General features: G+C 72.5%; 56 protein-coding genes, 1 pseudogene and 1 riboswitch (2 of these 58 cut by a window edge). Of the genes and pseudogenes, 22 read left to right on the forward strand and 35 right to left on the reverse strand.

Translation table 11 applies throughout. The features are described from left to right. Positions 1-58, reverse strand: the start of a protein-coding gene (locus OH804_RS12010; protein WP_406065093.1) for a linear amide C-N hydrolase. The gene continues 953 nt to the left of window position 1, outside the view; the window shows 58 of its 1,011 coding nt (coding positions 1-58); it begins with the start codon at positions 56-58; the stop codon falls past the left edge of the window. A 359-nt stretch (positions 59-417) separates the two neighbouring features. Between OH804_RS12010 and OH804_RS12015 the strand changes: the two genes are divergently transcribed. Then, a complete protein-coding gene (locus OH804_RS12015) occupies positions 418-1,629 on the forward strand; it encodes an SLC13 family permease (RefSeq protein ID WP_406065095.1) in 1,212 nt (403 codons plus the stop codon). A gap of 42 nt (positions 1,630-1,671) precedes the next feature. On the opposite strand, the gene OH804_RS12020 is transcribed toward OH804_RS12015, so the two are convergent. The 8 genes from OH804_RS12020 to OH804_RS12055 form a co-directional block, all read right to left on the reverse strand. After that, positions 1,672-2,502 (reverse strand): MerR family transcriptional regulator, encoded by an 831-nt coding sequence (locus tag OH804_RS12020; protein ID WP_196923023.1) that lies wholly within the window; start codon positions 2,500-2,502, stop codon positions 1,672-1,674. 61 nt (positions 2,503-2,563) lie between these two features. Then, on the reverse strand, positions 2,564-4,153 hold the full coding sequence (locus tag OH804_RS12025; protein ID WP_196923022.1) for an asparagine synthetase B: 1,590 nt from the start codon (positions 4,151-4,153) through the stop codon (positions 2,564-2,566). 4 nt (positions 4,154-4,157) lie between these two features. Then, complete coding sequence (locus OH804_RS12030; protein WP_196923021.1) at positions 4,158-5,126, reverse strand: DUF5715 family protein; 969 nt, start codon at positions 5,124-5,126, stop codon at positions 4,158-4,160. A 124-nt stretch (positions 5,127-5,250) separates the two neighbouring features. Next, positions 5,251-6,048: an isocitrate lyase/phosphoenolpyruvate mutase family protein gene (locus OH804_RS12035; RefSeq protein ID WP_406065098.1), complete on the reverse strand. Its 798-nt coding sequence runs from the start codon at positions 6,046-6,048 to the stop codon at positions 5,251-5,253. Next, entirely contained in the window at positions 6,045-7,079 is a 1,035-nt protein-coding gene (locus tag OH804_RS12040) for a cytochrome P450 (protein WP_406065100.1), read from the reverse strand. The genes OH804_RS12035 and OH804_RS12040 overlap by 4 nt, the downstream gene beginning before the upstream one ends. Positions 7,080-7,446: 367 nt before the next feature. Then, positions 7,447-8,190, reverse strand: a complete 744-nt coding sequence (locus OH804_RS12045; RefSeq protein ID WP_406065102.1) for an ArsR/SmtB family transcription factor — start codon at positions 8,188-8,190, stop codon at positions 7,447-7,449. A gap of 71 nt (positions 8,191-8,261) precedes the next feature. Next, positions 8,262-8,564: a hypothetical protein gene (locus OH804_RS12050; RefSeq protein WP_196923017.1), complete on the reverse strand. Its 303-nt coding sequence runs from the start codon at positions 8,562-8,564 to the stop codon at positions 8,262-8,264. Positions 8,565-8,585: 21 nt separating this feature from the next. Beyond that, the gene (locus OH804_RS12055; protein ID WP_406065104.1) at positions 8,586-9,320 is read right to left on the reverse strand and encodes an SDR family oxidoreductase; all 735 of its coding nucleotides are present in this window, start codon (positions 9,318-9,320) and stop codon (positions 8,586-8,588) included. 262 nt (positions 9,321-9,582) lie between these two features. On the opposite strand from OH804_RS12055, the gene OH804_RS12060 reads away from it, so the two are divergent. Then, positions 9,583-10,407 (forward strand): helix-turn-helix domain-containing protein, encoded by an 825-nt coding sequence (locus OH804_RS12060; RefSeq protein WP_196923015.1) that lies wholly within the window; start codon positions 9,583-9,585, stop codon positions 10,405-10,407. Between the two features lie 160 nt (positions 10,408-10,567). After that, positions 10,568-11,212 carry a hypothetical protein gene (locus OH804_RS12065; RefSeq protein WP_196923014.1) on the forward strand — a complete coding sequence of 215 codons (645 nt, stop codon included), beginning with the start codon at positions 10,568-10,570 and terminating at the stop codon, positions 11,210-11,212. A gap of 24 nt (positions 11,213-11,236) precedes the next feature. On the opposite strand, the gene OH804_RS12070 is transcribed toward OH804_RS12065, so the two are convergent. Genes OH804_RS12070 through OH804_RS12080 form a run of 3 tightly spaced genes read right to left on the reverse strand, consistent with a single transcriptional unit; the run spans position 11,237 to position 13,548 of the window. After that, positions 11,237-11,755: a 2'-5' RNA ligase family protein gene (locus tag OH804_RS12070; protein ID WP_406065107.1), complete on the reverse strand. Its 519-nt coding sequence runs from the start codon at positions 11,753-11,755 to the stop codon at positions 11,237-11,239. A 36-nt stretch (positions 11,756-11,791) separates the two neighbouring features. Next, positions 11,792-12,397 carry a DNA-binding response regulator gene (locus tag OH804_RS12075; RefSeq protein WP_196923012.1) on the reverse strand — a complete coding sequence of 202 codons (606 nt, stop codon included), beginning with the start codon at positions 12,395-12,397 and terminating at the stop codon, positions 11,792-11,794. After that, positions 12,394-13,548 carry a sensor histidine kinase gene (locus tag OH804_RS12080; protein ID WP_196923011.1) on the reverse strand — a complete coding sequence of 385 codons (1,155 nt, stop codon included), beginning with the start codon at positions 13,546-13,548 and terminating at the stop codon, positions 12,394-12,396. The genes OH804_RS12075 and OH804_RS12080 overlap by 4 nt, the downstream gene beginning before the upstream one ends. A gap of 132 nt (positions 13,549-13,680) precedes the next feature. Between OH804_RS12080 and OH804_RS12085 the strand changes: the two genes are divergently transcribed. Further along, complete coding sequence (locus OH804_RS12085; protein WP_196923010.1) at positions 13,681-14,607, forward strand: hypothetical protein; 927 nt, start codon at positions 13,681-13,683, stop codon at positions 14,605-14,607. A gap of 105 nt (positions 14,608-14,712) precedes the next feature. Then, entirely contained in the window at positions 14,713-16,446 is a 1,734-nt protein-coding gene (locus OH804_RS12090; protein WP_196923009.1) for a DEAD/DEAH box helicase, read from the forward strand. 45 nt (positions 16,447-16,491) lie between these two features. Here the strand turns inward: OH804_RS12090 and OH804_RS12095 are convergent, their stop codons facing one another. The 4 genes from OH804_RS12095 to OH804_RS12110 all read right to left on the reverse strand — a co-directional run bounded on the left by OH804_RS12095 (position 16,492) and on the right by OH804_RS12110 (position 21,079). After that, complete coding sequence (locus OH804_RS12095) at positions 16,492-16,896, reverse strand: DoxX family protein (protein WP_196923008.1); 405 nt, start codon at positions 16,894-16,896, stop codon at positions 16,492-16,494. A gap of 130 nt (positions 16,897-17,026) precedes the next feature. Beyond that, positions 17,027-19,357 (reverse strand): endopeptidase La, encoded by a 2,331-nt coding sequence (lon, locus tag OH804_RS12100; RefSeq protein ID WP_366636677.1) that lies wholly within the window; start codon positions 19,355-19,357, stop codon positions 17,027-17,029. Between the two features lie 76 nt (positions 19,358-19,433). Beyond that, positions 19,434-20,264 (reverse strand): manganese catalase family protein, encoded by an 831-nt coding sequence (locus OH804_RS12105; RefSeq protein ID WP_196923006.1) that lies wholly within the window; start codon positions 20,262-20,264, stop codon positions 19,434-19,436. Between the two features lie 83 nt (positions 20,265-20,347). Then, positions 20,348-21,079, reverse strand: a complete 732-nt coding sequence (locus OH804_RS12110) for a sensor histidine kinase KdpD (RefSeq protein ID WP_196923005.1) — start codon at positions 21,077-21,079, stop codon at positions 20,348-20,350. An 83-nt stretch (positions 21,080-21,162) separates the two neighbouring features. On the opposite strand from OH804_RS12110, the gene OH804_RS12115 reads away from it, so the two are divergent. Together OH804_RS12115 and OH804_RS12120 are read left to right on the forward strand one after the other, a co-directional pair. Beyond that, positions 21,163-21,783 (forward strand): response regulator, encoded by a 621-nt coding sequence (locus tag OH804_RS12115; protein WP_406065112.1) that lies wholly within the window; start codon positions 21,163-21,165, stop codon positions 21,781-21,783. Positions 21,784-21,930: 147 nt separating this feature from the next. Further along, the gene (locus OH804_RS12120; RefSeq protein WP_088989485.1) at positions 21,931-22,278 is read left to right on the forward strand and encodes an Lsr2 family protein; all 348 of its coding nucleotides are present in this window, start codon (positions 21,931-21,933) and stop codon (positions 22,276-22,278) included. A 128-nt stretch (positions 22,279-22,406) separates the two neighbouring features. Here the strand turns inward: OH804_RS12120 and OH804_RS12125 are convergent, their stop codons facing one another. Both OH804_RS12125 and OH804_RS12130 read right to left on the reverse strand, forming a co-directional pair. Next, positions 22,407-23,681, reverse strand: coding sequence for a hypothetical protein (locus tag OH804_RS12125; protein WP_406065114.1), 1,275 nt, complete (start codon positions 23,679-23,681; stop codon positions 22,407-22,409). Between the two features lie 296 nt (positions 23,682-23,977). Beyond that, positions 23,978-24,853, reverse strand: a complete 876-nt coding sequence (locus OH804_RS12130) for a hypothetical protein (protein WP_406065116.1) — start codon at positions 24,851-24,853, stop codon at positions 23,978-23,980. 164 nt (positions 24,854-25,017) lie between these two features. Here OH804_RS12130 and OH804_RS12135 point away from each other — a divergent pair, with 164 nt between their 5' ends. The 5 genes from OH804_RS12135 to OH804_RS12155 are packed head-to-tail and all read left to right on the forward strand — an operon-like array spanning position 25,018 to position 27,449. Then, positions 25,018-25,209 (forward strand): hypothetical protein, encoded by a 192-nt coding sequence (locus OH804_RS12135; protein ID WP_406065118.1) that lies wholly within the window; start codon positions 25,018-25,020, stop codon positions 25,207-25,209. Then, on the forward strand, positions 25,206-25,586 hold the full coding sequence (locus tag OH804_RS12140) for an Asp23/Gls24 family envelope stress response protein (RefSeq protein WP_196923000.1): 381 nt from the start codon (positions 25,206-25,208) through the stop codon (positions 25,584-25,586). The genes OH804_RS12135 and OH804_RS12140 overlap by 4 nt, the downstream gene beginning before the upstream one ends. Before the next feature lies 1 nt (position 25,587). Then, positions 25,588-26,109: a DUF6286 domain-containing protein gene (locus OH804_RS12145; protein WP_406065120.1), complete on the forward strand. Its 522-nt coding sequence runs from the start codon at positions 25,588-25,590 to the stop codon at positions 26,107-26,109. Next, positions 26,106-26,666, forward strand: coding sequence for a hypothetical protein (locus tag OH804_RS12150; RefSeq protein ID WP_406065122.1), 561 nt, complete (start codon positions 26,106-26,108; stop codon positions 26,664-26,666). Before OH804_RS12145 ends, OH804_RS12150 begins: the two co-directional genes overlap by 4 nt. A 57-nt stretch (positions 26,667-26,723) precedes the next feature. Continuing rightward, complete coding sequence (locus tag OH804_RS12155; RefSeq protein WP_406066510.1) at positions 26,724-27,449, forward strand: helical backbone metal receptor; 726 nt, start codon at positions 26,724-26,726, stop codon at positions 27,447-27,449. A gap of 61 nt (positions 27,450-27,510) precedes the next feature. On the opposite strand, the gene OH804_RS12160 is transcribed toward OH804_RS12155, so the two are convergent. Both OH804_RS12160 and OH804_RS12165 read right to left on the reverse strand, forming a co-directional pair. After that, entirely contained in the window at positions 27,511-28,467 is a 957-nt protein-coding gene (locus tag OH804_RS12160) for a TerC/Alx family metal homeostasis membrane protein (protein WP_406065124.1), read from the reverse strand. 166 nt (positions 28,468-28,633) lie between these two features. After that, positions 28,634-29,323, reverse strand: a complete 690-nt coding sequence (locus OH804_RS12165; RefSeq protein WP_406065126.1) for a CBS domain-containing protein — start codon at positions 29,321-29,323, stop codon at positions 28,634-28,636. Positions 29,324-29,516: 193 nt separating this feature from the next. Here OH804_RS12165 and OH804_RS12170 point away from each other — a divergent pair, with 193 nt between their 5' ends. Together OH804_RS12170 and OH804_RS12175 are read left to right on the forward strand one after the other, a co-directional pair. Next, a complete protein-coding gene (locus OH804_RS12170) occupies positions 29,517-30,074 on the forward strand; it encodes a DoxX family membrane protein (protein ID WP_196922995.1) in 558 nt (185 codons plus the stop codon). A gap of 217 nt (positions 30,075-30,291) precedes the next feature. Then, on the forward strand, positions 30,292-30,684 hold the full coding sequence (locus tag OH804_RS12175) for an FKBP-type peptidyl-prolyl cis-trans isomerase (protein ID WP_406065129.1): 393 nt from the start codon (positions 30,292-30,294) through the stop codon (positions 30,682-30,684). 81 nt (positions 30,685-30,765) lie between these two features. Here the strand turns inward: OH804_RS12175 and OH804_RS12180 are convergent, their stop codons facing one another. Continuing rightward, positions 30,766-31,152 (reverse strand): STAS domain-containing protein, encoded by a 387-nt coding sequence (locus OH804_RS12180; RefSeq protein ID WP_196922993.1) that lies wholly within the window; start codon positions 31,150-31,152, stop codon positions 30,766-30,768. 182 nt (positions 31,153-31,334) lie between these two features. Here OH804_RS12180 and OH804_RS12185 point away from each other — a divergent pair, with 182 nt between their 5' ends. Continuing rightward, a complete protein-coding gene (locus OH804_RS12185; RefSeq protein ID WP_406065131.1) occupies positions 31,335-32,351 on the forward strand; it encodes an SMP-30/gluconolactonase/LRE family protein in 1,017 nt (338 codons plus the stop codon). A gap of 119 nt (positions 32,352-32,470) precedes the next feature. On the opposite strand, the gene OH804_RS12190 is transcribed toward OH804_RS12185, so the two are convergent. Further along, entirely contained in the window at positions 32,471-33,739 is a 1,269-nt protein-coding gene (locus OH804_RS12190) for an Ig-like domain-containing protein (protein WP_196922991.1), read from the reverse strand. 845 nt (positions 33,740-34,584) lie between these two features. Between OH804_RS12190 and OH804_RS12195 the strand changes: the two genes are divergently transcribed. Together OH804_RS12195 and OH804_RS12200 are read left to right on the forward strand one after the other, a co-directional pair. After that, complete coding sequence (locus OH804_RS12195) at positions 34,585-35,550, forward strand: sugar phosphate isomerase/epimerase family protein (RefSeq protein ID WP_406065133.1); 966 nt, start codon at positions 34,585-34,587, stop codon at positions 35,548-35,550. A gap of 23 nt (positions 35,551-35,573) precedes the next feature. Continuing rightward, positions 35,574-37,673 carry a PQQ-dependent sugar dehydrogenase gene (locus tag OH804_RS12200; RefSeq protein ID WP_406065135.1) on the forward strand — a complete coding sequence of 700 codons (2,100 nt, stop codon included), beginning with the start codon at positions 35,574-35,576 and terminating at the stop codon, positions 37,671-37,673. 102 nt (positions 37,674-37,775) lie between these two features. Here the strand turns inward: OH804_RS12200 and OH804_RS12205 are convergent, their stop codons facing one another. The 4 genes from OH804_RS12205 to pdhA all read right to left on the reverse strand — a co-directional run bounded on the left by OH804_RS12205 (position 37,776) and on the right by pdhA (position 43,240). Further along, entirely contained in the window at positions 37,776-39,455 is a 1,680-nt protein-coding gene (locus OH804_RS12205) for a right-handed parallel beta-helix repeat-containing protein (RefSeq protein ID WP_406066512.1), read from the reverse strand. Positions 39,456-39,669: 214 nt separating this feature from the next. Further along, a complete protein-coding gene (locus OH804_RS12210) occupies positions 39,670-41,088 on the reverse strand; it encodes a dihydrolipoamide acetyltransferase family protein (RefSeq protein ID WP_406066514.1) in 1,419 nt (472 codons plus the stop codon). Next, positions 41,073-42,077 carry an alpha-ketoacid dehydrogenase subunit beta gene (locus OH804_RS12215; RefSeq protein ID WP_406066516.1) on the reverse strand — a complete coding sequence of 335 codons (1,005 nt, stop codon included), beginning with the start codon at positions 42,075-42,077 and terminating at the stop codon, positions 41,073-41,075. The genes OH804_RS12210 and OH804_RS12215 overlap by 16 nt, the downstream gene beginning before the upstream one ends. Continuing rightward, entirely contained in the window at positions 42,074-43,240 is a 1,167-nt protein-coding gene (pdhA, locus tag OH804_RS12220) for a pyruvate dehydrogenase (acetyl-transferring) E1 component subunit alpha (protein ID WP_406065137.1), read from the reverse strand. The genes OH804_RS12215 and pdhA overlap by 4 nt, the downstream gene beginning before the upstream one ends. 105 nt (positions 43,241-43,345) lie before the next feature. Between pdhA and OH804_RS12225 the strand changes: the two genes are divergently transcribed. Further along, entirely contained in the window at positions 43,346-43,852 is a 507-nt protein-coding gene (locus OH804_RS12225) for an Lrp/AsnC family transcriptional regulator (RefSeq protein ID WP_196922988.1), read from the forward strand. Positions 43,853-43,861: 9 nt separating this feature from the next. On the opposite strand, the gene OH804_RS12230 is transcribed toward OH804_RS12225, so the two are convergent. Next, the gene (locus tag OH804_RS12230) at positions 43,862-44,833 is read right to left on the reverse strand and encodes a DNA polymerase domain-containing protein (RefSeq protein WP_196922987.1); all 972 of its coding nucleotides are present in this window, start codon (positions 44,831-44,833) and stop codon (positions 43,862-43,864) included. Positions 44,834-44,932: 99 nt separating this feature from the next. Next, positions 44,933-45,259: a hypothetical protein gene (locus tag OH804_RS12235; protein WP_406065139.1), complete on the reverse strand. Its 327-nt coding sequence runs from the start codon at positions 45,257-45,259 to the stop codon at positions 44,933-44,935. 123 nt (positions 45,260-45,382) lie between these two features. On the opposite strand from OH804_RS12235, the gene OH804_RS12240 reads away from it, so the two are divergent. The 3 genes from OH804_RS12240 (at position 45,383) to OH804_RS12250 (ending at position 47,550) form a co-directional block, all read left to right on the forward strand. Continuing rightward, entirely contained in the window at positions 45,383-46,114 is a 732-nt protein-coding gene (locus OH804_RS12240; protein WP_406065141.1) for a histidine phosphatase family protein, read from the forward strand. Then, positions 46,098-46,967, forward strand: coding sequence for an NAD(P)H-hydrate dehydratase (locus OH804_RS12245; RefSeq protein ID WP_196922984.1), 870 nt, complete (start codon positions 46,098-46,100; stop codon positions 46,965-46,967). Before OH804_RS12240 ends, OH804_RS12245 begins: the two co-directional genes overlap by 17 nt. 79 nt (positions 46,968-47,046) lie before the next feature. Then, positions 47,047-47,550 (forward strand): hemerythrin domain-containing protein, encoded by a 504-nt coding sequence (locus OH804_RS12250; RefSeq protein WP_406065143.1) that lies wholly within the window; start codon positions 47,047-47,049, stop codon positions 47,548-47,550. Positions 47,551-47,610: 60 nt separating this feature from the next. Here the strand turns inward: OH804_RS12250 and OH804_RS12255 are convergent, their stop codons facing one another. After that, positions 47,611-48,417 (reverse strand): SDR family NAD(P)-dependent oxidoreductase, encoded by an 807-nt coding sequence (locus OH804_RS12255; protein WP_406065145.1) that lies wholly within the window; start codon positions 48,415-48,417, stop codon positions 47,611-47,613. A gap of 149 nt (positions 48,418-48,566) precedes the next feature. After that, positions 48,567-48,656: riboswitch (ZMP/ZTP riboswitch) on the forward strand. 19 nt (positions 48,657-48,675) lie between these two features. Here OH804_RS12255 and OH804_RS12260 point away from each other — a divergent pair. After that, the gene (locus OH804_RS12260) at positions 48,676-50,112 is read left to right on the forward strand and encodes a glycine hydroxymethyltransferase (protein WP_196922982.1); all 1,437 of its coding nucleotides are present in this window, start codon (positions 48,676-48,678) and stop codon (positions 50,110-50,112) included. Positions 50,113-50,213: 101 nt separating this feature from the next. Here the strand turns inward: OH804_RS12260 and OH804_RS12265 are convergent, their stop codons facing one another. The 6 genes and pseudogenes from OH804_RS12265 to OH804_RS12290 all read right to left on the reverse strand — a co-directional run. Next, positions 50,214-50,474, reverse strand: coding sequence for a hypothetical protein (locus tag OH804_RS12265; RefSeq protein ID WP_091397680.1), 261 nt, complete (start codon positions 50,472-50,474; stop codon positions 50,214-50,216). A gap of 67 nt (positions 50,475-50,541) precedes the next feature. After that, positions 50,542-51,885 (reverse strand): PLP-dependent aminotransferase family protein, encoded by a 1,344-nt coding sequence (locus OH804_RS12270; protein WP_406065147.1) that lies wholly within the window; start codon positions 51,883-51,885, stop codon positions 50,542-50,544. A 3-nt stretch (positions 51,886-51,888) separates the two neighbouring features. Then, positions 51,889-52,992, reverse strand: a complete 1,104-nt coding sequence (locus OH804_RS12275) for an alpha-hydroxy acid oxidase (protein WP_406065149.1) — start codon at positions 52,990-52,992, stop codon at positions 51,889-51,891. 106 nt (positions 52,993-53,098) lie between these two features. After that, a pseudogene (locus OH804_RS12280) lies at positions 53,099-54,013 on the reverse strand (alpha/beta hydrolase); the annotation flags it as partial. Positions 54,014-54,020: 7 nt separating this feature from the next. After that, the gene (locus OH804_RS12285; protein ID WP_406065151.1) at positions 54,021-55,232 is read right to left on the reverse strand and encodes a cytochrome P450; all 1,212 of its coding nucleotides are present in this window, start codon (positions 55,230-55,232) and stop codon (positions 54,021-54,023) included. Positions 55,233-55,298: 66 nt separating this feature from the next. Further along, positions 55,299-55,983, reverse strand: the 3' portion of a protein-coding gene (locus tag OH804_RS12290) for an SGNH/GDSL hydrolase family protein (protein WP_406066518.1). Its footprint extends 593 nt past the window's final position; only the last 685 of its 1,278 coding nucleotides appear in the window; its start codon lies beyond the right edge, outside the window; the stop codon is at positions 55,299-55,301.

A 55,983-nucleotide genomic window follows, 5' to 3' on the forward strand; every position in this document is an offset into this window, starting at 1 on the left:
CACAGGAGGTCAGGACAAGCAGGAGGGCCGTCGCGGCGGCCGGCAGGGTCTTGCGCATATCCATAGGACGCGATGGGACCGATCGACGGTTGCTCGCCTACGCCGCCCGGTGCGGCTGGTGGCGTCAAATGTCGGCCCGCTCCACGGCGAACATGAAGCAGCGTCGCGGCCGGTTCGGTGGATGGTGTCGACAGTTGCGGTCGGCAGGGCGAGCACGCGGAAGTTGGTGCTGGTCGTCATCGGGCCAGCCTGGCCCGCCGCCAATGGGATTGCTGGCGGGGATCGGACCTGGCGTTGCCGGACGTGACGGGCCCGGACCGGGTGTGACACCGGGTTCTCGGGCGGGCACGGTGGGGCCCGTCACCAGGACGGGGGTTGCGAACCGGCTGGCCAGACGCTGTGCCAACGTGAACAGATGTGACAGTTGCCGCCCCGCCCGAACCGACCACGCGCTGGCGGCCCCACCCGCTGGACCTGGTGGCGGCCGTCCTCGCCGTGGTCGGGGCGGCCTGCGCGCTGAGCGGGCTGCTCCCCCGCGCGGAGACCACCGCCACCCTGCACCGGATCCTGCCGCTGCTGCTGTTCCTCGGCACTGTGATCGTGCTCGCCGAGCTGACCGCCGTGGCCGGTGTCTTCGACGTGCTGGCCAGCCGACTGGCCATCGCCTCCCGGGGCAGGTGGGCAGTGCTGTTCCTGCTCTGCGGTGGCCTCGCCACGCTGACCACCCTCGTGCTCAACCTCGACACCACCGCCGTGCTGCTCACCCCGGTGCTGCTCGCGCTGGCCCGGAACCTGCGGATCCCCGCCGCCCCGCTCGCCGTCACCACGGTCTGGCTGGCGAACACCGCCAGCCTGCTGCTGCCGGTGTCGAACCTGACCAACCTGCTCGCCGCCGACCGGGTCGGGCTGGCACCCCTGGCGTACGCGGCTCGGATGGCGTTGCCGCAGCTCGCCGCCGTGGCGGTCACCATGGCCCTGCTCTGGTTCGGGTGGTGGCGGAGGGAGCAGCCCCTCGGTGGGCGTTTCGTCACGCCGACCCGGCACGTGCCGGCCGACCCGGTGCTGCACCGTACGGCGCTCGCCGGTTGCCTGATCTTCGTCGCCGGCATCCTCGCCGGCGTGGAGATCGAGATCGCCTCCACCGTCGGGCTCGCGCTGGTACTGGTCGGTTTCCTGGTCCGCTCCCCCGCCACGCTGCGCCCGGGGCTGGTCCCGGTGCGCCTGCTGTTCTTCGTCACCGGCCTGTTCCTGGTGGTGCAGACCCTTGGCCGGCACGGGCTGGACGACCTGGTCGGCAGCCTGCTCGGCGCCGACGGTGGCGCGTTGGGCGCCCTGCGCGCCGGTGGCACCGGAGCACTGCTCGCCAACGCGGTGAACAACCTGCCCGCCTACCTGGCCGGCGAGTCGGTGCTGCCCTCCGGTGACCACACCCGCCTGTTGGCTCTGCTGATCGGCACCAACGTGGGCCCGCTGGCCGCCCCCTGGGCGTCACTGGCCACCCTGCTCTGGTTCGAGCGCTGCCGGGCGGCCGGGGTGGCGGTGCCGGTGACCCGGTTCGTGGTGACCAGCACCGTGCTCGCGGTCACCGCGACGCTCGCCGCGGTGGGCGCGCTGCTGCTGGTGACCTGAGCACCCGACCGCCGGCGCAGGCCCGCTGGGCGGTGGGCGGGCTCAGTCCCGGTACACGGCTACCTGGAGTTCGGTGACGCCCTTCTCCGGGGTGTCCGCGCAGTACTCGAGGTAGACCTCCCGGGCGAAGCCGTCGGTGCGGTAGCCGTTTTCCTCGATCCACCGGGCGAGCGCCTGCATGCTCGGCTCGACGTCGTCCATCGCACCGTGATGGATGATCGTCGCCGCGTTGCGCAGCCCCGGCAGGTCCACCACCGCCACGTCGGACGCCGCGCTCGCGCCGACGCCGACCGTCACCGCGGCGTGCACGACCACGGCGTCGCCGTCGTCACCGGGAGCCGGCTCGTACCAGGCGATGCCCGGCCCCGTGGGGGTGATCCCGGCGGCGTCCAGCCGACGGAACAGCTCCGGATAGAGCGGCTGGATCACCGGGCCGATGTCCTCACTCTGGTAGCTGGGCGCGACGGCGGTCAGCTCCGCGACGCGAACCGGCGCGATCTCCTTGAGTACGACGTCCTGGGTGGTCATCCGACCCTCCGACTCGATCATTCGGAGCCTCGCCTCGACGGCGGTGAGCCGGGCCGTGTCGGCGGCCAACTGTTCCGCCAGTTGGCTCCGGCGAAGCCGCAGCATGCCGCGCAGCTCGGCCACGTCGACGGCGTCGTCGACGATCGCGCGCACCTGTTCGAGGGTGAGGCCCAGTTCCTTGAGGGCGATCACCCGGTTGAGCCGGCGCAACTGGTCGGCGCGGTAGGAGCGGTAGCCGGTATGCGGGTCGACGCTGGCGGGGCGCAGCAGGCCGATGCTGTCGTAGTGACGCAGCATCCGCACCGACACCCTGCCGAGTCGGGCGAAGTCTCCGATGGTGAACATGGTCCCCTCACGCTCGTCCCTGACACCGTGTCAGAGTCAAGCGTGGCGTGCGGGGCGGCCGTCAGTGCCGGGCCGGGCGCGGGCCGACCAGCCGGCGGACCATCGGCGCCGCGTTCCACTTGGCCGCGCCGACCAGGTCGCGGGCGTGCTCCAGCACCGTGTAGTCGGGTCGGGTCAGCCCGTCGGCGATGGCCCGGTCCAGGTCGTTGCCGCAGCGGCTGAGGACTGTGTCGAAGTCCCGTCGGACCGGCTCCTGCAGGTCGTAGCCGAACGAGCGGTGCAGCCGGGCGAAGAGCGGCTTGTACAGCCGCACCCGCTCGTGCAACCCCGACGAGTACGACATCGGGTTCTTCGGACGGCGGAGAATGTAGTCGGGCAGCACGTCGGCGAACGCCCGCCGGACGATCCACTTCTCCTGCCCGTGGCGCAGCTTCAGGTCCACCGGCAGCCGCATCGCCAGCTCCACCACGCTGAGGTCGAGGAACGGCACCCGGGCCTCCACCCCGTGTGCCATGGCGGCCCGGTCGACGCGCTGCAACTCGGTGCGGCACAGGTTGCGGATCCGGTGCAGGAACAGCCTGCGGGCCGCCGCCGGGCCGACCTGGTGGTACATCGGGTACCCGCCGAACAGCTCGTCGGAGCCGTCGCCGGTCAGCACCACCTTGACGCCCAGGTCGCGGAGCCGCCGGAAGATCGGCACCGAGACGACCGCGTTGATGATGTCGCCGTACTCGGTCAGCTCGGAGATCCGGATGGCCTCGCGGACGTCGGCGAGCCGGATGTCGCGCGGACGCAGCTCGACCACCACGTGCGGCACGTCGAGGTCGGCGGCGAGCCGCCGGGCGTACGCCACGTCGGGGCTGTCCGCGACGCCGACGGTCACCGCCACGCAGTCCGGGTGGATGTCGCGCACCTGCCGCAGGGTCAACGAGCTGTCCAGCCCACCGGAGAGCACCACCCCGACGGTCAGGTCGGTCTCCACCCGCATCCGGATCGCGTCGCTGAGCGCGGCGCGGACCAGCAGCGCGGCCTCGTCCGGGTCGTCGATGACCGGCAGACCGTCGCCGATGGTGAGCAGGTCGACGTACGGGCTCAGCCGTACGTGCCCGTCCGCCTCCGCCCAGCCGTGGTGCCCGGGCGGCACCTCGGCGATCGGGGCGCCGTGCCCGACGAGCGCCTTGACCTCGGAGGCGAGATGCAGGCAACCGGGCCGACGGGACCAGTACAGCGGCTTGACCCCGAGTGGGTCGCGGGCCAGGTAGGCCCGGCCGGTGGCCCGTTCGACGACGGCGAAGGCGTACTCACCGCGGAGCCGGGTCACCGCTGCCTCGCCCCACTGCTGGAACGCGGCGAGCAGCACCTCGGTGTCGCCCTCGGTGCGGAAGGCCTGCCCCAGGCGGGTCAGCTGCGCCCGCAACTCCCGGTAGTTGAAGATCTCGCCGTTGAAGCAGAGCAGCCACCGCTCGTCTGTCGACGTCCACGGCTGCACCGACCGGTCCCGGTCCACCACGCGCAGCCGGCGGGTGCCGGCGAGCAGCCCGCTCTCGGAGCGGGTCTCGGTGACCTCACCGCGCGGGGCCAGGGCGGCGAGCATCCGCCGGAAGGTCGCCGGGTCGGCCTCCGGGCCGATGCTCAACGCGATGCCGCACACCGGCTCAGACCCCCATCTCGGCCTCGTACGCCCGGCGTAGGCGGCGCCGGGCGGTGGGCGCGAGACACAGGTGCCAGGCCTGCCCCTCGTCGATCACGTTCAGCTCACCGGCCTCCTGCCGGCTCAGCAGCAGCTCCGCGAGAGCCTCGCGCGCGCCGAACCGCTCGAACCAGGCCAGCTCGACGTCGGCCGAGTAGCCGAGGCAGTGCCCGCTGGGCAGCATCGCCGCGTAGCCCAGGCGGCGCAGCCGGTACTGGTGCTCGGCGCTGCGGACCAGGCTGGTCACCCACAGCGGCGGGGTGGCCGGCGGCGCGACGGCGGTGAACTCCCGTCCGATGTCGTTGAGCAGCGCCACCACCTCGCGCCGGGCGCGGCGGAACAGCAGCCCTGCGGTGCGCGGGGTGGCGTCGGGGCGCAGTCGGCGACGCAGCCCGCGCGCGGCCCGGCCCAGCATGGTGGCGGGCTGCTCCTGGTAGCGGAAGCGCAGCAGGTCGCGGCGGCGCAGCCACTCCAGGTCGACCAGTTCGGCGCTGCCGTTGACCTGGTCGTCGGTGACGAAGGTCGGGGCGTCCTGCCACCACAGCACGTCGATGCGGGAGAGCAGGTAGATCCGGACCAGCGCGCTGAGGTCAGCCGCCGAGGTGCGGTCGTTCGGCTGGTAGCGGGCCATCTCCAGCAGCAGCGTCTCGCGCGCGCCGATCAGCCCCTGCGGGGTGGCGTCGAGGACTGCGGCGAGCGCCGGCTCCCGCAGCCGCTCGTCGATGAGCACCTGCCGGGCCCGGGTGCTCGCCGCGTCAGCCAGGGCGCCGACCTCGACCAGCAGGTCGGCGACGGCAGCCCGGTAGGCGGCCAGGTCGGGCGCGGGAGCGGGAACCCGGCGGGGGGTCGCGCCGGAGGGTCGACGGCGGGCCGGAGCGGTGGGTGACGGAGGCGAACCGGGCTGCTGTCCCGGGCTACGACTGGGCACTCGCATGACGGGTCCCTCTCTCCGGTCACGGCACTGGGTGGTTCGCCCTGAAACACACCGTAATCATCGGGACCGGAACGGACCGAACAATCCTCCTATCTCCCCCCTAACGGAGCGCCGGCAGCCGCCGTCAGTCGCCATCCGTCGGCACCAGGGTCTGCACCTCGGCGTACGACGGCAGTCCCGCCGGCGTGGTGGGCCCACCGTCGCGGACGGCGTCGGCGGCGGCGAGCGCGGCACCCAGCGCGGCCCGGAACAGCAGCGAGCCGGTGCTGACCCGGGCCACCCCGGCGGCGCCGAACTCGGCCAGCCCCGGACCACCCGGCTGGTACAGCGCGTTCACCGGAGCGTCGATCCGTTCGGTGAGGACGCGCAGGGTGGCCAGGTCGACAGTCCCGGGCACGAAGATCCCGTCGGCACCGGCCACCCGGTAGGCACGAGCGCGAGCGAGGGTCTGCGGCAGCGGGTCGTCCACCCCGAGCCACCAGGTGTCGGTGCGGGCGTTGACGAACAGCTCCGGCACCGCCGCCTTCACGGCCGCGACTGTGGCAGCGGTGGCCTCGGTGTCGGCGAGGGTGCCATCGGCGCGCCCGTCCTCCAGGTTGATCCCGACCACGCCGAGCCCGGCCAACTCCGCCACGTACCCGGCGACCTCCGCCGGGTCGTCGCTGAACCCGGCCTCCACGTCCACGCTGAGCAGCACCGGCAGCCGAGCCAGCCGACGGGCCAGTGCGAGGGTCTCCGCCGCGGTGGCCGCCGCGCCGTCGGGGAGGCCGGCGGTCGCGGCGACCCCGAGGCTGGTGGTGCCGATGGCCGGATGCCCGCGCGCGGCGAGCGCCGCCGCCGAGGCGTGGTCCCAGGCGTTGGGCAACAGCAGGGGGCGGCCGGGGCGGTGCAGGGCGTGGAACGCGGCACGACTGTCGTTCATCGGACGCTCACCTCCAGAGTTGTCGGCACCCGCAGGGTCGGGTGCGGCTCGTGGTGCAACGGTTTCGGGCCGCGACGGCAGCGTTCCCCCAGTACGCCGAACACCCCGGTGGCCAGGGCCAGGGCGTGCCGGTCGCCGGGGCAACCCCGCTCCCCGGCCCCGAAGGTCACCAGCCCCGCACCAGGCCGACCGGGCTGGAACGTCGCGGGGTCGGTGAACGCGTGCGGGTCGCGGTTGGCCGCGTCGAAGCGCAGCAGCACAGGGCTGCCCGCCGGCAGTTCCTGCCCGCCCAGTCGTACCCCGTCGACAGTGACCCGTCGGGTGGCCCGGACCGGCGGGTCGAGGCGCAGCACCTCGGCCAGCAGGTCGGCGGTCGCTGCCGTGACCGACGCCGACGGGGCGGCCGGGGGCAGCAGGTGATGGGCGGCGGCACCGATCAGGCCGGCGGTCGCGTCGCACGCCTGGACCAGCAGACCGATCAGGTTCGCCCGTACCGTCGGCGGAGCGTCCGGGGCGAGCGCCAGCAGCGCCGCCACCGCCCGGTCGGCCTGCGCGGTCAGCGCCGGGTCCACCCCCGGGTGGTACGCCGCCGCGACGACAGCGACCGCCGTCCCGGCGGCTGCCGGATCAGCGAAACCGAGGCGATGGGCCAACACCCGCAGTGGCACCGGTCGGGCCAGTTCCCGCATCACGTCGACGCGGTCGCCGGCGCGGTCGAGAGCGGCAACGGTCAGCCGGGCCGCGTCGTGTCGTAGGTCGTCCGGGTTCAGCGGGGCCAGCGCTGCCACGACGACCGCCCGACGCTCGGCGTGCCGCGGCGGTGCGCTGAATCGGCTGACGGTGGCGCGCAGCCAGGCGAGGGTGCCGGGCGGACCGGTGTCGACCGCCGGCACCTGGAACGCCGGGTCGGTCAGCGCCGCCCGCACGTCGGCGTGCCGGGTCACCGTCCAACCGCGCTCCGGTTCGAACGAGGGCGGTCCACACGTCGGTGTTCCGGGGGCGGGCGCGATGACGGGCCAGGTGTCGGTCACCGCCCGACCGTAGGGCGCGAACCGTTCGCCCCACACCGAACAATGCACCCACTGACCCCACCCCACCCCACCCAACCCCGCCCAACCCCGCCCCGCCCCGCCCCGCCCCGTCGATCATGGAGTTGTGGCGGGTGACAAAACGCGCGTGAAGTGCCAGATCAGGCACCACAACTCCATGATCGACGTGCCGAGCTGACCCTGCTCCGCGATCTCGCCGACGGCAATTGCAAGATCGGCGTGGTCCTCTTGCTCGACGCACGTTGATCTACACAAGCCCCCGTTATCCAGTAGGGGTCGACCCGCCGGCCATAGCCCTGACTCAACGGCGTTGTCCAGGATGTGGTGCCCCGCCGGCTGCCGCTGCGAGTCAGGCTCGGCCGCTGCTGGGTGCCGGGGAAGGTGCGGGGGCGAGGGTGCCGTCGGGGACATCCAGGGTTTCAGCGATGGCGACGCGGCCGGTGGGGGTGAGACGGATGGTGCGGCCGGTGCCCTGGCTGATCCAGCCCAAGTCGGTGAACCGGCGGCAGAGCGCCGCGCCGAGCGCTCCGGCCAGGTGCGGACGGCGCTCGGTCCAGTCCAGGCAGTCCCGGACCACCGGGCGTCGACCGGTGCGCAGCAGGTGCACTGGTACGCCCAGTTCAGTCGCCCACGCCCACCCGTCCGCCGTCAACGCCAACCCACTGGACCGGTCCAACCGTCCGCCGGCCAGCAGCGCGTCATACATCAGCACGCCAAGTCGCCCGGCCAGGTGGTCGTAGCAGGTCCGGGCGTACGCCAGGGCGGCGGTGGCGGTCGCCGCCCGCAGCGACCCGGTCGGTGGGGGCGCGGCCGGGGCGTGCCCGGCCAGGTCCTCGATCAGCTGGGCCACCGACGGCCCGGCCAGCCGCAGGTAGCGGTGCCGGCCCTGCCGTTCCTCGACCAGCAGTCCACCCCGGACCAGGCGGGTGAGGTGGTCGCTGGCCGTCGACGGGGCGACACCGGCACGGCGGGCGAGCTCGCCGGCGGTCCACGCCCGCCCGTCGAGCAGCGCGACACAGATGCCGGCCCGGGTGCCGTCGGCCAGCAAAGCGGCCAGCTCGGCCATCCCCCGCCCCTCGGTGCCTGCGGTCATCGCCTCATCATGCCCGGCGGTGGCGGCGCATCCACAGTGCGGGTGTTGGCTCGAACCGACGGCCGCGACGATCAGGTGACCTCGTGCAGCACCGGGACGATCCGGAAGTCGACGGTGGCGTGGTCGATGGTCGCGTGCACCGGCGAGTCGGCCATCTTGGTCATGATCCCTGACGCGCTGCGCCGGCCGTCCGCGACCGAGTCCCAGGCGACGATGTCGGTGATCGTGCCATCATCGGCCTCGGTGATGCGGCGCCAGCGGAAGCCGGGCTGGCGTCGTAGGTAGTCGTCGATGTCCCTGTTGGCTCTGACGAAGTCGGCGCCGGTGAGGCCGGGGACGAGCCGGAATGTCGTCATCTCAAGCGCTTCACTCATGATCGTTCTCCTCGTACGTGTTCAGCCCTGCGCGGTGGACCGCATGATGATCTCGTTGACATCGACGGTGTCGGGCTGCGCGATCGCGTGGGCGATGGCGTCGGCCACCGCGGAGGCGGGCATGCCGAGTTCGTCGGCCGCCGCCCGAGCGGCGGCCTGGATCTGCGGGTCACCGCCGCGCTGGGTGAGTTCGGAGTGGGTGTAACCCGGGCTGACCAGGGTCACCCGGACGTCCCGGCTCTCCTGGCGCAGGCCTTCGGTGAGCGCGCGGATGGCGTACTTGGTGGCGCAGTACACCGCCGCGGTGGGGTCGACACGGTAGGCAGCGGAGGAACCGAGGTTGATGATGTGGCCCTTGCCGCGGGCCCGCATGAGCGGCAGGGCCGCAGCGACGCCGTGCAGCGTGCCGCGCAGGTTCACGTCGATCATCTGGTCCCACTCGTCAATCCGCAGGGAGTCGAGCGTGGACAGCGCCATCACCCCGGCGTTGTTGATCAGAACGTCGATGCGCCCGTGCCGGTCGTGCGCGCCCTCGACGAAGCCGAGCACGCTGCTCCTGCTGGTCACGTCGAGTTCCTGGTAGTCGGCCGTGCCGCCGTCCCGGCGCAGTTCGTCGACGAGCGCGGCGAGCCGATCGACCCGTCGGGCGCCAAGCACGACGTGGTGGCCGTCGGCGGCCAACCTGCGGGCAGTCGCCGCACCGATGCCGCTACTCGCGCCGGTGATGAGAATGATCTTTGAGTGTGGGCTGGTCACTGCTGCTCCTGGTCTCGGTTGGTGGCTGCGTCGAGGTAGTGCGCGTCAACCATCCTGCGAGGGCCGGGAGCCGGGAAGGGCGGCCTTTCCTAGGTGCACCGCACCCAGGAACGCCTTGGACCTGCACTGCTCCGTGCGCCCCGGCCATCACGCCGGCCCAGCACTGTGTCGACGTCGCTGTCCGGTTCCGCCGTCGACCGGCTGCCGGCGATGCCCGCCGTCGCGTTAGCGAGGCGGGGACTGGAGCTTTAGGCTGGTGGGCATGGTCGCCACCAGCAACGGGCTCGGCGACTACCTCCGAGCCCGGCGTGCCCGTGTCGACCCCAGGGACGTTGGACTGCGCGGGGGCGGCGACCGCCGGGTGTCCGGGTTGCGCCGTGAGGAGATCGCGGTGCTGGCCGGCGTGAGCGTCGACTACTACGCCCGCCTCGAACAGGGCCGGGAGCGCAACCCTTCGGCGCAGGTGCTCGACGCGATCGGACGGGCCCTGCGCCTCGACCTGGATGCGCGCGGCCACCTCTTCCGGCTCGCCGGGCTGAACCCCAGCATGGGTCCGACGAGCTTTCGAGATTCGGTTCACCCCGAGTTGCTGCGGCTGTTGGACGCGTTCCCCACCTCCGCCGCGTATGTACTCAACCCCGCGTTCGACGTGCTGGCCACCAACAGTGTGGCGGCGGCGCTGCTGTCGCCCTTCGTGGGCACGGTCAACATGGTCCGGGTGCTGTTCCGACATCCGCAGGCGCGCACCGTCTTTCCGGACTGGCCGACTCTGACGGAGAACGTCGTACACGCTCTGCGCCTCAACGCCGGCCTCTTTCCGAACGACCCGGAGATCCAGTCGCTCGTGGCCGACCTGGTGCGGGACTCGCCAGAGTTCCGGGCACTCTGGGCGGACCAGAGCGTGCGCGGTCTGACCAGGATGTTCAAGGTGGTGCAGCACCCGGCCGCCGGACGGATCGAGTTGACCTACCAGACGTTCGACGTCCGTGACGCGCCCGGACAGCAGCTCCTGGTCGGCACCCCGGAGCCGGGGAGCCGCAGCGCCGACGCCCTCGCCGCACTGGCTGCCACGTACAGCCCTGCCTGACAGGCGTCGGTGAGATGCTTGCCTGCTGCCCTACTCTGAAGGAGCCGCGGCGCCACTTCGGCAAGTCGGGGCCTTAGCGCCTGCATCCCGGGCGGATAGAAGTAACCGGATGATCTGGACGAAGTTCAGAAGCGACCGCACCCCTCGCCGACTCCGTGCCGTGTCCGAACTGCGGTTTCCTGCCAGCGGGCGTCACCATCTCAGAAACCGCTATCCCCATCTCAGCGACGACGACCTCGTTCTCGTCGAAACCGCGACCCGGCAGTGGTTCCGGATCATCGCCCGCCAGCCCAGCGCGAAGCTGTCCATGCCCTCGGTGGTCGTGGACGACCTGTGGCAGGAGCTGACCCTCCACGCGCGGGACTACGCCACCTTCTGCGACGCCGCGTTCGGGGGCTCTACCCACCACCGACCGACGTTCGCGGCGAGCGGCGACTCGACCACCGCCAATCGCGGACCTCTGCTGCTCGCCACGCTGGGCCACGGCCGGCGGGACGAGGCTTGTGGCCCAACCGGGCTTCCCCTGTTGTTCCGGGTGGACCAGGAACTGCACATCCACGACGGCAACCGCTACCTGGCCGATTGCGGAGGCCGTGGCGAATGCTTCCCGGTCTCCGGCCGGGTCTGCCTGCAACACCTCGCCGGGCCGGGCAAGCGGCCCAAACCACCCGGCATCCGCGGCGACCTGCCCTTCGTCGACGGCCGCCACGGCTACGCCGGTGGTGCGGGCGGCGGTGGCGGTGGCGAGTTCAGCGGCGGGAGCGACGGCGGCGGAGGCGGCGACGGCGGTGGGGGCAGCAACTGAGGTGCGCGACGACGCGGAATGACCTCAGCCGCGCCCGGCCAGCGGCGTCACCGTCCGGTCCGTGCCGTCGTAGCTACGGGCGGCGTCGAAGTCGCCAGTCGGGCGCTGCCCGCCGGCGACGGCACGGGCCAGCCGCAGGTCCGCGTTGCGGAACCGCAGGGCCAGGCTCAGGTGCGGCACCCATGCGTCGGGCGCATGCCACGGGCGGTGTCCGTCGGCAGCGGCGAGAACGTCCCAGACGGCGGCGTGCAGTCCGGTCAGCGCCGCGGTGGGTCGGACGAGCCAGACCAGTGGGGCGCTGCCGTCGAGGACGACGACCCGGTCGAGCGTCACCGGCACCGGGAGCGCGGCGTCGAACAGCTCGGCCAGGCGGTGCTCGACCCCCGACGGGAACTCGTCGACGGCGGCGAGGGTGAGATGCGGCCGGTTGGTCGGATGGATGTTGCGGGCCAGGCTGGGCAACCCGGCGGCGGCCAGACGGCCCCAGACCGCCCGGACCACGACCTCCAGGCCGGGCGAGCAGACCAGTTCCACCGTACGCACCCCGACACGCTACCGGGGAAGCCGCTGCTGACGCCGTCAGAGCCAGCCGTTGTCCCGGGCGGTGCGCACCGCCTCGGCCCGGTCGGAGGCGCCGAGCTTCTGGACGGCGGCCGAGAGATGGTTACGAACGGTGCCGGTGGACAGGTGCACCCGGCGAGCGATCACCGCGACCGGGGCACCGACCTCGGCCAGCCGTAGTGTCTCCAGTTCCCGGGGGGTCAGCGGGCACGGGGGCAGGGTCAACGCGTCGGCGGCCAGCGACGGGTCGACGTAGCGACCGCCACCGTGCACCCGGCGGATCACGTCGGCGAGCGCCCAACCCGGCGAGCCCTTGGGCAGAAACCCTCGGGCGCCCGCGGTCAGCGCCTGGCGCAGGTGCCCGGGGCGCCCGTGCCCGGTCAGCACGACCACCGCGCACTCGGGTCGAGCCCGGGCCAGCTCGGCGGCCACCGCGATGCCGTCCAGGCCGGGCATCTCCAGGTCCACCACTGCCACGTCCGGGCGGTGCGACAGTGCCGCCGTGACGGCTGTCGGCCCGTCGGCGGCGTGCGCCACCACCTCGATGTCCGGTTCCAGGTCGAGCAGCGCGGCGACGGCGACCCGGATCAGATCCTCGTCGTCGGCGAGCAGGACGCGGATCACGACGGCGCCGGCACTGTGGCTTCGAGGGTGAAGATCGCGTCCTCCTGGCGTACCCGTAGTTCGCCCCCGACAGCCGCGAGCCGGTCGGCCAGTCCACGCAGGCCGTGGCTGTGCGCGTCCGGGCCACTGCCGTCGGCGCCGTCGTTGGCCACCGTCATCCTGGCCACGTCATCCTCCCGATCGATGCGGATCCGGCACCAGTCGGCCCGGCTGTGCCGCAGCACGTTGGTGCTCGCCTCGCGCAGCACCGCCGACAGCTCGATGGCGGCGGGCTGCGGCAGGTCCGCCGGTGGCGGCACCACCGTGCACCGCACCCCGCAGGAGCGCAGCACCCCCACCACCGCGGTGAGCTGTTCGTCGAGGTCGACGGCCCGGTAGCCGTGCACGGTCTCCCGTACCTCGCTCAGCGCCGAAGCGGCCAGGCGTTGCACCTCGGCGGCTTCCCGCCCGGCCCGGTCCGGGTCGACCGGGGCGAGCCGGGCGGCGAGTTCGGCCTTCAACGCGATCACCGTGAGGCGGTGCCCCAGCACGTCGTGCACGTCGCGGGCAAAGCGCAGCCGCTCCTCGGCGGCGGCCAGCCGGGCCTGGGCCGCCTGGCCCTGCCGGGCCTCCACGAGCAGATCCCAGAACCAGACCTGGAACCCGTTGACGGCGGCGACGCCCACGCCGATCCCACCGGTCACGGCGAGGTGGCGCGCAACGGAGCCGCCGGTCCACCAGGCCACCGCGACCGACACTGCCAGGACGCCGACCGCCACCGCCAGCGCGGCCCGCCACCGCACCAGCAGCGGCGTCATGCCGATCAGCGCCGCGCCGAGCCAGGCCCACGTCGGCCACCTGCCGGCCGCCACCGGACCCACCAGCGGAACGGTCAGCACCGCCACCGCGACCAGGCTCAGCTCGGCCCGACGCCGCCAGCGCGGGTCGAGCCACGGCGTCACCGCCGCGTACAGGACGACGGTCTGGGCGATCACGAAGGCGAGGATGCCGACAGTGCCGAGCACCACCCGCCCCGGGTCGGGCTCGCGGGTCAGGCCGACCGCCGGTAGCAGGACGCTCGCCCAGACACCGGTGGCCAGCGACACCAGCGTCGCCGCCCGGGCGCGGCGCAGCCGGCGGTCCGCCCGGGGAGTCACCGCCTCGCTCGCCACGCACCGATCCTAGGGCCGTCCCCGGCGTGGTCCACCCCTGCGAACTGTCACGGTTGGACCGTGCGGTCCGCACGGTTTTCCGGTGACGATCGGGTCTGCCGGCCGCACCGGGTGCACCGGCAGGGTCGAGGCATGGAAAACACCCGGACGTACGCGGACAGCGCCACCGCCGTACCGTCACCCGCGCCCCTGCCCACCGCCGACCCGGCGCCCTCGGCCCCGACACCGACCACCGCCGTCCCGACCACCGCGACCCCGACCAGCAGCAGGCGGCGGCTGCTGTGGCACCTGGGCGAGATGGCAGTGGCGATGGTTGCCGGGATGCTGCTGCTCGGGCCGTTGTGGGAGCTGGCCGGCACCGCGCTGGGCATCGGCGACACCCTGGCCCGGCCGGACGTCGCCGCACTGGTGATGGCCACGAACATGACAGTCGGGATGACTGTGGGAATGCGCTACCGGGCGCACCACTGGGACGCGGTCGGCGAGATGGCCGCCGCGATGTACGTCCCGTTCCTTCTGCTGCTGGTGCCGTTCTGGGCCGGCCTGATCGACGCCGACGCGCTGCTGCTCGGCGGTCACCTGCTGATGATTCCCGCGATGGTGCTGGTGGCGGTCCGACACCGGCACGAGGCGTTGGCGCCGGTACGCCGACACCGGGTCGTGGTGGCGCTCGCCCACCGCTGGCCGGCCGGGTTGGCGCTGCTGATGACCGTGGACATGTGGGTCGACCCGAGCGTGCTCAGCCCGTGGACGATGCTGGTGCTGCCCGGCGGCTACCTGGTGATCGGCATGGCCCGCCGCACGCTGGGCGGGCGCGGCGTGCTCGCCACCCAACTCGCCGGTCTGGCCGTCTGGGTCACCCTGACGCTGGTCGCGGTGATGGCCGGCGGGCGGACCGCCGACTGGCTGGTGGCGTTCGGGTGGTTGGCGCACGCCGGCTGGGACCTGGCGCACCACCGCGGCCGGGTGGTGCCGCGCGGCTACGCCGAGTTCTGCGTGGTGCTCGACGTGGCCCTCGCCGCGGTGATGGTACTGGCCATCCTGACCACCGACGCCTGATCGAGGCCGCCACCGGGATCTCGGAACAGCCGCAGCACGGGCTCGCTGACAGCTCTTGTGGCGGTCGCCGCAACGGCCCGGACGGCGTGATGAAAGGCTTGGCACATGAGTTCCGCACCTGCACAGCACGACGCACCGATTGACGCCACCCCCGACGGCACCGACGAGGTGAGCGCCTTCACCGAGCTCGGGCTGCGCGCCGAGCTGCTGGGCGCGCTCGCCGCCCTCGGGTACGAGGAGCCGACCCCCATCCAGCGGGAGGCTATCCCACCGCTGCTGGAGGGTCGCGACCTGCTGGGTCAGGCGGCCACCGGCACCGGCAAGACGGCCGCGTTCGCGCTGCCGCTGCTGAACCTCATGGCGGCCCATCGTCAGGGCGGCGACCCGGTGGCGCTGGTGCTGGTGCCGACCCGGGAGCTGGCGGTGCAGGTCTCCGAGGCGTTCCACCGCTACGGCAAGGATCTCGGCGCGCGGGTGCTGCCGATCTACGGTGGGCAGCCGATCGGGCGGCAGCTGCGGGCACTGGACAGCGGCGTCGACGTGGTGGTGGCCACCCCGGGGCGGGCCCTCGATCACATCGCCCGGGGCACCCTGCGCCTCGGTGGGTTGGCCACGGTGGTGCTCGACGAGGCCGACGAGATGCTCGACATGGGCTTCGCCGAGGACATCGAGGCGATCCTGGAGCACGCCCCGGCGCAGCGTCAGACGGTGCTCTTCTCGGCCACCATGCCGTCGCGCATCGACGGGATGGCCCGCCAGCACCTGCGGGAGCCGGTGCGGATCGAGATCGGCCGGGAGCAGCCGGTCGCCGGTGAGGCGCCCCGGGTGCGGCAGAGCGCGTACATCGTGACCCGGGCGCACAAGCCGGCCGCCCTGGGTCGGGTGTTGGACGTGGAGTCCCCGACCGCGGCGATCGTGTTCTGCCGCAGCCGGGAGGAGGTCGACCGGTTGACCGAGACGATGAACGGTCGGGGCTACCGCTCCGAGGCGCTGCACGGTGGCATGAGCCAGGAGCAGCGCGACCGGGTCATGGGCCGGCTGCGGGCGGGCACCGCCGACCTGCTGGTGGCCACCGACGTGGCGGCCCGGGGGCTGGATGTCGAGCAGCTGACCCACGTCGTCAACTACGACGTGCCGTCCGCCCCGGAGTCGTACGTGCACCGGATCGGTCGGGTGGGTCGGGCTGGCCGCGAGGGCGTGGCGATCACCCTCGCCGAGCCGCGTGAGCACCGGATGCTCAAGACCATCGAGCGGGTGACCGGCCAGCGGATCACCATCGACAAGATCCCCACCGTGGCCGACATGCGTACCCGACGGCTGGAGCTGACCCAGGCGGCCCTGCGCGAGAGCCTGCTGGAGGACGACCTCGACCCGTTCCGGGTGATCGTGGAGACGCTGACCGACGAGTTCGACCTGATGGAGGTCGCGCTCGCCGCCGTGAAGCTGGCCCACGAGGTGACGTCGCCGGGCTCCGACGACGAGGAGGAGATCCCGCAGGTTCCGGTGCGCGGGCCGCGTGAGGGTCGACCGGAGACCGGTGGCCGGGGCGGCGACCGGCGGGGCGGGGGCCGGCCACGCTCCGGCGGTGGCAACACCGTCCAGGTCTTCGTCGGTTTGGGCCGACGCGCCGGGGTGCGCCCGCAGGATCTGGTCGGCGCGATCACCGGGGAGACCGGCATCCGCGGCCGGGACATCGGCTCGATCGAGATCGCCGACCGGTTCTCCCTGGTGGAGGTGCCGCAGGGGGTGGCCGACGAGGTCATCTCCGGGTTGCGGCAGAGCACGATCAAGGGCCGCAAGGCCACCGTCCGCCGGGACCGCGGCGGCGACGAGCGCTGAGCCCGCCGTCGGCGACCGCCGGGGTACGGCGGTCGCCGACGCGGGTCAGAGGGCGTACGGGCCGAAGCGGCCCCAGGCCACCACTGCGGCGAGGACGAGCAGCACGGCGCAGGCGACCGCGCCCTGGATCTCGGTGCGACGCCCCTCCTGGGTGGTCTGCTGTTTGCGATCACGCAGGTGCACCAGGATGCCGCCGATCATGACGATGACCAGCCCGACGGCGGCGAGCGGGGTGAGCACTGTGCCGATGCCGGTGAGCGCGGGCAGCACGAGCCCGGCGGCGGCCAGCAACTCGACAGAGCCGAGCGCCTTGACCTGTGACGGCGGGACCGGGTCCACCCATCGCATCACGTCGCGCAGCTTCTCCTTGGGCTGGCTGAGCTTGGCCAGCCCGACGCCGGCGAAGATGGCGGCGAGCAGGATCTGAATGATCCAGAGCACCACGTTCACGGGGGTTCCTCCAGGGGGTCGCCTCGCGGCGGTGAGGTGGTTGACGGGGCAGACGAGACAGTAGACCTCCCCGACGTACCGACAGGGCCCCCGCCGTCTCGCGACGGCGGGGGCCCGAATGGTTGGAGCGTCAGACGGTGAAGAGCGCCGGACCGTCCAGCGTCGTCACGTCGGCCGGGCGCAGCGCCAGGGCGAGCACGTCGGCCACGTCGGCCAGGGTGTGCACGGTCAGCGCCTCGCGCACCTCGGTCGGCAGGTCGTCCAGGTCGGGCTCGTTGCGCGCCGGGATGATCACCTCGGTGAGGCCGGCCCGGTGCGCGGCGAGCAGCTTCTGCTTCACCCCACCGATCGGCAGCACCCGACCGGAGAGCGTCACCTCACCGGTCATCCCGAACTCGGGGCGGACCGGACGACCGGTGACCAGCGACGCCAGGGCGGTGACCATGGTGATGCCGGCGCTCGGGCCGTCCTTGGGCACCGCGCCCGCCGGGAAGTGGACGTGGATCCGGCGTCCCGCCAGGGCGTTCGGGTCGATGCCGAACCGCCGCCCGTTGGAGCGCAGGTAGGAGAGCGCGATCTGCGCCGACTCCTTCATCACGTCACCGAGCTGGCCGGTCAGGGTCAGCCCCGGCTCGCCCTCCATGCTGGTCGCCTCGATGAAGAGCACGTCCCCACCGGCGCCCGTGACGGCCAGGCCGGTGGCCACGCCGGGCACGGCCGTGCGCTCGGCCGATTCCGGGGTGAACTTCGGCCGACCCAGGTAGCCGGCGAGGTTGTCGGTGCCGACGCGCACCGGCGTCGGGTCCGTCGCCAGCGTCACCGCCACCTTGCGCAGGATCTTGGCCAGGGCACGCTCGAGCTGCCGGACACCGGCCTCCCGGGTGTACTCCCCCGCGATCAGCGCGAGAGCCTCGTCGGCGACGCCGACCTCGTCGACGGTCAGCCCGGCCCGCTCCCGCTGCCGGGGCAGCAGGTGGTCGCGGGCGATGGCGACCTTCTCGTCCTCGGTGTACCCGTCCAGGGTGACCAGTTCCATCCGGTCCAGCAGGGGGCCGGGGATGGACTCCACCACGTTGGCGGTGGCCAGGAAGAGCACGTCGGACAGGTCGAGGTCGACCTCCAGGTAGTGATCCCGGAAGGTGTGGTTCTGTGCCGGGTCGAGCACCTCCAGCAGGGCGGCGGCCGGGTCACCGGCGTAGCCGGCGGCCAGCTTGTCCACCTCGTCGAGGAGCACGACCGGGTTCATCGAACCGGCCTCGCGCAGCGCGCGGACGATCCGACCGGGCAGCGCCCCCACGTAGGTACGCCGGTGCCCGCGGATCTCCGCCTCGTCGCGGACGCCGCCGAGCGAGACCCGGACGAAGTTACGCCCGAGCGCCCGCGCCACGGACTCGCCGAGGCTGGTCTTGCCCACTCCGGGAGGGCCGGCGAGGGCGAGGACCGCGCCGGAGCCGCGACCGCCGACCACACCGAGGTTGCGCTCGGCCCGCCGGTTGCGCACCGCCAGGTACTCCAGGATGCGGTCCTTCACGTCGGACAGGCCGGCGTGGTCGGCGTCGAGCACCGCCCGGGCCGCGGCCAGGTCGGTGTTGTCCTCGGTACGCGTGCCCCACGGCATCTCGAGCACGGTGTCCAGCCAGGTACGGATCCAGCCCGCCTCCGGGGAGGCGTCGCTGGCCCGCTCCAACTTGCCGACCTCGCGCATGGCCGCCTCGCGTACCTTCTCCGGCAGCTCGGCGGACTCGACCCGGGACCGGTAGTCGGCGGAGCCGTCCGGCTCGTCCTCGCCCAGTTCCTTGCGGATCGCGGCGAGCTGCTGGCGGAGCAGGAACTCGCGCTGGGACTTCTCCAGCCCCTCGCGGACGTCGCTGTTGATCTGCTCGGTGACCTCCTGCTCGGCCAGGTAGTCCTTCACCCAGCCGACCAGCAGTTCCAGCCGGGCGGTGACGTCCGGCGCGGCGAGCAGTTCGGTCTTCTGCTCCAGCGTCAGCCAGGGCGCGTAGCCGGCCGAGTCGGCCAGCTCGGAGAGATCGGTCATCCGCTCCACCGCGTCGATGACCTGCCAGGCGCCCCGCTGTTGAAGCACTGAGGTCACCAGGGCGCGGTACTCGCGGGCGAGTTCCCGGGCCCGACCGGCGTAGGCGGGTTCGTCGAGTTCGGTCGCCTCGACCCAGAGGGCGGCGCCGGGGCCGGGCACGCCGGAGCCGATCCGGGCGCGGGACAGGCCACGGATGACGGCGGCGGGCTCACCCTCGGGCAGCCGGCCGACTTTTTCGATGGTGGCGACCACACCGACCGGCCCGTACTCGCCGTCGATGCGCGGCACGGCCAGCAGCTTGCGGTCGCCGGTCGCCCGCGCCGCGTCGATCGCGGCCTGGGTGGTGGGGTCGAGGGTCACCGGGATGACCATGCCGGGCAGCAGCACGGCGTCGGTCAGGGGAAGTACCGGAAGAGTTGCCATCGAACACCTGCTATCGCGTTGAGTTGAGCGTGTCTCACTCAAGTAACAAAGCGTTCCCCTTGTTCCGGCCTGTGACCTAGACCACTGGGTTGGTGCCGTAGAGGCGCGGGTCACCCGGGGGCAACACCGGTTCCGGCGCGTTCGCCCGCGGGTTGTCGTCGTACCGGAACTCGCCCTTGCCATCCGGTGAGGGCCCGGACGCCCAGCGCCCCTGGGCGGCGTCGGTGCCCGAGGAGAAACCCAGGTAGGTGTAGCTGTACTCCTCGGTGAACTCGCCCGAGTCCGGGAACGCCTCCGGCACCGGCATCTCCTCCAGCCCGTCCTCCTTGAGCTGCTCGATCGCCGCCAGCCACATGTTCTGGTGCATGGTGTCGCGGGCCAGCAGGAAGCGCAGCATCTGCTTCACGCCCGGGTCGTCGGTCATGTGGAACAACCGGGCCACCTGGAGCCGACCCTGCGCCTCGGCGGTGACGTTGAGCTGGAAGTCGGCCAACAGGTTGCCGCTGGCGGTGATGAACGCGCCGTTCCAGGGCACCCCGTTGGAGTCGGTGGGCAGGGCCCCACCCCCACCGTGGATGAAGTGCGCCGGGTTTTCACCGGCGTAGGTCGCGGCGCCTCCGGGGTCCTCCGCGATCCCCTCGGTCAGCGACAGCGGCGCGCTGTCCAGCAGCCGGGTGATCATCGTGACGATCATCTCGACGTGGCCCATCTCCTCCGTGCCGACGTCGAGCAGCAGGTCCTTGTACTTGCCGGGCAGCCGGCAGTTCCACCCCTGGAAGAGATACTGGTTGGCGACGGTCATCTCGCCCCACTTGCCGCCCAGCACCTCCTGCAACCGGCGGGCGAACGCCGCGTCCGGGCCGTCCGGCTTGGCCTCGAACTGCAGATCCTTGACGTGGCTGAACATCCAACCTCCTCGGTACCAGAAACAGGTAGCGAGGCCGTTCCCGCCCCGGTGACCCGAGCGGGCCAACCGATGTCCCGGCCGGGTCAGCGCAGCGGGCGGGCCATCGGCAGCAGCACCTCCAGCGCCACGCCGCGCGGCCGTAGCCGGTGCGCCCGCAACGCTCCCCCGTCCGTCGCGACGAGCTGCCGGGCGATCCACAGGCCCAGCCCGGACATCCCGACCGCCGGCGCCGGACGCCGCAGCGCCACCAGCAACGCGTCGTCGACCCGACCCTCGTCGGTGACCAGGATGCTCAGGCCGGGGCCGCGCACTGTGGCATAGAGCCCGACCTGTCCGTCCGGCGGCCCGTGCCGCAACGCGTTCTGCACCAGGTTGACCAGGACCTGTCGAGTGCGTCCGGCCGGCACCGGCCAGGAGGCCGCCCGCCGGGTGGCCCGCGCCCGCCGTCGGCCGGCCGGCACCAGCGCGGCGGCCTCCCGCAGAATGCCCGCCAACGCGACGGCCGGCTCCGGCTGCGGGGCCAGCGTCAGGACGCCGGTGCTGGCGGTCGCGTCGCGCAGCAGGCTCTGCAGGTGGGCGGCCTGGTCGCGGGCCAGCTCACTGATCGCCCGCCGGTCGTCGCTGGTCAGCTCGCGGCGCTCGTCGGCCAGCGCGCGGGTCAGCGAGGTCAGGGTGCTGATCGGCGTCCGGAACTCGTGGCACAACACGCGCAGCAGCAACTCCGAATCGGCCGCCGGGGGGCGACTCACGTCGGGTGTCGGCTCGATGGGGCGCAACCCTCGCAGCAGGTCCCGCAAACCGTGCCGTACGCGCATCCACCCGACTCCTCTCGTATGGTGCGAACCCGCATGATCGGTACCCGCTGGGGAACGGCGCAGACATGCCGGGAGCCTCCACCTTGCGACTCGTCGTCGTGGACGATCACCCACTCTTCGTCCGCGGCCTGGAGTTGCTGCTTCCGATCACCACCAACGGCCGCGTCGAGGTGGTCGCCTCGACCGGTGACGCCGCCGCGGCGGCGGCGCTGGTCAGCAACTGCTGCCCCGACCTGGCCCTTGTCGACCTGCACATGCCGCCGCCCGGCGGCGTCCGGGCGGTGGCCGCGATCCGACGGACCACCCCACGGGTACGGGTGGTCGCGATGTCCGGTTCCACCGACCCCGGGCCGGCGGTGGACGCGCTGCGGGCCGGCGCCGAGGGGTTCCTGCCCAAGACCAGCGAACCGGAGGAGTTGCTGCCACCGCTGCTGGCCATCCTCGACGGCTGGGCGGTGCTGCCGGCCGAACTCCTGCGCACCATGCTGCGGCCCACCCGCTTCGCGCCCGTCGATCTGGATGGCGAGGAACGGCGGCTGCTGCGGGCGATCGCCACCGGCCGCAGCACCGTCGACATCGCCGAAGAACTGCACGTCTCGGAACGGACGGTGAAACGGATGACCGCCGCGTTGCTGCGCAAGTTGCGGGTCTCGAACCGGGCCGAGGCGGCCGCCGTCGCCGGTCACAGCGGCATCCTCGGGTAATGAAGCTTCGTCACCGGACCGATTCACGGTTTTGCTGGGTAACGGAATCGCGACGCGCCGAATGAATGGAAGGCATATTGTTGCGGATTACCGGGGTGATAGGTCAGACTTTGGACACATCCCGCCGCACACAGGGAGTAATCGGCAATGGCGAGAAAAGTAATCACGGTCCTGACCGACGACCTCGACGGTGGGAAGGCCGACCGGACGGTTGAGTTCAGTCTCGACGGCGTGGCCTACACGATCGATGTCTCCGACGAGAATGCCGGCGTCCTGCGCAAGGCGCTCGATCCGTACATCAATGCGGGTCGGCGGATCGGGCGCGGTCCGGTGGAGAGTGCCCGTTCGGTCCGACGGCCGGGGCGACCCGCCGGCGCGGGAATGGATCGGGAGCAGAACCGGGCCATCCGGGAATGGGCCGTCAAGAACGGCTACAAGATTTCCGAGCGGGGTCGGATCCCGGTCGAGGTCGTCGAGGCGTACAAGAGCCGCTGACCCGAGTCGACGACGGGGCCCCACCGGAAACGGCGGGGCCCCGTCCTCTGTCCGGGCACCTGTTGCGAGCGGCGGCCGGCCACCCCGGGTCGTCGCCCCGGGTGGCCGGCCGCCGTTGGTACGTCAGCTCAGTTGACGTCGATGCGCACCGAGTCGAAGGCGGGGGTCTGGTTGGCCCGCTCCATCATCGGCAGGCGGTGCGAGCCGTCACCGGCCCAGACGGAGCACTGGGCGGTACCCGACTCCGGCAGGCCCGGAATCTGGATCGTCACCTCGTCGGGCTGGGCGCCACCGCGGCCGTCCTCGGTCGCGACGAAGAACGCCGGCACCTCCTGCGGCTCCGGCGGAGCGGTCAGGCTGTCCAGCATGCGGCAGGCGGTGTGGAAGTGACCGCGGACCAGGCCCTGGTCGTTGAGCAGCGAGCTCTCCACGTAGTAGCCACCCTGACCGGCGGCCAGGAAGCGGTCCCGGACCAGGTTGCGGGTGCTGACCCGCAGGGTGAAGGGCTGGTTCTGGCCGACCTGGTCGGGGAACTGGGTGATCAGCAGCGACGGGTTGTTGGCCGCCGCGCCGACCTCACCGAACTCGGTGCTCACGCAGCGGTTGCCGTTCTGGAAACCGTCGTGCGGCTGCAGCCGACTCTCGTCGCAGTCGTTGGCGAGCACGCCGAGCCCGGCGCCGGGCTCGGTGCCACCACCGTTGTTCCCGCCGCCATTGTTCCCGCCGCCATTGTTGCCGCCACCGGGGGTGGTGGTGGGCGTGCCGCCGCCGCCGTTGTTGCCGCCACCGGGGGTGGTGGGCTGCACCTGGCACTCGGCGAGCTGCGCGAGGCCCTGCGGCCGGGGTCCGGCCCGGTCGATGGCGGTCGTGATCCGGTCCAGCACGGCGCGGCGCTTGCCGGCCAACGGCTGGAGGATCGCGTTGCGGATGAACGCCTCACCCTTGTTGCCCTCGGCGGCGAGCCGGCGGTCCGCCTCGGCGATCTGGGTCTGCAACTGGGCGAGGTTGCGGTCCACCTCGGCCCGCGCCCGGTCCGGCACCTGCGGCAGCTTGGCCGCCACGTCCGGACAGGCGATGGCCGTGCCGGTGCCCACGGTGCCGTCCTTGCCGTCCTCGCACTCGGGGACCGACTGCTGTCCGTCACCCCAGTGATTACGCACCCACCGACCGTTCTGCCACGTCCGGCTGGTCGAACCGCCACCGGTCGGCGCGGTCGCGCCCGGGCTCGGCTCCACGCACTGCCCGGAAGCCGGACGTGGCTTATTTGTCCGCCGGTCCTGGGCCGACGAAATCTGAGTCACGGCGACAACTCCGCCGAAGACCGCGAGCGTGCCGACAACTGCCAGCAGACGCTTGCTCCGCGCGTTGCCGGAAGGCCGGCGCGCCCGAGTGGACCTGCGCATCGAATTGCTCTCCTTCTCGATCCGGTAGTGGATTTCTGCCCTCGGCGGACCGACGGATGTGAGGTGGCACGCCCCGGCGGTGACCCGCCGTGACCTACCCGGTAATGCGTCGATGGCCGACGATGCCCTTTCCGCACCGTCTCCCGCGCCCGGTGGAACGCGGATGGGGAGATCCTGTTCATTCGCGCAGGAGTACGGGGCGGCGGCCGGGAAGGTTCAACAGACGCACAGGAAATTGCCGCGACCCGACACGGAGCCGGTGCGGAGCAGGGATCAGCAGGTGAAACGGGCGCTGGTCAGTCGGCGCAGAGGTGGTCGAAGGCGAACCCGCCGACCAGTTCGTGGCGGCGCTGGCTCAGCGCGGCGATCTGCGCGGTCCACTCGGCGCGCGGCAGCAGATCCGCTACCGCGTTCTCCCGCAGTCGCTCCCCCACGGCGACGGTGGCGAGATCCTCGGCCAGCCGGGCCGCGTCGATGCCACAGGAGAAACGGTGCTCTGTCACCGAGACCTGCTCGATGAGGCAGGCGTCGGGGCGTACCTGCATCCAACTCCACCCCTGCGCGGGCCCGTCCACCCAGCGGACGTGCAGCCCTCGCACGATCGGGTCGGCCACCTGCCCGGCCACGTACGCCTCGACCGCCGCCGCGCGGGCCAGCGCGCCGAGGTCGTTGACCGGCCCGGTACGCCCGTCCGGCAGCCGGCCCAGGATGTCCCGGAAGCCCACCAGTGCTGGTTCTGCCCCGGTGGCGGTGGCCCCGCCTGCGGCGTAGGCGCGCGCGTCGATCACGTACTCGACCAGGCGGCGGCCCTGCTCGGCGGCCCGCAACGTCGGCGAACCGATCCGCAGCACGGGCAGACCGGCGGCGGCGCTGACCGCGTCCGTGAGTCGCTCCACCCGCTGCTCCGCCGAACCGGCGGGCGGCACCGGGCCGATCTGTACGGCGACGACCGGACGGCCGGTGTCGGCGGCGTAGACCACGAAGTCGAAGCTGGCGCGGCTGGCCGAGGTCCACTGGCTGCCGGTGACGCCGGGTGGGCGGCCCTGGAGCAGATCAGTGAGCCGGCGCGCCGACAGGACGCGGTGGCCGGCGCGGCTCAGCAGCGTGTCGCGCCCCGCCTCGGCGGGCAACGCCCGCAGCCAACCGCGGTCGCCACTCCCGGTGCTCGTCATCTGCCTGATCCATCCGCCGGTCGGTCGAGCCGGCCCGAGTCTAGGTGGTCGATCATGGGCCACCGACTTGCGGTGTGACCGGGATCACAGCAGCGCCGACGTTCCAGGGATGGCCGCCAGGTGTATCCAGGCACCGCCGGCACCCGATCGGCCCGGAGGTGACCATGTCGCGACAGCAGTTCGGCTTTATCGCCGGGTTCCTCGCCGTGGCGGTCTGGGCGCTCGCCGGCGTCGGTGTGGCCGCCCTCGCCGTGCTCGCCGGCCTGCTCGGCTGGCTGGTCGTCCGGGTGCTCGACGGCGACCTCGCGGTGACCGGTCTCGGCGACCGCCGCGCCGACGTTCGGCGACGCCGATGACCACCCGCCCGTCCACCGGGACGAACCCCAGCACCGGGCTGGCCGCCGGGACGACCGGTGCGGAACGCCGCGGGGGCGACGCGGCGGACGTCGCACAGATCGCGGTGCAGGCGGCCAGCCTCGTACCGGGCGTGTCCGTCGTCCGCCCGGCGGCGGTCCGCCTGGACGACCGGTCCGTCGGACTCGACCTGCATCTGATCACCTGGTACGGGCACAGCGTGCCGACGATCGCCGAAACGGTCCGGGCGGTGGTCGCCGAACGGGTGACCACCCAGACCGGGCTCAGCGTGGCGGTGGTGACCGTCACCGTGGACGACCTGCTCGTCCCCGGCGTCGACGGGCCAGGGGCCGGCGCCGCCGCACCGGAGGACGGCTGAGATGCGCGCCGCCAACCGGGTTGCCTCGTTGCTGCTGGCCACCGCTCTGCTTCTTGGCGGAGCGGCGGTGGCCGTCCAGGCGCTGCTGCTCACAGCGCACCGCCCGACGCCGCTGGACACCACCGGCTGGTTCGACGCGCTGAGCGGCACCCGGTGGGACGACCCCACCGTCCAGATCGTGGCCGGCGGGACGCTCCTGCTGGGCCTGGTCATCCTCGTGGCCCAGTTGCGCCGCTGGACACCGGTCCGCCTGCGTACCGACGACCGGGAGGGCTGGTACCTGCACCGGCGCTGTGTGGAGCGGCGGCTCGCCAATGCCGCCAGCGCCGTGCCGGGCGTCCGCCGTGCCCGGGTCCGGGTCCGACGGCGCGGCGGCCAGTGGCGTCCGCGGGTCAGCGCGACCGGCGACCCGGCCGCCCGGGCGGAGATCGAGTTCGCCGTGCACCGGGAGTTGCACCGCCTGACCGCACCCCGTCCCGCCCGGATCGACGTGCGGCTGTTGCCCCGGCGGCGGCCGGCGTGACAAACGCCGGGCACCGACTGTTGTGGACGATCATCGCGCTGCTGCTGGTGGCCGGGGGCGGGGCGGCGTTGGCGGCCAGCCTCGGCGCGCTGCCCGGCGCTGACCCGACGACGGTGCTGCTCAGCGCCGACCTGGTCGACCGGTGGCGGATGGCCGCGCCGTGGAGCACCCTGGCCACGGCCGTCACCGGAGCGCTGTTCGCACTGGCCGGGCAACGCCTGCTGGCCCGTGAGCTGCGGGGCCCGGACGGCGTGCTGCGCGGCACCCTGAGCCACCCCGGACGCCGTCCGGGCCGGACCCGGCTGGCCACCGACGTGCTCGCCGACGCGCTGGTACGCGACCTGACCGGCAACCCCGGGGTACGCCGGGCCAGGGTGGTGCTCACCGGCCCGCCACCGCACCCCGACGTGTGGATCCGGGTGGACCTCACCGCCGACGCGCCGGCCGCCGGCGTACGCGAGCACGTTCGCGCCGCGGTCCGCCGATTCGCGGCGACGACCGACTGCCAGCCCGCACACCTGGACGTGACCGCCCGCATCGAGCCCGGCCACCTGTGACCCGACACCGACCCGAGGGGGATGATCGGGACGGGCGGCGAACGGAGGTACGTGGTGCTGCGGGTGGTGTCGCTGGTGCCGTCACTGACCGAGGCGGTGGCGCTGACCCTGCCGGGTGTGCTGGTCGGTGCCACCGACTGGTGCAGCCGCCCGGTCGGGCTCGACGTGGCCCGGGTCGGCGGCAGCAAGTACCCCGATCTGGAGCGGGTGCGCGCGCTGCGGCCGGATCTGGTGCTGCTGAACGTGGAGGAGAACCGCCGGGCCGACGCGGAGGCGCTGCGGGCGGCCGGCGTACCGGTGCGGGTCACCTATCCACGGACCGTTCCCGGCGCGTTGACCGAGCTGGGCGAGCTGCTGACCGAACTGGGTGCGCCGACGGAGCCGGCCTGGCTACGGGCCGCCCGACGGGCCTGGGCCACGCCGCCCCGGCTGGCGTCGACCCGCCGCGCGGTGGTGCCGGTCTGGCGACGACCCTGGGTGGTGCTCGGCGGCGACACGTTCGCCGGTGACGTGCTGCGCCGCCTCGGCGTGGTGAACACCTACGACGAGCACCCCGAACGCTATCCCCGCCCGACCCTCACCGAGCTGCGCGAGCGGGAGCCCGACCTGGTGGTACTGCCCGACGAGCCGTACCTGTTCACCGCCGACGACGGGCCGGAGGCGTTCCCCGGCGTACCGTGCGCCCTGCTCTCCGGACGGCACCTCACCTGGTACGGCCCGTCGCTGGCCGAGGCGCCCGCGCTGCTCGCCGACCAGCTGTCCCGGCCGGTGCTGGTCGGCTGACCCCGACCGCCGCCCGAGGTCGGGACGCGCGCGGTGCGGCGGCTCAGCACGGGTCGGCGGCTCAGCTGGCGGGGCGGCGGCGGGCGGCCAGGATGCTGGCGCCGATGGAGACCACCAGGGTCAACACCACCACGGCCAGGGTCAACCAGACCGGCAGCTTGCCCACCGGCGTCTCGGCGAGAATCAGCTTCAGCCCGGCGAAGGCCAGCAGCAGCGCGAGCCCGTACCGCAGGTAGCCGAAGTGTCGCAGCAGTCCGGCGAGGCAGAAGTAGAGGCTGCGCAGCCCCAGGACGGCGAACGCGGTGGCCGTCCAGACCAGGAAGGTGTTGGTGGTGATGGCGAGGATCGCCGCCACCGAGTCGATGGCGAAGACCACGTCGGTGGCCTCGATGGCGACGAGCGCCACCAGCAGCAACGTCGCCACCCGCCGGCCTGCCACCCGGGCGGTGAACCGGTCGCCGTGGTAGCGGGCGTCGGTCGGCACCAACCGCCGGAACAGCCGGACCACGACGTTGCGTTCCGGATCGACGTCCGGCTTCCCGCGGACGGCCAGCCGCCAACCGGTCCAGATCAGGAACGCGCCCAGCACGAACCCGGCCCAGGTGAGCCGGTCCAGCAGCTCGGCACCGGCGAAGATGAACAGCAGCCGGAAGACGAGCGCGCCCACGACACCCCAGAACAGCACCTTGTGCTGGTAGCCCGGCGGCACCTGGAAGTAGCCGAAGAGCAGCGCGAAGACGAACACGTTGTCCACCGAGAGTGCCTTCTCCAGCAGGTAGCCGGAGAAGTACGCGATGGCCGGGTCACCACCGAGGCCCCACCAGACGACAAACCCGAACAGCAGACCCGCACCGATCCAGACGGCGCTCCACAGCAGCGCCTCGCGGAGCTCGATGACGTGGTTGTCCCGGTGCAGGAGCACGTCCACGGCGAGCAGCACCGCGATCACCGCGCCGACCGCCGCCCAGGCCCACAGTGGGACCGCGACCGTCGCCTCAGCCACCGACGCCCTCCGCATCGACCACCGCGCACCGCCCGTCAACCAGGCCGGCCGGCCCTTTTCGAGCCTAGGTGAACGCCCGACCCGGCATCGGGCGGTCCACCGAAGTCGGGTCGGGCCCCACTGAGGCGATCCGGCGGTTCCCAGCGGCAACGGCTGAGGCTCCGGCGGGCGCAGCTTCCGCTCAGGCGACCGGCATCACCTGGCCGGAGTCGGAGACCGTGTCATCGGCGTCGTAGGCGATCGCGTTGGTCACCCGCACGACGCCACTGACCTGCCCCGCGAGCCGACCGGCGAGGTCGACGGCGGAGCGGCGGTCCAGCCGGCCGGCCAGGGTCACGTCACCGTGGCGGACCTCGACCGTGACCAGTCCGTCCCGCACGGCGAGCACCCGGCGAAGCACCTCCTGCACCACGTCCTCGCGAATCTCGGCGTCCGACCGCAGGTGCACCCGCAGCAGGTCGGCACGACTGACGATGCCAACCAGTCGGCCCAGGTCGTCCAGTACGGGCAGCCGCTTGACCTGCTCGCGGTCCATCAGCCGGGCAGCCGCGGACAGCGTCGCCTCCGGATCCGTGGTGACGGCCGGCGCGGTCATCAGGTCGCCGGCCAGCAGGGCCGCGCTCTTGCCCCGGGCACCGCGCCGACGGCGGCTCTCGAAGACCCGTCGCAGTGCCGGCTCACCGGCGCGCTCGACCCGGTGCAGCAGATCGGCCTCGGACACCACCCCCAGCACCCGACGGAAGTCGTCGATCACCGGCACCGCGCTGACTCCGCGGCGCAACAGCACGTCGACGACCTCCCGGTACGGGGTCTCGGCCACCACGGTCTCGACCTCCCGGGTCATCACGTCACCCACCTGCCAGGTTCTCATCACGGCCAGCCTCCCTCTCGTGGTCCATCTCGGACGCTACGACCGAGAGCCGACGCTCGTCAGGGCCGCCGGACCGGACCCGAGGGGGGCGAAGGTCCCGACCAGGTGCGGTCTGTCGGCCCTGCCGCCGAGGACGCCGTGGGCGTCCACTGGAGATGCCACCGGGAAGCGCGGTGCGAAGCTGAGAAGGGACGTGGAGACCATGACCGCGACGATCGAGCGGGTCACCGCCGAGAACACCGCTCCGACAGCCGGCACCACTCACCGGCGGGCCGTCCGGTACATCCTGGCCGGCACCCGGCTGGCGCTCGGCTGGATCTTCCTCTGGGCCTTCATCGACAAGATGTTCGGCCTCGGGATGGCCACCGAGTCGAAGAACGCCTGGATCAACGGGGGCAGCCCCACCAAGGGATTCCTGACCTTCGGCGTGACCGGCCCGTTCAAGGACCTCTACGCCGGGATCGCCGGTGCCGCCTGGGCGGACTGGCTCTTCATGGTCGGCCTGGCCGGGATCGGTGTCGCGCTGCTGCTCGGCATCGGCATGCGGGTCGCCGCCGTGGCCGGTGGACTGCTGCTGGTCATGATGTGGACCGCCGTCCTGCCTCCGGAGAACAACCCCTTCATGGACGACCACCTGATCTACGCGGCGGTGCTGGCGGTCCTGGCGCTGGTCAACGCCGGCGACACCTGGGGCCTCGGCCGGCTGTGGGCGAGGCTGCCGATCGTGCGGCGGACGCCCTGGCTCCGGTGAACACCGCACACCCCCTCGGCGGGCGTCACCAGCACTGGTGACGCCCGCCGCGTCGTCGTCCCGCCCGCGCCCGGAGCGCCACCGGGCCCGGGCGGTGGGACGACCGGCGGAGAAGGGCCCCGGAGCAGGTTGCGGGTCCGCCGCACATCGGTGAGGGGTGATCCGGCAGGATCGACGATGACCGGACACATCACCCAACACGGCAGGAGATCCCCGCATGACCCAGGCAGCAGGCGCCCGTTCGGGCAAGCCCGAGGTTGGTCCGATCGAGGGCGCACCGCCGGCCGACCTCGTGATCGAGGACATCACCGTGGGCGACGGTCCGCAGGCCGAGCCGGGCCAGTTGGTCAGCGTGCACTACGTCGGCGTGTCGCACTCCACCGGCGGCGAGTTCGACTCGTCCTGGAGCCGGGGCGAGGCGTTCGACTTTCCGCTCGGCGGCGGTCAGGTCATCGCCGGCTGGGACCAGGGCGTCGCCGGCATGCGGGTCGGCGGTCGCCGCCGCCTGATCATCCCGCCGCACCTGGGGTACGGCGACCGGGGCGCCGGTGGCGTCATCAAGCCGGGCGAGACGCTGGTCTTCGTCGTCGACCTGCTCGGCGTGAGCTGACCGATTGTGTCGGGGTCGCCGGCCCACGCCGGCGGCCCCGCTCTCGGCTCAAAGGGCGGAGCCCCACCCCGTCGACCGGGGTCAGGCGGCCAGTTGCAGATCGGTGGTCGCGACCACCGGGCGACGCGCCGCCTCGATCGGCGAGGTCAACTCCAGAATCGGCATCACGCGGTGCAGCCCGCTGACGCGTAGCACCCGCGCCACCACCGGGCTCGGGTCGACCACCACCAACTCGCCACCGCAGGCCCGCACGCGCAGATGCGCGGCGAGGAGCGTGCGAACGCCAGCGGCGGAGAGCAGCCGCAGCCCGGACATGTCCAGTTGAAGCACCGGGCGGGCCGGCGCGGACCACAGCGCGGACCGGAACGCGGCCACCGTGGCGATGTCGACCTCGCCGGCCACCCGCACGAGGACCATCCGGTCACCCACGCTGACCTGCACGTCGAGCCGGTCGCTGTGCTCTTCCATGCCCAGAAATCTAGCCGCCACCACCGACACTTTCGCCCCTCCGCGGAGTGATTCCGGGTACGCCCAGGGGCATACCCCGAGGCGCTCCACCTCCCTCTCGGGGTGGAGTCAGGGACCCGGGCGGCGCGCCGCGCGGGCGCGGAACCCGGGGGTCGACCCAGAGCGGGGTGGAGAATAGGCCGATGCTGATCCCCCGGCCCCGTCCGCCCCGGCTGATCCGCCCCGTCCGCGAGCCGGCGACCAGCCCTCCGGCGCTCGCCGGGGCCTGGGCCCCCACCGACCGCCGGCTCGACCAGGCCGAGTTGCTGCCCCTTCCCGCCGGCGCCGTCGGCCCCGAGGACGTGCTGGTCGACGACGCCGGGCGGGCGATCAGTGGCGACGAGGACGGTCGGCTCTGGTGGTGGCCGGTCGACGCGCCGGCTGGCACCCCACCCCGGCTGCTGGCCGAGACCGGGGGCCGTCCGCTCGGCATCGAGCTGGACCCGTCCGGCGAGGCCCTGGTGGTCTGCGACGCGTACCGCGGGTTGCTGCGGGTCACGCCGGACGGCGCGGTACGCGAACTGACCGGAACGGCACCCCCGGTGCACCTGGCCAACAACGCGACGGTGGGCCGCGACGGCACCATCTACTTCACCGACAGCTCCGACCGGTTTCCGGTCTCGCACTGGAAGCGGGACCTGCTGGAGCACCGCCCCAACGGTCGGGTGCTGGCCCACCACCCGGGCAGCGGCCGCACCGAGGTGGTGACCGACGGGCTGTACTTCCCCAACGGGATCGCGCTGACCCCTGACGAGTCGGCGCTGATGCTCGTGGAGACCAGCACCCACCGCCTGCTGCGGGTCGAACTGAGCGGCGGTGTGCGGGTCCTCGCCGACCTGCCCGCGTACCCGGACAACCTCGCCTCGGTGGGTGACGGGACGTACTGGATCGCGCTGCCCAGCCCCCGGGTGCCGATTGCCGAGCGGCTGCTGCCCCATCCTCGGCTGCGCCAGATCGCCGCCCTGCTGCCCGACGCGATGCAGCCGCAGCCGCGCCGGTACGGGCTGGTCGCCCTGGTCGACGGCACGGGCGCGGTCCGCCGGACGCTGCACGGTCCGAGCGGGCACTACTCGATGATCACCGGGGTACGCCAGCACGGCGACCAGCTCTGGCTCGGCAGCCTGACCGGTTCCGGGGTGGCCCGCGTACCCCTGGGGTGATGGCCGCAGCCACGGGCGGCGACAGGGCCGGTCCGGCCCGCGTACCCCTGGTGTGACGTGCGGCGACAGGGCCGGTCCGCCGTGTGGCGGGCCGGCCCTGTCCTGCCGTGAGGGGTGTGTCAGCGACCGCTGACCGAGGGCGCCGGTGCGGGCGATCCGCCGGCAACCGCGCCCGGGTGCGCCGGAGCGACCGGTGCGGGCTTCAGCCCGGGCGGCACCGGCAGGGCGCTGCCCCGGGCGAACTCGTCCCAGCTCACGTTCCACGCGGTCCAGCCGTTGCCCGGCTGCAACTCCACCTCGGTGCCCTTGACGGTGACCAGGTCACCGACCTGCGTCACTCCCATCAACCAGTCGGCGGCCGTGGCGGACACGTTCGCGCAACCGTGCGAGACGTTGGTGTTGCCCTGGTCCCCCTCGGACCAGGGGGCGGAGTGGATGAACTCGCCGCCCCAGGTGTAGCGCTGGGCGTCGTCGACGTCGACCACGTAACCGCCGTCCGGCTCACCCCGGGTGTCGAAGGTGACCCGCTCGTGCTTCTCCATGATCACCATCTTGCCGCTGGAACTCGGCGTGCTCGGCTTACCCAGGCTGACCGGGATCCGGCGGACCTGCTTGCCGTCGCGCAGCACCGTCATCTGCTTGGTGGCGTTGTCGATCTCCAGCGAGACCTGTCGTCCAATCTTGGAGGTCGCGGTCCGCTCGGCGTCGCCGACCCGGTCCTTTCCGATCGGCAGACCCTCCAGACCGGCCCGGAGGCTGATGGTGGTACCCGGCTTCCAGAAATCGGGTGCCCGGTAATAGACCTGACTTCCATCCTCAAGCCAGGACCAGGTGCCCGGCTGCGGTGGGTTGGTCTTTACGAACAACCGGCGCTGGACATCCGCTCTGGCCTCTTTTGGAATTCCCGGGTCGAACGCCACCGTTACCGGCATCGCCGTGCCGTACGTCCGATTACCGTTGAAATAGAGGGTGCTGGTGATCTGCGGTTTGGTCGACTTGGCCATGGTCGTGAACGTGGTGGTGCGGGTGGTGGTGGCACCGGAGTCACCGGTCGCTGTCACCTCGGCGGTGTAGGTCCGTCGTGGTTGCAGCGGAGCGCTCGGCACCCAGCCGGAGCCGTCCTCGCGCGGCTCGGCGTTGACCTGCTTGCCCTTGTCGTCGGTGAGGCGTACGCCGGTGACCCGCCCGCCCTTGACCACGGTGCCCACCTCGGCGCTGACCGGGACGTCCCGGGCCTTGTCCCCCGGTGTCACGGCGAGTTCCGGTGGGGCGGCGTGCTTCTTGGCCGGGCCGGTGGCCGACCCCCGGTCGGCGGTACACGCACCCAGGACGAGTGGTGCCGCTGCGATGGTTACCGCCAACAGCGTCAATCGCCGCCTAGACGTCATGTTTCAGTCCCCCCGTTTTCGACTTCCCTCCGCCATATTCTTGCCCGCCTGAGGAGGCTATTCGCGGCATTCGGCAATAATCGGTGGCGCATTTACCGGCGCATTTTCCGACAATGTTCCAATTGGCGGAACAGGGGTTCAACCGACCCGTGTCATGCGCTTTGCTCCGCTTGAGCGACGCGACGTCGACTGTCCGAATGGCGGGTGGTGGCATCTGGGGGTGCGCTCGGTGCGCACCGGGCACAGGGCATCGGTCGCGTGGGGAGGTCATCGACTCGACTTCAAGGAAGTCGCGGTATCCCAGTCGCCCTAACACCGCGACTTCCATGAACCCGAGTGGATCATGCGCCTGGGTGGACAGGCCGGGCGAGGGCAGGCCGGCCGGGCGAGGGCGGGCACGGGCGAGGGCGGGCACGGGCGAACCAGGCCGGGCGGGTCCGGGCGAGGCCGAACCAGGCCGGGCGGGTCCGGGCGAGGCCGAACCAGGCCGGGCGGATCGGGCCGCGCCGGCAAGGGAAGGAGAAGGTCACGCCCGGTGGCGCACCTCGTGGGCAGACTTTTGTCATCTGAAGCGAAACTTCTGCCGAACGCGACGAAGCTTTGCCTTCGTCCGGGGGCAAGGGTAAGGTCTCGATCTAGATAGAGGGTTGCCCATTCGTCGATCAACTTGCCGCCACCTCTGCCGGGTCGCCGCGTTCCGTTCCCGATGGGTCCGGGCCGCACCCGCGCGCCGTCCCTCACCGTCCAGCCGGAGCCCGCCTCCGGCCGGTTCGGCACGCCCGGCGGACGGCAGTCAGGTCGACCGCCGCCGACGGCGTACCAGCCGTCAGGAAGGGACCACCACCATGGATCAACAACTCAACCGACCGGGGCCGACACCGGCGTCCGAGCCGGTCAGTCGGCGTGGAGTGCTGCGCGCCGCGACCGTTTCCGCGGCTGCCGTCGGCGCCGCCGGCCTGCTCGCCGGCCCGGCCGCCGCCGCGCCCGCCGCCTCCACCGGGCAGGCCGCTGGCCGGCGTCGCGTGCCGGTGGACCGGATCAGCATTCAGCTCTACACGCTGCGCGACCAGCTCGCCGCTGACCTGCCCGGCACCCTGGACGCGCTGCGCCGGATCGGCTACCGGCGGGTGGAGCACGCCGGTTTCGTGGGGCGCACCGCCGCCGAGTTCCGGGCCGCGCTCGACGAGGCCGGGCTGCGGTCCACCTCCGGGCATGTGGGCATTCCGCAGCCGTTCGACGCGGCCACCTGGGAGCAGGCTCTCGCCGACGCCAACGTGGTCGGCTGCAAGAAGATCGTCCACCCGTACTTCGGTCGGGACGCGAGCGGTCAGCCGATCCGGGACCCCGCCGTCTACCGGGCCCTGGCCCGGGACCTGAACCGCGCCGGTCGGCTCGCCGAACGCGCGGGGCTGGACTTCGGCTACCACAACCACCAGCTCGAGTTCGTGCCGCTGACCGGCGGCTCGACCGGCTTCGACATCCTCAGTTCGCAGACCGATCCCCGACTGGTCCACTTCGAGCTCGACCTCTACTGGACCTGGCGGGGTGCCCACGACCCGGTTGACGTGATCCGGGCCAACCGCGGCCGGATCCGCCAGGTGCACGTCAAGGACCTCGACGTCGAGGGTGGCTTCGCCGACCTCGGCGACGGCGTCATCGACTTCGGCCGCATCTTCGCCCACGAGCGGGAGGCCGGCATCGAGGAGTACATCGTGGAGCGTGACGACGCGGGCACCCCGCCGCGCTCCCCCGCCGACGCCCTGGACACCGCTCGCGTCGGCTTCGACTATCTCGCCTCACTTCGGTACTGAAACCACCCCGGGGGACTCACCTGATGAAAAGGACCGCATTCGCGTCCGCCCTGCTGCTGGTGACGGCCGGTCTGGCCGTACCACCGTCGGCAGCGGCCGCAGCGCCGGCCGCGCCGCCGGACAGCAGCTTCCAGAAAGTGACACTGAACGACTTCCCGGGCGAGCCGATGAGCCTCGCCGTCCTGCCCGACCTGCGGGTGCTGCACACCTCCCGCACCGGTGAGGTGCGCATCCACGACCCGCGCACCGGGCTGAACACCATCGCCGCCGACATCCCGGTGTACGAGCACGACGAGGAGGGGTTGCAGGGGGTCGCCATCGACCCGAACTTCGCCCAGAACAAGTGGGTGTACCTCTACTACTCGCCGCCGATGGACACTCCGGTGGACGACCCGGCGACCCCCGGCGTCAACGAGGGGGACGCGCCGGAGACCGGCACCGAGGCGGACTGGCAGCGGTTCAGAGGCGCGCTGCGGCTGTCCCGGTTCAAGCTGGACGGGACGAAGCTGAACCTCGCCAGCGAGCAGCAGATCATCGACGTGCCGACCGACCGGGGTATCTGCTGCCACGTCGGCGGCCAGATCGACTTCGACAGCAAGGGCAACCTGTACCTGTCGACCGGTGACGACACCAACCCGTTCGCCTCCGACGGTTACATCCCGATCGACGAGCGGGCCGACCGCCACCCGGCGTACGACGCCCAGCGCACCTCGGCCAACACCAACGACCTGCGCGGCAAGCTGCTGCGGATCAAGGTGAAGGCCGGTGGTGGTTACACGGTGCCGGCCGGCAACCTGTTCAAGCCGGGCACGGCGCAGACCCGCCCGGAGATCTACGCGATGGGGCTGCGCAACGCGTTCCGGTTCGCCGTCGACAGGCGTACCGACGACGTGTACGTGGGCGACTACTCGCCGGACGCCTCCAGCCCGAACCCGGAGCGCGGCCCGGCCGGTCACGGCCGGTGGATGCTCGTCGACAAGCCGGCGAACTACGGCTGGCCGTACTGCGTGACGCCGACGATCGCCTACCGCGACTACGACTTCGCCACCGGCGAGTCCGGCGCCAAGTTCAACTGCAAGCGCCCTGTCAACGACTCACCGCACAACACCGGCAAGCGCGTGCTGCCGCCGGTCGAGCAGCCGGAGGTCTGGTACGCGGCCGCCCCCTCGGCCGAGTTCCCGCAGCTGGGCACCGGCGGCATCTCTCCGATGGGCGGCCCGGCCTACGACTACGACGGGACCAGCACGTCGCGCACCCGCTGGCCGGCCTACTACGACGGGGTCCCGCTGTTCTACGAGTGGTCCCGCGACTACATCAAGGAGTTCCGCCTCGACGAGGACGGCGACGTGACGGACATCCGTCCGGTGGCGCCGTCGCTGGTGGTGGACAACCCGATGGACATGGAGTTCGGCCCGGACGGCGCGCTCTACGTGCTGGAGTACGGCGACGGCTACTTCGCCGAGAACCCGGACGCGCAGCTGTCCCGAATCGACTTCGTCCGGGGCAACCGGACGCCGATCCCGAAGATCAGTGGCACCCCGACGGTCGGGCAGGCTCCGCTGACCGTCGCGTTCTCCAGCGCCGGCACGACCGACCCGGACGGTGACAAGCTGAGCTACGCGTGGGACTTCAACGCGGACGGCTCGGTGGACAGCACCGCTCCGAACGCGAGCTGGACCTTCCCGGAGAACGGCTCGTACACGCCGACGCTGAAGGTGACCGACCGCACCGGCCGGTCCGCCTCGGCAACCCTGCCGCTGGTGGTCGGGCCGACCGCACCGGTCGTCGAGTTCGTCACCCCGGAGGCCGGGCAGCCGTTCCAGTTCGGGCAGACGGTCGCGTACGAGGTGAAGGTCACCGACGACCTGCCGGTGGACTGCTCCCGGGTGAAGGTCACCTACGTGCTCGGGCACGATGAGCACGGGCACCCGCTCTCCACCTCGACGGGTTGCTCCGGGACCATCCCCACCTTCCTGGACGGTGGGCACAGCGGCGCGGACAACCTGACCGCGGTGTTCGTCGCGGAGTACACCGACGCCCCGACCGACCCGGGCGTACCGCCGCAGTCCGCTTCGGCGACGGTGGTGCTGGACCCGACCCCGGTGGCGGGTCTGGCCGGCTGACCAGCTCAAACCGACACAGTGGCGGCGGCCGGATCACTCCGGCCGCCGCCGCACGTCGTTCAGGTCTCACCGGTCTCGCCGGGGACACCGACGGGTGGCCGGTCAGCTCCAGTCGCTGTCCACGTGGTTGTCCCGCCACCGTCCGCCCACCGGCGGGGTGTCCAGTCGCATCCCCTCGTCGGCGTTGCCGGCCAGGTCGTTGTCCTCGACCCGGCAGTCCACGCAGCTGCCCCGCTCGGTGATCCACAGCCCGTGCGTCTGGGTCGGGTTGTCGTGGTTGTCCCAGACCCGGTTGCCCCGGATGGTGGCCGAGTCGAACGGCGCGTCGATGGTGATGCCAGCCCGCAGCTGCGGTGCGGCGGCCAGTTCGTAGCCGCATCCCGGCGGTGGCACGTTCCCGCTCCACGCGGTGAACGCGTCCGGGCGGACCGGGGCGAGGGTGAGTTCGTCGCCGGTGTTGGAGGCCACCATGGCCACGGCCTTCCCGACCCGCAGGACCTTGCCCCGGTGCCCGTCGTGCGGCCAGTCGGCCGACCGGTCCACCAGGCACCGCTCGCTGTAGCGGACGGCGTCGCCGGTGCCGCCGGTGCCCTCGCCGTACTGGCGTCCGTTGTTGCGGATCCGGTTGTTGAGCAGCACCGCGTCGGTCATCTGGTGGTCGATCCGGATCGCGTCGAGGCCGTTGCCCCAGAGCTCGTTGCTCTCGATCACCACGTCCCGGATCGAGCCCCGGTAGCCGCGCCCGAGGTCGTGAGCGTGATAGCCGTGCCGGCCGTTGCCGCTGATCCGGTTGCCCCGGACGGTGTACGGGCCGGGGCTGTTGCCGATGCTGACCCCGTCGCACATGTTGCCGTCGATGACGCAGTCGGTGAGCAGCCCACCCCGGCCGGCCACTGACGAGGTGCCCTGGGCCGACACGTCGAACCCGGTCTCCAGGTTCCCGGTCATCGTGCAGGCGGAGACGATCAGGCCGTCGGCACCCCAGTCGGAGATGCCGAAGCGGTTGCCCTGGCTGTGGCAGCCGATGATCCGGTAGCCGCGCGGCGGCGGCCAGTAGTCCTTCTGCAGTTCCAGGAAGATGCCGTTGGTGCCGTTGGCCAGGGCGGTGGAGTTGGCGATGGTCAGCCGCTCCACCGTGCCCCAGCCGCCGATGCCGATCCCGATGCCGGCGCCGCCCATCTGCTCGCCGTTGTCCAGCCGGCCGCAGCCGACCACCACCACGCCGTCGATCAGGGAGTCCTGGAGGAAGTCGCAGCCCAGCCCGGTGGCGGCGGTGTGGTGGATGTAGAGGTTGCGGAAGACGCCTCGCACCACGTACTGGAGGCCGAGGCCCTTGGCCAGGTAGTTGTACTCGGCCATGGCGACGCCGGAGCCGTCGATCTGGAAGTCGGCGAAGGTGCAGTCGGCAATGTGCCGGTCCCGGTCGGCGCCGTGCTGCACCGTGGTCCAGAAGGCCAGCGGGGTGGGGTCGGCCCGGTTGCCCTCGTTGCTGAGCATGAAGCGGGTCGCCGCCGGACCCGCCCCGATCAGCGACACACCGCTGCGCCACACCGTGCCCGCGTCCCGGATCGAGTAGATGCCCGGCGGGCAGTAGATGACCCGGGCCCGCCCGTCGGACGCGTACCCGGCGCCGAGGCGGTCCACCAGGGCGGCAAGAGCCGGCTGGTCGTTGGTCGAGCCGTCACCGGTCAGCCCGTACTCCAGCGCGTCGCAGTACAGCGGAGCGCCGGCCGAGGCGGGCCGTCGTACCCGGACCGAGTTCAGGAGCAGCTCGTTCGCCACAGCCACAGGTCGGCTCCCTTCGACGCGTTCGTGCGTTCCGGCGGGGCCGACTTCCCGGTGAAGCCGCCGGGAAACCCGGCCCGAGCACACCGCCGGGACACTCCAGCCCGAGCCTCACCGCCGGGACACCCGACCCGAGCACCACCGCCGGGAGACCGCCGGACGTGCGTCGGCCCCGGCGCCGCACGGGCAGCGCCGGGGCCGGGGGTACGCGTCAGACGGCGGCGATCAGCAGCGCCGGGCGCTCCACGCAGTCGGCGACGTGCCGCAGGAAGCCGCCGGCCACCCCGCCGTCGCAGACCCGGTGGTCGAAGGTGAGGCTGAGCTGGGTCACCTTCCGGACGGCGAGTTGCCCGTCGATCACCCACGGCTTGTCCACGATCCGCCCGACCCCGAGCAGGGCCGCCTCGGGGTGGTTGATGATCGGTGTGGAGCCGTCGACGCCGAACACCCCGTAGTTGTTCAGCGTGAAGGTGCCGCCGGTCAGCCGGGCCGGGGGCAGGCTGCCGGCTCGCGCGGCGGCGGTGGTCGCCGCCAGTTCGGCGGCCAGCTCGGCGGTGGTGAGTCGCTGGGCCTCGCGCAGCACCGGCACCAGCAGCCCCCGGTCGGTCTGCGCGGCGATGCCGAGGTGCACACCGGCGGACTGGACGATGCGCTGCGCCTCGGTGTCGACCCGGGCGTTGAGCTGCGGGAACCGGCGCAGCCCGCTGAGGCAGATCCGGGCCAGCAGGGCCAGGATGCTCACCGGCGCGTCGGGGGTCGCCGCGTTGATCGCGGCGCGGGTCTCCAGCAGCCCGGTGGCGTCCACGTCGACCCAGATGGTCACCTCGGGGATCTCCCGCCGGCTGCGGGAGAGCTTGTCGGCGATCACCTTGCGGACGCCGGTGAGCGGGACGATGACGTCGCCGTCGCCGGCCGGGGCCGACCCGACCTGCGGGTCCGGCACGGCGGCGAGCCGGGCGGCGGGCGCGGTCAGCGCTGCCTCCACGTCGGCGCGGCGGATCACGCCCCCGGGTCCGGTGCCCCGCACCGTGTCGAGGTCGACGCCGTGCTCGCGGGCGAGCCGACGCACGATCGGCGAGATGACCAGGGCGGCAGTATGCGGTGCCGGGTCGCCGGACGCGGCGGGCGCGGCGGGCGCGGCGGGCGCGGCGGGCGCGGCGGGCGCGGCGGGCGCGGCGGGCGCGGCATCGGCAGCCGCACCGGTCGGGCCGGCGTCGGCCGGTTCGGGGGCCACCGCCAGGCGGGGTCGACGCCGGCGCCGGGTGGCGCCGCCGTGGCCGGTGCCGTACCCGATCAGCACGTTGCCGGAGCCGGCCCGTTCCTCCTCGCGGTAGGTGGCGTGCCCGGCGGGCTCGTCGCCCCCGTCCAGCGGGGCGATGGTGATCAACGGCTGGCCGACCGGGCGTACCTCACCGGCCGCGCCGTGCAGGGTGACCACCCGGCCGGCGTACGGGCAGGGCACGTCGACGACGGCCTTGGCGGTCTCCACCTCGACCACGCTCTGGTCGACGGTGACCACGTCACCCACGGCGACGCGCCACTCGACGATCTCGGCCTCGCTCAGCCCCTCGCCCAGGTCGGGCAGGAGGAAGACCTGCGTCCGCTCGACGGTGGTCATGCCGCCGCCCAACGCGCGTCCGGCTGGTCGTCCCACTGCAGGCGGGCCACCGCGTCGAGCACCCGGTCCACGCCGGGCAGGTGGGTGTGCTCCAGCATCGGCGCCGGGTAGGGGATGTCCAGCCCGGCGACCCGCAGCACCGGGGCGTGCAGCGCGTGGAAGCAGCGCTCCTGCACCCGGGCGGCGATCTCCGCGCCGACGCCCGCGAAGCCGGGCGCCTCCTGGATCACCACGCACCGGCCGGTACGCCGGACCGAGGCGGTGATGGTGGCGTCGTCGAACGGCACGATCGTGCGTACGTCGACGACCTCCAGGTCCCACCCCTCCTCCCGGGCGGCCTCGGCGGCCTCCAGCGCGACAGGCACCGCCGGCCCGTACGCCACCAGTGTGGCGTCGCGTCCGGGCCGCCGCACGACGGCCCGCCCGAACGGCTCGGTGCGGGTCGGCAGGGACGCCTCGTCGCTGGCGAAGTAGAGCTTCTTGGGCTCCATGAAGACCACCGGGTCGGGGTCCTCGATCGCCTCGCGCAGCAGGGAGTACGCGTCGTCGACGGTCGCCGGGGTGACCACCTTCAGCCCGGGGGTGTGCGCGTAGTACGCCTCGGACGAGTCGCAGTGGTGCTCGACTCCGCCGATCCCGCCCGCGTACGGAACGCGGATGACGATGGGCACGCTCAGCGCGCCCCGGGTGCGGTTACGCAGCTTCGCCACGTGCGAGGCGATCTGCTCGAACGCCGGGTACGCGAACGCGTCGAACTGCATCTCGACCACCGGGCGCAGGCCGGACATGGCCATGCCGACGGCGAAGCCGACGATGCCGGCCTCGGCGAGGGGGGTGTCGAAGCAGCGGTTCTCACCGAAGCGGGCCTGGAGGCCGTCGGTGATCCGGAAGACGCCACCGAGCGCGCCGACGTCCTCACCGAAGACGACGACCCGGTCGTCGGCGGCGAGCGCGTCCGCGAGCGCCGCGTTGAGCGCCTTCGCCATGGTGGTGGCCATCAGGCGTCACCCTCCTCGGCGTGGGCGGCGGCCAGCTCGGCGCGGACCTGCTCACGCTGTTCGATCAGCTGCGGCGTGGGTTCGGCGTAGACGTGGTCGAAGAGGCTCAGCGGGTCGACAGCGGGCTGCTCGTTCATCCGGGTGCGCAGGTCCGCGGCGTACGCCTCGGCCTGCTCGGCGATCTCGGCGACCGCCGCGTCGTCGAGCACGCCGCGGGCGCGCAGGTAGGTCTCCAGCCGGGCGACCGGGTCCCGGTCCCGCCAGGCGTCGACCTCGGCGCCGTCGCGGTAGCGAGTGGCGTCGTCGGCGTTGGTGTGCGGCTCCATCCGGTAGGTGTGCGCCTCGACCAGGAACGGCCCCTTGCCGGCCCGGGCGTGGGCGACCGCGCGGGTGAGCACGGCGAGCACCGCGACCGGGTCGTTGCCGTCGACCTGTTCGCTGGGTACGCCGTAGCCGATGCCCTTGTAGGCCAGCGACGGCGCGGCGGTCTGCCGCGACAGCGGGACGCTGATCGCGTACTTGTTGTTCTGCACGAAGTAGACCACCGGCGCCTTGAACACGGCGGCGAAGTTGACGCCCTCGTGGAAGTCGCCCTCGCTGGTGGCGCCGTCGCCGATGAAGGCCAGTGCCACAGTGTCGCGACCCTGGTACGCCTCGCCGTGCGCCAACCCGGCGGCGTGCACGCACTGGGTGGCGAGGGGGGTGCACTGCGGTGCGGTGCGCACCTCGGTCGGGTCGTAGCCGCAGTGCCAGTCGCCGCGCAGCAGGGTGAGCACCTCGACCGGGTCGATGCCCCGGGCAACCAGCGCCATCGACTCGCGGTACGTGGGGAAGACCCAGTCGGTGTCGCGGACCGCGAGCACCGCGCCGACCTGGCAGGCCTCCTGGCCTCGCGAGGACGGGTAGACGGCGAGCCGACCCTGCTTGGTCAGGGCGGTCGCCTGGGTGTCGAAGCGCCGGCCGAGCACCATCCGGCGGTACAGCTCGCGCAGCACCTCGGCGGGTGGTTCGGGGTAGTCGGCGCGGGCGGGCAGCGGCGTGCCGTTCTCGGCGAGCAGGCGGACCGGCTCGGCGTCCGGTAGCAACGAGCGCGCCGGGTCGGGCGGGGTGACCGTTCGACGGGTGCGCGGGGATGCCCTGCGGACCGCCTGGGGAGTGGTCGTCACGGCGGAACCTCCTGGGACGTGTGGTGAGCCTATGCTTCCGCTTGTGGATGATTGACTCAAGATCGACACGGAAGGCGGGACGGTTGGCATGCGGAGGGCCCAGCAGTGAGCCAGGAGACCGCCGACGAAGCGAGCCGGGGCGCGGGATCGGGACGATCGGCCCGAGCGTTGGACGAGGTCGACCGGCGGATCCTCGACGAGCTGGTCCGCGACGGTAGGACGTCGGTGCGGACCCTGGCCGAACGCATCCACATCTCCCGCACCAACGCGTACGCGCGGGTGGAGCGGCTGCTGCGCGACGGGGTGATCACCGGGTTCCGGGCCCAGGTGGCGCCCGAGGCGGCCGGATTGGGCACGTCGGCGTACATCGCCCTGACCATCGAGCAGAACACCTGGCGGGAGGTGTCGGCCGAGCTGGCCCAGGTGCGCTACATCGAGCACGCCGCGTTGCTCGGCGGTGACCACGACGTGCTCGCGCTGGTGCGGGCGCCGGACAACGCCGCGCTGCGCGACGTGGTGCTGGGCCGGGTGCAGGGCATTCCCGGGGTGCTGTCCACCCGCACCTGGCTGGTCTTCGAGGAGTTCGACGGTGCTGGCAGCCCCTGGGCGTGAGCGCCGGGCTCAGCGCTCCGGCGGGGCCTCCAGCCCGTCGCGGTCGGCCAGCTCCAGCAGCGGTTCCAGCGAGTGCCGGTCACCGTCCAGGCCGGCGTGCGGGTCGCCGCGCTCGGCGAACCGGGCCGGCATGCTGAGCACATCGAAGTCCTCGGGGCGGACCTGGTCCAGCTCCGACCAGTCCAGCGGCGCGGAGACCAGCGCGGCCGGCGTCGGACGGATCGAGTACGCCGACGTCACCGTGTGGTCCCGGGCCATCTGGTTGTAGTCGACGAAGACCGGCCGGTCCCGTTGCTCGCGCCACCAGGTGGTGGTGACCAGGTCCGGCAGCCGGCGCTGCATCTCCCGGCCCAGCGCGAGCACCGCCCGACGGCAGTCACCGAAGCTCCACCGCGGCTCGATCGACAGGTAGACGTGCAGGCCCCGCCCACCGGTGGTCTTCGGGTAGGCGGTCATGCCCAGCTCGGCGAGGAACGCCCGCACCTCGTGCGCCACCGGCACCACCTGCTCGAAGCCGACGCCGGGCATCGGGTCCAGGTCGATGCGCAGCTGATCGGGGCGTTCCACGTCGGCGGCGGTGACCGGCCATGGGTGGAACCGCAGGGTGCCCAGGTTGGCGGCCCAGATGACCACTGCCAACTCGCTCGGCGCGACCTCGTCGGCGGTACGGCCACTGGGGAAGGTGATGTGCGCGGTGCGCACCCACTCGGGCGCGCCCGCCGGCAGCCGCTTCTGGTAGAACGCGTCGCCCCGGTTGGTCTGCCGGGTGGCGATCGTCGCGCCCTCGAAGACACCGCGGGGCCAGCGCTCCAGCATGGTCGGCCGATCCCGCAGCGCCCGCAGGATGCCGTCGCCCACCGCCAGGAAGTAGCGGACCACGTCCAGCTTGGTCAGCCCACGCTCCGGGAAGTACGGCTTGTCGGGGCTGGAGACGCGGACCAGCCGCTCCCCCACCTGGATCTCCTCCGCCGCCGTCGCCACGCCCTGAGGGTACGACGCACAAGCGCGCCGTACGGCCACCGAACGGACACTGGCGCGGCGCCGGGGAGCTGTCTTCCGCGGCAGCGATGATGCGCTCGGTCAGGTGAGCAGCAGCACGCCGACCACGATCAGTGGCAGCCCGACGAAGAGGAAGATGCCGACCCCGGTGAGCACCCGCCCGCCGCCGGCAGTCTCGCGCTCCCCTGCGGCGCCGAAGACGGCGCGCGGGCCCAGCATGCCGATCCGACTCATCGTCAGATCACCCGTCACACCGAGGAGCCCGCCTACCACTATCAACGCGATGCCCAGCCGGGTGGTGTAATCGCCGCCGGCGACCGCCACCCAGATCCCTACCGCGACCGCGACCAGCACCCCGGCGATCACGAACAACAGAAGCGCTTCCCGCAGACCTCGCAAGACAGTCAATGTCGACCCCCCGTCGGCTGTCCGGGCACATTGTTTCGCATCACCAGGTCGCGGCGCTGCCCCGAACCCGACAGCGGAGACCGGACACGGTTACCGTCGGCGGCGCCCGGGTAGGGGTGCCGCATGGCCGAACTGGCAACCCTCTGGATCGTCCGGCACGGCGAGAGCACCGCGAACGTCGCGGCGACGCACGCCGAGGCGTCGGGCGCGGAGCTGATCGACCTCACCCACCGCGACGCGGACGTGCCGCTCTCCGCGACCGGCGAGGACCAGGCTCGGGCGACCGGCCGTTGGCTGGCCGAGCTTCCGGACGCGAAGCGCCCGGACGTGGCGGTGGTGTCGCCGTACCTGCGCGCGGTGCAGACCTCCCGGCTGGCGCTGGCCGGCACCGACATTCCGGTGCACCGCGACGAGCGGCTGCGCGACCGGGAGCTGGGAATCCTCGACGGACTGACCGGGCACGGGGTGCGGCGGCGGTACCCGGACGAGGCCGACCGTCGGGAGCGGTTGGGCAAGTTCTACTACCGGCCGCCGGGCGGGGAGTCCTGGACGGACGTGGCGTTGCGGTTGCGGACGTTGCTCGGCGACCTGCGCCGGGACCACGAGGGGTGCCGGGTGCTGCTCTTCGGCCACGACGCGCTGGTCTTCCTGCTTCGCTATCTGGTGGAGGGGTTGACCGAGGACGAGCTGATGGCGCTCACCCGGCAGGACGTGATCGCCAACTGTTCGATCACGGAGTGGTCGGCCGACGGCGAGGACCGACTGGCGCTCACCGCCTTCAACCACGTCGAGCACCTGCGTCAGCAGGGCGCCCAGCCGACCAGGGAGGACGAGATCCATGCCGAGCCGGTCTGAGGTGAAGGTGATCACCCCGGCGTTGCTGCGGGACTGGGCGCTGCCGGTGCCGGCCGGTGGAAAGGAGAGCCGCGGCACCGTGCTGGTGGTCGGCGGTTCCCGCTTCACGCCGGGCGCGGTGCTGCTCGCCGGGGTGGCCGCGTTGCGCGCCGGCGCCGGGGTGCTCCAGTTGGCCGCCGCCGAGTCCACCGCCGCCGCGCTGAGCATCCAGGTGCCCGAGGCGCTGGTGGTCGGGCTGCCGGAGACCGCCGACGGCGCGGTGGCCGCCGACCGGGACGGGCAGCTCGGCGACCTGGTCGCACAGGCCGACGTGGTGACGCTCGGCCCCGGCCTGAAGGCGATCGACGAGACCAACCGCCTGCTGAGCCTGGTCCTGGAGGCGGCCCGTCCGGACACGTCGCTGGTGCTCGACGCGTACGCCCTCGGTGCGCTCAGCCACGCACCGGACCTGCTGGTCGGCTCGGGTCGGCCCGTGGTGCTCACCCCCAACGTCACCGAGGCCGGGCACCTGCTCGGGCGGGACCCGGGCGACGACCTGGACGCCGAGGCTGCCGAGTTGGCCGCCCGGTACGAGGCGGTCGTGTCGCTGTACGGGCACGTGGCCGCACCGGACGGGCGGGGTTGGCGGGAGGAGAGCGGCGACGCCGGGCTGGGCACCTCCGGCAGCGGGGACGTGCTCGCCGGGTTGTTGGCGGGGCTGCTGTCCCGGGGTGCCGACCCGGCGCAGGCGGCCTGCTGGGGCTCGTTCGCGCACTCGGTGAGCGGCCAGCGGCTGATCCCCCGCTACGGCCGGATCGGCTTTCTGGCCCGGGAGTTGCTCGACGAGATCCCCCGCACCCTGGCGATGGTCTGAGACGGTTTCACCTGTTTCCGGATTCGGCGTGGGGGTACCGGAACCGCACCAGCCGACATTTTTCAGGGAGGTCATACCGGTGTCGACCGATGCCATCGTCCTGCTCAAAGAGGACCACAAGGAGATGCGCCGCCTGTTCAAGGCCTTCCAGGACGCCGAGGAGGGGCCGGCGAGCCAGCGGCAGAAGTTGGTGGACCAGATCCTGGAGGCACTGACCGTGCACACCTATCTGGAGAACGAGGTGATGTACCCGGAGGTCCGCCGGCTGCTGCCCGACCTGGAGGACGACATCCTCGAGTCGTACGAGGAACACCACGTCGCCGACGTGCTCTGCGCCGAGTTGGCCGGCATGAACGCCGACGACGAGCGGTTCAACGCCAAGACGACGGTGCTGATCGAGAACGTCACCCACCACGTCGAGGAGGAGGAGGAGCAGGAGTGGTTCCCGAAGGTCCGCGACGCGCTGGGCCGTAAGCAGCTCCAGGAGATCGGCGAGAAGATGATCGCGTTGCGCGCTGACGCGCCGCGTACCCCCACCGCCCCGAAGGCGATCAAGAAGGCGCTCGACGCGGTGACGGCCTGAGGCACCCGCTCACACCGAAGGGCCCGGCATCGTGCCGGGCCCTTCGTCGTGCACCACGGGTCAGCTGCCCGATCCCGGCTCGGCCATCCGGCGGTGCTGCTCGGACTTGAGCTTGTCCGGGATGATCTTGCCGGCGGCGGTCTGCACCTTGTTCATCAGCGAACCGGCGGTGATCGTCTGATCACCCCTCATCATCGCCTCGAAGCCCTGCTCGGCGACCTTCGCCGGGTCGTCCTTCCTGCCCGAGCCCACCCGGGTGTCCTCCATGTCGGCCCGGTCGAAGAACTCCGTGTCGGTCGGCCCGGGCATCAGCGAGGTCACCGTGACGCCGGTGTCCTTCAACTCGTTGCGCAACGCCTCGGCGAAGGACTGCACGAACGACTTCGACGCGTTGTAGACCGCCTGGAACGGCCCGGGCATGGTGGAGGCGATCGACGAGGTGAAGAGGACCCGGCCGGTGCCCCGCTCGACCATCCCGGGCAGCAGCCGCTTCGCCAGGTGCACAGTCGAGCGCACGTTGAGGTCGACGATCTCCAACTCGTCGGCGAGGTCGGTGCCGCCGACGAAGGCGCCACCGGCTCCGCGACCGGCGTTGAGCGCCAGCGCGTCCAGGGGCCGTCCGGTCGCGGTGACCGCGGCCACCAGCTCCGTCACGCCCTGCTCGCGGGCCAGGTCGACGCGGACCGACCAGATCTGCGGGCCGCCGTCGCGGCGCAGCTTCTGTGCCGCCAGCTCGATGCCGTCGTCCTCGGCCGCGATCACCACGTCGAAGCCGTGCTCGACGAACTGCGCCGCCAGCTCGTATCCGATCCCACTGGAGGCCCCCGTCACCAGGGCGAGCGGCCGGTCGGAGGTGGGTGTGGTCATGTTCTCGACTCCTTCTGTGCGAACCCTGGCCGCACCCTTGACGGCGCGGTGGTCACCTACCGTGTGCCCCGCGACGCAACGCCCAATCACGTCGGCGGGGTCGCCTCCCGGAGGGTGGCCCGAACGGCCGGTTCCGGCCCGGTAGGATCGGCCCGGGCCGTTACTGGCGCGTGGGGATGGAGAACCATCGGGGAGCGGCCTCGTCACGTGGACGTTTGCCGAGCGCCTGGGCCTTCCCGCACGTCTGTTGGAGGTCGCATGTCCCGCAACGCCGAATCCACCGCATTCCGGAGTGCCCTTGAGGTGATCCGGGCTGTCGAGCCGCGGGTCGCCGACGCCATCGGCGCCGAGCTGACCGACCAACGAGAGTCGCTCAAGCTGATCGCCAGCGAGAACTACGCCTCCCCGGCGACCCTGCTGGCCATGGGCAACTGGTTCAGCGACAAGTACGCCGAGGGCACCGTCGGCCGCCGCTTCTACGCCGGCTGCCAGAACGTCGACACCGTCGAGGCGCTCGCCGCCGAGCACGCACGGGAGCTGTTCGGCGCCGCGCACGCGTACGTGCAGCCGCACTCGGGTATCGACGCCAACCTGGTCGCGTTCTGGGCGGTGCTGGCCGACCGGGTGGAGTCCCCCGCTCTGAAGAAGGCCCAGGTCCGTCAGGTCAACGACCTCACCGAGGCCGACTGGTTCGCGTTGCGCCGCGAGCTGGGCAACCAGCGGATGCTCGGCATGTCGCTGGACGCCGGCGGCCACCTCACCCACGGTTTCCGGCCGAACATCTCCGGCAAGATGTTCGACCAGCGCAGCTACGGCACCGACCCGGCGACCGGCCTGATCGACTACGACCGGGTGGCCGAGGCCGCCCGCGAGTTCAAGCCGCTGATCCTGGTGGGCGGCTACTCCGCGTACCCCCGGAAGGTGAACTTCCGGATCCTGCGGGAGATCGCCGACTCGGTCGGCGCCACCTTCATGGTCGACATGGCGCACTTCGCGGGCCTGGTGGCCGGCAAGGTGTTCACCGGCGACTTCGACCCGGTGCCGCACGCGCACATCGTCACGACCACCACGCACAAGTCGCTGCGCGGTCCGCGCGGCGGCATGGTGCTCTGCCAGCCGGAGCTGGCCGACCAGGTGGACCGGGGCTGCCCGATGGTGCTCGGCGGTCCGCTGCCGCACGTGATGGCCGCCAAGGCTGTCGCGCTCGCCGAGGCCCGCCGGCCCGACTTCGCCGACTACGCCCAGCGGATCGTCGACAACGCGCAGGCGCTCGCCGAGGGGCTGCTGAGCCGGGGCGCGAAGCTCGTCACCGGCGGCACCGACAACCACCTGGTGCTGATCGACGTGTCCGGCTACGGGCTCACCGGCCGGCAGGCCGAGCAGGCCCTCCTCGACTCGGGCATCGTCACCAACCGCAACTCGGTCCCGCAGGACCCGAACGGGGCCTGGTACACGTCCGGCATCCGGATCGGCACCCCGGCGCTGACCACCCGGGGCCTCGGCACCGCCGAGATGGACCAGACCGCCGAGCTGATCCACACCGTGCTGACCCAGACCACCGCCGGCGCCAACGCCGACGGCACCCCGTCGAAGGCGAAGTACACGCTGGACCCGGGCCTGGCCGACAAGGTCGCCCGGCAGGCCACCGACCTGCTGGCCACGTACCCGCTCTACCCCGGCATCGACCTGAGCTAGCCTCCGCTCCCGTCGATCATGGAGTTGTGGTGCCCGATCCGGGCTGGTGCGCGACTTTCGTCCACCACCACAACTCCATGATCGACGCAGGGGTGCGACAGTCAGGCCATGGGGCGCTTCAGGTGGTAGCGGTGGACTTCGGTGCTGCCCTGGACGTTGTTGACGTCCTCGGCCGCGGAGACCAGCTCCCACCCCTCCCGGCCGGCGCGGTTGAGATGCGCGATGGCGGTGTCGCCGTAGGCGGTGATGTCCTTGCGTGACCCGTCCGGCGCGTACCAGACGAACGAGACGTGAAAATTGCGGCCCTGTCCCTGATAGCGGCGGACGAGCAGGGCGTACTCCCAGGCAACCATGCGGCTTATTATGACCGTCCACCCAGGACGGCGGCAGGCGGGTCGTCGCGCATTGCCATCCGATGAACGCGGTGTGTCAACCCGCCCGACGGGTCAGCTCGTCGGTGATCAGCGCCGCGAGCCGGTCCAGCCCGACGTCGATCTGCTCCGGTGTGACAGCGCTGACCGACAACCGCAACGCGTGCACCGGCGCGGTGTCGTCGTAGAAGTGCGCCATCGGCGTCCACAGCACCCCGTAGTCGCGCGCCGATCGGTCCAGCAACGCGTCGTCGACCGGGAACGGCACTGTCACCACCACGAAGAACCCGCCGGCCGGCACCGTCCACCGCACCGCCGGCTGGTCGGGCCGGGCCGACTGGTCCGGCAAGGCCGGAAAACGCCGGGTGAGGCCGGCCACCAAGTGGCGCAGATTCCGGGTGTACGCGGACCGCTCCCGGGTGTTCGCGGCCACCAGGCTGCATCCGTGCTCCAGCAGCCGGCCGCCGATCACCGCCTGCGCGATCGGCGACGTGTTCACGGTGACCATGCTCTTGATCATGGCGAGCTGGTCGGCGAGTGGGCCGACCCGCCCGTCCGGGCCGGCCACCCGCTGGTCGGCGACCACGTACCCGACGCGGGCGCCCGGGAGCACGGTCTTGGCGAACGAGCCGAGGTAGACGACCCGCCGTCCGGTGTCCAACGCCTTGAGGGTGGGCGGCCGCGGCCCGTCGTCGGTGTGGAACAGGCCGTACGGGTTGTCCTCCAGCAGCAGCAGATCCTCCTGCGCGGCCAGGTCCAGCAGCCGTTGCCGGTGGGCGGTGTCGATGCTGACCCCGGAGGGGTTGGCGAAGTCCGGCATCACATAGCAGGCGCGCGGTCGTAGCCCCGCCGCCCGGACCCGGCGTACCTGAGCGGCCAGGTCGGTCAGATCGACCCCGGCCGACCCACCGGCGACCGGCCACACCGGCAGGTCCACCAGCCGGGCCGCCCCGGTGAGCCCGACGTAGGTCGGGGCGACCGCGAGCAGCACATCCGTCGGCCCGGCCCGCAACGCCCGCAGGACCAGGAACATCGCCTCCTGGCAGCCGACGGTCACCACGACGTCCTCCGGGTCGACGGTGATCCCCTCGTCGACAGCGAGGTTGCGGGCGATCAGGTGGTGCACGATGCCCTTGGTCCGGCCGTACTGCAACAGCAGCCGCCGGGCCTGCTCGGGCCGGTGCCTTAGGTCGTCGACGAGGTGCCGGTGGAAGGTCTCCAGGTGCCGGTGCACCGCCGCGAGGTCGAAGAACTCCTCGTACGGCCGGCCGGCCGCGAGGGACACCGCCTCCGGGTAGCGCTCGGACACCTCGTTGAGGAAGTTCATCGAGGTCAGCGCCGGATCGCCCAGCGCGGGGTGCAGGTCGGCGACGCTCAGGTCGACCGGTTCGGTGGCGGCCACCCCTCAGCCCACCCCGAGGGTGCGCAGCTCGCCGGCCGCCACCACGTCGGCGCAGCCGGCCAGTGTGAGCGCGTCGGTCAACTCGGCGACGAGCAGCGCCAACGCGTCCCGGGCCGCCGACTCGCCACCGACTGCGAGGGCCCAGAGCAGCGGCCGGCCGACCAGCACCCCGGCCGCACCCAACGCCAGCGCCCGCAGCACGTCGGTGCCGCCCCGGATGCCGCTGTCCAGCAGCACCTGGCAGCGGTCCCCGACCGCGTCGACGACCTCCGGCAGCATGGTGACGCTCGCCGGGGAGCCGTCCAGTTGCCGCCCGCCGTGGTTGGAGACGACCACCGCGTCCGCGCCGACCCGTACCGCCTCGGTCGCGTCGCGCGGGTCCAGCAGCCCCTTGACCACCAGCGGCAGGTCGACCTGCTCGCGCAGCCACGCCAGGTCCGCCCAGCGCAACGCCGGCGCGAACGACGCGGCGGTGTGCGCGGCGATCGCGGACACCCCGGGGGCGCCGGAGTGCGCCAGCGCGTCGCGACCGTCGGGGAGGTTCGCGGCGACCACCTCGGCCGGCAGCCGGAACGCGTTGCGCAGGTCCCGGGGGCGTCGGCCGAGCACCGGGACATCCACTGTGACCACCAGCGCCCGGCAGCCGGCCGCGACGACCCGGTCCAGGAGGTCGCGGACGAGCGCCCGGTCGCGCAGCCAGTAGAGCTGGAACCAGACGTCCGCGCCCGCCCCGGTGACCTGTTCGATGGGGGTGCTGCCCAGCGTGCTCGCCAGGTACGGGATCCCGGCCGCGCCGGCGGCCGCCGCCAGGCCCAGCTCCCCGTCCGGGTGCACCAGCCGCTGGTAGGCCATCGGCGCCACCCCGACCGGCATGGCGTACCGGCGGCCGAGCAGGTGGGTGCCGAGGTCGACGGTGTCCACCCCGCGCAGCACCCGGGGCAGCACCGCCACCCGGTCCAGGGCGTGACGGTTCGCGGCCAGGGTCACCTCGGAGGCGCTGCCGCCGGCCAGGTAGTCCCACACCTCCGGCGGCAGCACGGCCCGGGCCCGCTCGGCGTAGTCGGCGAGCGACACGGCCGGCGGGCCGACCAGCACCCGCTCACCCATCGCCCGACCCCGGGCCCGCCAGCGGGGAAGAGGGCGGCGAGTACGTCGTGGGCGGCGGCGCCGGCTCGACCAACTCGCCCGCGTCGCCCGGCCCGGACGGCAGCCCGAAGCGCTCGCGGAGGAACGCCGCCGCGCTCCCCTGTGCCCGCCGCCCGTCGGTGAAGGTTCCCGCCATGGCGAAGAACCCGTGGATCATGCCCGGGTAGTGCTCCAGCCGGGTGGAGACACCCGCGTCGCGCAGCCGCTCGGCGTACCGCTGCCCCTCGGCGTGGAGCGGGTCCAGTTCGGCGGTGATCACCAGCGCCGGTGGCAGCCCGGACAGGTCGTCGGCGAGCAGCGGCGAGGCCAGCGGTTCCTTGGCGTGCGCCGGGTCAGCGAGGTAGTGCGTCCGGTACCAGGCGACCGAACGGCTGTTGAACAACGCAGGGTCGTCGTCGCCGGCCGGTTCGCCGCTCTGGTCGGTGTTCGGGTAGACCAGCAGTTGCGCGGCGAGCGGTGGCCCGTCCGTACGGCTGAGCAGTGTGACCGCGGCGGCCAGGTTCCCGCCGGCGCTGTCGCCTCCCACCGCCAGCCGGGTCGGGTCCACGCCCAGCTCCTCGGCGTGCCGGGCGATCCACGAGGTGGCGGCGTGGCAGTCGTGCACCGCCGCCGGGAAGGGGTGCTCCGGGGCGAGGCGGTAGCCGACGGTGATCACCTGACAGGGCACGGCGTTGGCGAGCCGCCGGCAGATGCCGTCGGCGGTGTCGATGCTGCCGAGCGTCCAGCCGCCGCCGAAGAAGTACAGCAGTGTGGGCAGCGGCCCCGACCCGGCCGGCCGGTACACCCGCAGCGGCAGGTCCCCGGCGGGGCCGGGGATCCGCTCGTCGCGTACCTCGCTCACCGGCTCGACAGCGCCGCTGCCGGCGCGGATCGCGGCCAGGTCCGCGGCGCGCGCCTCGGCGAGGGTCTGCGCGTACAGCGGCGGGGTGCCGGCCGCGGTACGGGCCGCCCGGTACGCCGCCACCTCCGGGTGCACTGCCATGTCGCTCCTATCCACCGGTGCTGACCAGCAACGTGTCGATACCGCGTAGGAACAGGCTGCCGCTGTACGTCGGCGTCTCGGTGACCGTCAGCGCGGGGAACCTGTGGAACAGCCGGGGCAGCGCGAGGCGACCCTCCAATCGCGACACCGCCGCGCCGAGGCAGAAGTGCAGGCCCACCCCGAAGGCGAGTGACGGAGGGCCGGGACGGGTCGGGTCGAAGGTGTCCGGGGCCGGGAAGCGGGCCGGGTCCCGGTTGGCCGCCCCGATCATGATGAGCACGTTGTCGTCGGTGCCGACCGGCACGCCGTGCAGCACGGTGTCCGCCGGCGCGGCGCGGGCCAGGAAGTGCACCGGGCTCGCCAACCGCAGCACCTCGTCGACGCAGCCCTGCGCCAGCGTGGCGTCGGTGGGCACCGCCGCGACCGTCTCCGGGTGGGCAAGCAGCAACGGCAGCCCGTTGCTGAACATGTAGACGGTGGTGACGAAGCTGGCGTTGAACAGCACGATCAGGTTGCTGATCAGCTCCTCCTCGGTCAGCTCCACCTCCCCGGAGTCGAGCGCCTCGACCAACCCGCTGAGCAGGTCGTCCCCGGGCACCCGGCGGCGGTGCCCGAGCAGCTCCCGGTAGAAGGCCCGCAACTCCAGCGCGGCGGTGTTGGCCGCCGCCAGCCGCTGCGGGGTCTTCCCCGCCACGTCCAGGAACTCGTCGATCCACTCCACCCGCTCGCGGTACCACGGCAGATCGGCGGCCGGGATGCCGATGAACTCGGCCATCACCAGGGCCGGAATCGGGTACGCGAAGTCGGCCACGAAGTCGACAACGCCCTCCCCGGCGTCCGCCATCCGGTCCAACAGTTCGTCGACCACCCGCAGGATCACCGGTTCCAGCGCGCCGAGCCGGCGCGGCGTGAAGGTGCGGGAGAAGACGTGCCGCATCCGGGTGTGATCGGGCGGGTTGACGAACATCATCGAGGTCTGGAAGGTCCGCAGGATCTCCTGCTCCTCCCAGCCCGGCGGCGGCTGTTTCGTCCACTCCGGATCGCGCAGCAACCCGTCGACGAGGTCGTAGCCGACCGCGACGGCGGCCACCGTGCGGTGCTCGGCGCGCGCCGGCACCGCGCTGATCGGGCCGAGCCGGTGCAGGTCCGCGTACCACGGGTACGGGTCCTGTCTGCCCTGTTCGCTGTACAGGCCGGTGAGTATCTCCTCCACGTCCACTGCCAACTCCTCCCCAGGATGTCGGTGGCCGGGGCAGCGGGGATCACCCGCCGCCCCCGGCCGATGTCACAGGTCGAGCAGCCGCAGCGGCACGGCGTCGGCCAGCGCCTGGTTGCCGGCGTCGTTCGGGTGGATGTGGTCCCCCGAGTCGTACGCGGGCAGCAGTTGGCTGGGGCGGGCCGGGTCGCGCAGCACCCGGTCGAAGTCGAGCAGCCCGTCGAACTCCCGACTACCGCGCAGGTACGTGTTCACCGCCTGGCGGGTGGCCTCCTTCTGCGGCGTCCACACCCCCGGCGCCCCGTGCCCCTCGTACGGCGTCAGCGTGGCCACCAGGCTGGTCAGCCCGCGCTGCTGGAGCTGTTGGTTGATCTGCCGCAGGGTGCCGATGATCGCCTCGGGTGTGTCGTTCGACATCCAGATGTCGTTGATACCCAGGTGGGTGACGACGGTACGCACCCCGGTCTGGGGAAAGACGTCCTCGTTGAGCCGGGCCGCCGCGTTCGGGCCGAGCTGGTAGTAGCCGGGGTAGTTGCCGTCGCCGGGCTCGGTGCCCTCGTGGTTGAGCCGGTTGCCGGCCAGGCTCAGGTTGAGCACGCCCGGGGTGCGCCTGTCCGGCCGGTCGGCGAGCAGTCGGTCGGAGAGCAGGTCGGGCCAGCGCCGGTTGGCGTTGACGGTGCTGCCGTTGCCGTCACCGATGGAGTCGCTGAGCACGACCAGCGCGCCGGGGCTGCCCTTGCGCTGCACGTCGACG

This window comes from Micromonospora sp. NBC_00860 (assembly GCF_045207375.1).
In the GTDB taxonomy this organism is placed as follows: domain Bacteria; phylum Actinomycetota; class Actinomycetes; order Mycobacteriales; family Micromonosporaceae; genus Micromonospora; species Micromonospora vinacea.

Bases quoted from the DNA above. Each gene is read 5' to 3' on its own strand.
- OH804_RS12130 (WP_406065116.1), bottom strand. From the start codon at position 24,853: ATGACGAGCACCGGGAGTGGCGACCGCGGTTGGCTGCGGGCGTTGCCC.
- OH804_RS12190 (WP_196922991.1), bottom strand. From the start codon at position 33,739: ATGACGTCTAGGCGGCGATTGACGCTGTTGGCGGTAACCATCGCAGCG.
- OH804_RS12085 (WP_196923010.1), top strand. From the start codon at position 13,681: ATGGAAAACACCCGGACGTACGCGGACAGCGCCACCGCCGTACCGTCA.
- OH804_RS12165 (WP_406065126.1), bottom strand. From the start codon at position 29,323: ATGAGAACCTGGCAGGTGGGTGACGTGATGACCCGGGAGGTCGAGACC.
- OH804_RS12105 (WP_196923006.1), bottom strand. From the start codon at position 20,264: ATGTTCAGCCACGTCAAGGATCTGCAGTTCGAGGCCAAGCCGGACGGC.
- OH804_RS12035 (WP_406065098.1), bottom strand. From the start codon at position 6,048: ATGAACGACAGTCGTGCCGCGTTCCACGCCCTGCACCGCCCCGGCCGC.
- OH804_RS12175 (WP_406065129.1), top strand. From the start codon at position 30,292: ATGACCCAGGCAGCAGGCGCCCGTTCGGGCAAGCCCGAGGTTGGTCCG.
- OH804_RS12110 (WP_196923005.1), bottom strand. From the start codon at position 21,079: ATGCGCGTACGGCACGGTTTGCGGGACCTGCTGCGAGGGTTGCGCCCC.
- OH804_RS12030 (WP_196923021.1), bottom strand. From the start codon at position 5,126: ATGCGAGTGCCCAGTCGTAGCCCGGGACAGCAGCCCGGTTCGCCTCCG.
- OH804_RS12185 (WP_406065131.1), top strand. From the start codon at position 31,335: ATGCTGATCCCCCGGCCCCGTCCGCCCCGGCTGATCCGCCCCGTCCGC.
- OH804_RS12180 (WP_196922993.1), bottom strand. From the start codon at position 31,152: ATGGAAGAGCACAGCGACCGGCTCGACGTGCAGGTCAGCGTGGGTGAC.
- OH804_RS12240 (WP_406065141.1), top strand. From the start codon at position 45,383: ATGGCCGAACTGGCAACCCTCTGGATCGTCCGGCACGGCGAGAGCACC.
- OH804_RS12090 (WP_196923009.1), top strand. From the start codon at position 14,713: ATGAGTTCCGCACCTGCACAGCACGACGCACCGATTGACGCCACCCCC.
- OH804_RS12050 (WP_196923017.1), bottom strand. From the start codon at position 8,564: ATGAGTGAAGCGCTTGAGATGACGACATTCCGGCTCGTCCCCGGCCTC.
- OH804_RS12200 (WP_406065135.1), top strand. From the start codon at position 35,574: ATGAAAAGGACCGCATTCGCGTCCGCCCTGCTGCTGGTGACGGCCGGT.
- OH804_RS12260 (WP_196922982.1), top strand. From the start codon at position 48,676: ATGTCCCGCAACGCCGAATCCACCGCATTCCGGAGTGCCCTTGAGGTG.
- OH804_RS12120 (WP_088989485.1), top strand. From the start codon at position 21,931: ATGGCGAGAAAAGTAATCACGGTCCTGACCGACGACCTCGACGGTGGG.
- OH804_RS12255 (WP_406065145.1), bottom strand. From the start codon at position 48,417: ATGACCACACCCACCTCCGACCGGCCGCTCGCCCTGGTGACGGGGGCC.
- OH804_RS12275 (WP_406065149.1), bottom strand. From the start codon at position 52,992: ATGGGTGAGCGGGTGCTGGTCGGCCCGCCGGCCGTGTCGCTCGCCGAC.
- OH804_RS12045 (WP_406065102.1), bottom strand. From the start codon at position 8,190: ATGACCGCAGGCACCGAGGGGCGGGGGATGGCCGAGCTGGCCGCTTTG.
- OH804_RS12245 (WP_196922984.1), top strand. From the start codon at position 46,098: ATGCCGAGCCGGTCTGAGGTGAAGGTGATCACCCCGGCGTTGCTGCGG.
- OH804_RS12060 (WP_196923015.1), top strand. From the start codon at position 9,583: ATGGTCGCCACCAGCAACGGGCTCGGCGACTACCTCCGAGCCCGGCGT.
- OH804_RS12145 (WP_406065120.1), top strand. From the start codon at position 25,588: ATGCGCGCCGCCAACCGGGTTGCCTCGTTGCTGCTGGCCACCGCTCTG.
- OH804_RS12125 (WP_406065114.1), bottom strand. From the start codon at position 23,681: ATGCGCAGGTCCACTCGGGCGCGCCGGCCTTCCGGCAACGCGCGGAGC.
- OH804_RS12135 (WP_406065118.1), top strand. From the start codon at position 25,018: ATGTCGCGACAGCAGTTCGGCTTTATCGCCGGGTTCCTCGCCGTGGCG.
- lon (WP_366636677.1), bottom strand. From the start codon at position 19,357: ATGGCAACTCTTCCGGTACTTCCCCTGACCGACGCCGTGCTGCTGCCC.
- OH804_RS12160 (WP_406065124.1), bottom strand. From the start codon at position 28,467: ATGCGGAGGGCGTCGGTGGCTGAGGCGACGGTCGCGGTCCCACTGTGG.
- OH804_RS12020 (WP_196923023.1), bottom strand. From the start codon at position 2,502: ATGTTCACCATCGGAGACTTCGCCCGACTCGGCAGGGTGTCGGTGCGG.
- OH804_RS12195 (WP_406065133.1), top strand. From the start codon at position 34,585: ATGGATCAACAACTCAACCGACCGGGGCCGACACCGGCGTCCGAGCCG.
- OH804_RS12140 (WP_196923000.1), top strand. From the start codon at position 25,206: ATGACCACCCGCCCGTCCACCGGGACGAACCCCAGCACCGGGCTGGCC.